The organism is Brevundimonas sp. M1A4_2e, assembly GCF_053345555.1.
The window spans coordinates 55,983-111,724 of sequence record NZ_JBKFAI010000001.1 but is presented as its reverse complement, the minus strand read 5'-3'; the positions used below and the strand labels follow the sequence as shown (position 1 = coordinate 111,724).

The window sequence follows — 55,742 nt, the reverse complement described above, 5'->3', positions numbered from 1 at the left end:
GCTGGAAGCGTCCATGGCCCGGTTCTGGGCGGCCCAGTCCGACGAGGCGCAGATGGCCGGGCATTTCGCCAGCCTGTATCGCGCCGCCCTAATTATGACCGCCGTCTTCGTGCCGGTCGTCGGCCTCATGGTGTGGCTTTGGCCCATGCCGGACAGCTTCCGTCTGCCGCTGGCGGTGGCCTTGGCGGGAGTGCCGGTGCGCTGCTTCCTGAAGCTGGCGCAAGAACGGTTCCGCGCGGCGGGGGATGTCGGCCCCGCCGCCGCCATCGATATCTGGAGCGCGGTGGCCGGACTGGTCTTCGGCGTCGGCCTGGCTCTGCTGGGGCTGGGGGCTGAGGCCCCGTTGGCGGGTATGCTGCTGGCCCCGCTGGCCGCCCTGCCCTTCATCCTTCCCGCCGAACTGCGCGAAGCCCGGCGCGGGCGGCTCGATCGCCAGCGGCTGAAGGCCTACGCCGCCTATGGCTATCCCATCGCCGTCGGACTGGGGCTGACCGTGGTGCTGGCCTCGACGGACCGCTTCCTACTGGCCCTGTTCATGAACGAGGCGGCGGTCGGCGCCTATCACGCCGCCTACAGCATCGCCAACCGAACGCTGGACGTCATGTTCGTCTGGCTGGGCGCAGCGGGCGCTCCCGCCCTCGTCATGGCGCTGGAACGCGGCGGGCGCGAGGATCTTCAAGCGGCAGCCAGAGAACAGGCTTCCACCCTGGTGCTGATCGGCCTGCCCGCCGCCGTGGGCGTGGCCCTGGTCGCGCGGCCGCTGGCTGAGTTCATGATCGGGGAAGACCTGCGCACGGTCGCCGCCTCCGTCACGCCGTGGGTCGCGCTGGGCGCCTTCCTGTCGGGCATGACGACCTATTATTTCGGACAGGCTTTCACGCTGGGCCGCCGCACCGGCTGGCTGTTGCTGGCCATGAGCATTCCGGCGGGCAGCAACATCGTCCTGAACATCCTGCTGATCCCGCGCTTCGGCGTCATGGGCGCGGCCTGGGCGACGGCGATCAGCTTTGCCCTGGGCCTGAGCGCCTCCATGACCATCGGGCGCCGCATCCTGCCGCTGCCGGTGCCGTGGAACGCTCTGGCGCGCTGCGGTCTGGCCGCCGCCGTCATGGCCGCAGTCGTCCTATTGCTGCCGCCGATCGGGGGTTTCGCCGAACTGATGATGGACGCAGGCGTGGGCGTCGCCGTGTACGGCGCTGTCGCCTACGCCCTGAACGCCGCCGGCGTGCGCGACCTGCTGCGCCGCCTGCGCGGCTTCCTGCAGGCGCGAAAGGCGGCGGCATGAGCGGCTCGGTTCACGACAACACGGCATGGGCGGCGGCGACGCCCGTCCTGTCGGTGCTGATGCCCTTCCTGCGCGACGATCCGGCAGAGCTGCTGCGGATGCTCGACCGCGAGGCCCCTGCCGTCGCAGAGCGCGCCGAGTTGATCATACTGGACGACGGCACAACGGACCCGGCCCTGACGGCCCGCCTGACCGCCCTGATCGACGCCCGGTCCCTGCCCGCCCGACTGATCACCCTGGACGCCAACGAGGGGCGTTCCAGAGGCCGCAACCGTCTGGCCGAGGCCGCGCGCGGCCGCTTCCTGTTGTTCCTGGACAGCGACATGCGCCCCGACCATCCGCGCTTCCTCAGCGACTGGGTTGATCTGGCGATAAAGGATGACCCGGCCGTGGCGTTCGGCGGTTTCTCCCTGCTTCAGGCGCCGAGCGACGCGCGCTTCGCCGTCCACCGCCAGATGGCCGCGCGCTCCGACTGCATCCCCGCCGATCAGAGGGCGCTACAGCCTGAAAAATACGTCTTCACCTCCAACCTTCTGGTGCGCAGGGACGTCTTCGACACCGAGAGCTTCGACGCCGGTTTCAGCGGCTGGGGCTGGGAGGACGTCGAATGGGCCATGCGCGTCTCGCGCCGGTTCGCGGTCACGCACATCGACAATCCGGCCACTCACATGGGTCTGGACACGGTCGAGGCCCTGGCCGCCAAATATGAGCAGTCGGCGCCCAACTTCGCCCGCGTGGCCGCCCGGCACCCTGACTTCGTCGCCGCCTATCCCAGCTATCGCGTGGCGAAAAAGCTGAAGGCCGTGCCCGGCCTGCGCCTGATCCGGCCCCTGTTCAAACAGGCGGCGCGCGTCAGCCTGCTGCCCCCCGCCGTTCGCGGCCTCAGCCTGCGGCTGTATCGCGCCGCCCTCTATGCAGAGGCGATATGAGCAGCCCTGACGTCGCCGTCGTCATTCCGACCCTGCGTCGCCCGGACGAACTGACCCGCGCCCTGCGCTCGATCTTCGCCCAGCAGAACGTCGACAGACGCCTGCGCGAAATCGTCGTTGCCGACAACGATCCCGAAGCCAGCGCCCGCGCGACCGTCGAGGCGTTGAGGGGCGAAACGCCGGTCCCGCTGATCTGGACCCACGCGCCGCGACCCGGCGTAGCCACCGCGCGAAACACGGGCCTGGCCGCTACCGAAGCGCCGCTGATCGCCTTTCTGGACGATGACGAGGCCGCCAGCCCCGGCTGGCTGGCCGCCCTGCTGCGCGGTCAGGCGGCGACCCGCGCCGACGCCGTGTTCGGCCCGATCCAGGGTCGCGTGCCGGACGGAACCGGCTGGGCGACCGCCTATCTGGAACGCTTCTTCGGCCGCGAAGGCCCTGAAGGCGATCAACTGATCGACGAGCCCTACGGCTGCGGCAACTCGCTTCTGGTGCGCGCGACCGCCTTGCCCGGCACGGCGCCCTTCCACGTCGGATCGGATCAGATCGGCGGCGAAGACGATGTCCTGTTCGCCGCCTTGAAGGCGCGCGGCGGCCGGTTCGGCTGGGCGGCCGACGCCTGGGTGGACGAGTTCGCCCCCCCGCACCGCGCGACCCTGCGCTACGCCTTGACCCGCGCGTTCGCCTATGGCCAGGGCCCCAGCCAGACAGCCGCCGAGGCGCGCGACTGGCTCGGCGTCGGCCGCTGGATGGCCATCGGCGCGGTACAGACGCTGGTCTGGGGCGCAGCAGCCCTCGCCATGACCGTTATGGGCCGCGCCAGCCGCGCCCAGATGGCCGACCGCGCCGCGCGCGGTCTGGGCAAGATCATGTGGATGAAGGGCTTCGAGCCGCGCTTCTACGGCCAGAGCGAACTGGACCGCCTGAACCGCCAGCGTGCGCCTAGCTGAAGAACCGCTTCAGCAGCTTGGGCGGGCTCCAGGTCGAACGGTTCATCACCAGACCCGCGACACGGCCCCCGGCGGCGTCGATCTCTTCACGCAGGGCGGCAGGCGCGGCTGCGCCGGTGCTGTCCGCCGCCACCACCATCACGGTTGAGTCCGCCAGCGGCGCCAGCGTCAGGGCCATGTCGCTACGGTCCGCCGCCGGGGCGTCGATCACTACAGTGTCGGCATGCGCCCGCAGACGGGTCCAATAGCGCGGATCATCGACCGCCTCGACCCGCTGGCCTGCGCGCAGAAGCTCCATATGGAAGCGCGTGACATACAGCCGCCCTCCCAGGCAGGCCTTGGCCGTCAGGACGCGTCCCGGCGCAGCGGGCTTGCCGTTACGGCCGCGCAACGGCGGCGACACGGCGTAGAAGGCCGACCCGTCCGGCGACGCCCGCACAGACGCCCCCAGGCGCCCGAACCGATCCGGCTCGGCGGCGATCTGCTCCATCTGGCCCTGCTGCGACAGGTCGCCGTCGATCAGCCAGACCGGACGGCGTCCGCGCACGGCAGCCATACGGGCGAACTCGCGCGCCACCGTCGAGACACCCTCGCCCGAGGTCGCGGCGGCGAACAGGATCACGCGGCCGCGATGCGCCGGGGCCGGCCCCAACGCAGCCCACAGGCCAGCCATTTCTGTCGTCAGATCGACCATGCGAATCGGTTACGCGCGCGCCATTTGGCGAAACCTAGCACGGGCCGTCCGCCGGTCATCGCAGCGTATCAGCGTCATACGCGCTCAGACGCTCTTGGCGGGCGCTACGGCCAGCACCGGCGCGTTGAGGGTGCGGCTCAAGGTCGCGGGCATGGCGAATCCCGGCCGCAGCAGCACCCGCAGCAGGCCGACGCACAGAGCGGTGAAGCCGGCGAACAGGAAAACGGCGATCATCAGCGGCGCCTTCAGGCTCTTGCCCTTCGACGGCGGCTGGGCGCGCTCGATGACGGTGACGTTGTCGGCGCCCGCCTTGACCAGTTCGTTGTCAGCTCGGCTCTGGGTCTCGCGCTGCTGGAACTCGCGGATCGATGCGGTCAGCACCTCGCGATTGCCCGCCAGGGTCGAGTTGCGCGACTCCAGTTCGGTCAGGCGCGACTGACGCGCGCGCAGGTCCGACAGTTGCCGATCCAGAACGGCCAGCCGCGCCGCCAACGCATCCCGCTCCGCCTGGGCGTTGATGCGGGTGGTCTCCAGTTCGACCCAGATCGGGTTCGGTCCCGTGCGGACCTCCTTGGCGCCGACCGCCGTGCCGGTGCCGACATAGGTCTGGAGTTGGGCGATCTTGGCGTCGATCTCGCGCACCGGCTGGGCGTCGGCTTGATAGCGGGCCAGCAGGCTCTCACGCTCGGTGCGCAGTTGCAGGATCAGATCCTGGGCCGAAACGTTCAGATCCTTGTACAGAGCCACCTCGGCCGGGGTCCGCGACAGCTGGCTTATCAGCGTCGCCAGACGCTGCGACGCCTGTTGCAGTTGAGCCTGAACGCCCATCCGCTCGGCGAAGATCGATTGATAGGCGCTGGCGACCGTCGCCCTGGCCGTGGCGAAATCGCCGATATTATTGGTGCGCAGGAAGTCTTCATACGCGCGGTCAGCGTCGCCCAGCTCGTCCTCGAATGTCTGGCGCTGAGTGCGGATCGCCGCCGTCGCGCGGTCCTGAAACACTTCGCGGCGATAGGTCAGATACTGGTCGATGACCGTGTTCAAGACCCGCGCCGACTTGGCCGGATCATCGCTCTTGTAGCTCAGGCCGATCACCGGGCTCAGCGGCGTCACCTCGACGCCCAGACCGCTGGCGACCGCGCGAACCGCCGAAGCCTCGCGGCGCGCCGGATCGGCGGGCGGGGGCGCATCGGGGCTCTGGAAGCTCTCGACGCCCAGGGCGCGCACCACGCGGCGCTTGACCTCAAGGCTGTTAAGGATGGCCGCCTCGGACTGAGCCACCTCGGCGGCAGAAGGGGGCATCGCCCGCTCGCCCAGGCCGACGCGCGGCTGATAGACATATTCCTGGCCGACGCCGACAAACAGGCTGGCTCCGGCCGTGTAGGTCTTCTTCATCGTCATCACGACAGCGGCGCCGATGCCGAAGATCACCGCGAAGATGATGACCATCAACAGCAGCTCCCGGAACAGCAGGGCCACGACGTCCATGACGCCGTACCGGGGACGGGTTGCTGTGACGTGCGAACGCATACGGGCCGGATCATCCACCAGTGTCAGACCGGGACAGCTTGAAGCGTTGGCGTTAACCGGCCGTTACCCATAAGGCGTCAACTTGGCGGAACTTCAGTTTCGCAATCGCTCGGACCCGGCCGCTCATGGACGTTGATCGCCGCCTGCTTCTTCTGGCGCTGGGCGCCGGCCTGACCGGCTGCGCGTCAAGCGGGCGCAACGAGTCCGCCGCCGTCCTGCCCAGGCCTCAGACCGTGGCCGACCTGCCGCGTGACCTGCCCTTCGCGCCGTGGACCGATATCGAGCCTGAATACCGTCTCTACGCCGGAGACGAGATCGAGGTCGCCCTGCCCACCGCGACCGAACTGACCCGTCAGCTGAAGATCGGCCCGGACGGCCGTGTCTCCCTGCCCCTCGTCGGTCATGTGACCGCCGCCGAGCGCAGCCTGTCTGAGCTTGAGGGCGATATCTCGGCCGGCTATGCCCCTCACCTGCTGCGCCCCGAAGTCGAAGTCACGCTGCGCCAGGCCGGCCCGCTCAAAGTCTGGGTCGACGGCGAGGTGCGCAATCCCGGCGTTTTCGACATGCCGGGCCAGATCGACGCCTATCAGGCCCTGATCATGGCGGGCGGCGCCCTGCCGACGTCCAACACTCGAAACTGCGCCCTGATCCGACGCGGACCGGGCGATCTGCGCATGCTGAAGGTGTTGGACTTGCGCGCGCCGCGCGGCGAGATTCTGCCCCTGCGTCGCGGCGACATCCTCTTCGTTCCGCGCTCGACGCTGGGCGAACTGGCGGCCTTCTTCACCCAGTTCCGCGCCGCCCTGCCGATCGGCTTCTCCTACGCCATCAACGGCGGCTACGCCTCGACCTGACGCGGGTCGGGGCGATGCGGCGATAAGTGAAGCCGCGTCATCGTCCATATGGATCGCTAAGCCCGTCTTACAGGCCGAAGCGAACTTCGCTTCACGACCCGTAGCGGACATCCGGCTCACCTTGTCCGGCGTGCTCGGACCAGTCGATATATCCCACGCGCGCCCAAAACAGGCACCGCGCCTATGGCGCAGCCGACGAATCCGTAAGCCGTGAAAAAAGCGGCGTCCAGTAGCAACACATCGGTCATTTCGTCCGCGTAGCTCCAATCGATAAGAAGCGCGAAGTCGGCAAACACGGCAACGAGCAAGGTCGTCAATGCGAACCGCCAGTAGGAGCGCCCCTTCAACATGACGAAAATCAGCGCGCCCACGAACCCGATAACCAATGAAAGGGCGAACGCCACATAATAGGTGAAGTCCATTGTGATCGTTCCTCACGCGAGAGGGCAACCATAAGGGACCTTAAGTCCGCTTCCCACCCATAGCCGAAGTTCAAAGGGCCTGCTCTGCGCAACCAAAGCCCGCGCCGATCGAGAAAACTTGATTGAGAGGCAGCGCTTCCGCCGCAGGGACGAGTGTAAAACTCATCCCGCCCAAACGGGCTTAAACCGTGGTCGGGGCGAGAGGATTCGAACCTCCGACCCTCTGGTCCCAAACCAGATGCGCTACCAGGCTGCGCCACACCCCGGACCGACGGAGCGCTCTCATGGCACGTCGGCGGCGGCGCCGCAACGGCCTAAGCGGCGCCTTAGTCGTCAAGGGCGAAAGAAAGGGTGTTTCACCGTGTCGCCCGGCTTGGCGCCGATCTCGTCAGCCCGCCCTGCGCGCAGTTCCAGCACTCCATTAGCCGCGCCGTTCGAGGGGATCGGCGTCTCTGAGTTGGGCGTGGTATGGCTGGCGATGGAGACGATGCGGCCGCGCGGGTCGATGTAGAGGATGTCTAGCGAACTGGGCGTGTTCTTCATCCAGAAGCTCTGCTCGGACGCCGTCGGGAACTGGAACAACATCCCGCGATCGTCTTCCAGCGGCGGGCGGAACATCAGGCCGCGCGCGCGCTCAGTGTCGTCGTCCGCGATCTCGACCATGAATTTGTGCTCGCCCGTCGACGTGACGATGGACAGAGCTTCAAGCGGTTGCCCCGCGCCATCCATCGGCCCTGTGCGCGCGCAGGCCGAAGCCATCACGGCGATCCCCAGGGCGGCCCCCAGGGCGAAACGGCGAGTGAGGTTCATCATCATCGTCCTCTACGGACGAACTCAGCCGCCCGGTCTTATATCAGCCACCACGAGGCCCTTGGGACCTTCGGCGAAGCGAACGCTGACCGGATCGCCCGGCAGCAGGTCGTCCAGGCCGCAGCGTCGCAGCGTCTCGACGTGAACGAAGATATCGCCGTCCTGGCCGTCACGCACCACGAATCCATAGCCCTTGGTGCGATTGAACCATTTGACCACGGCCGCTTCCAGCGGGGTGTCAGCAGAGAAAGCCTGACCAATCGACGAGGGCCGGACGTTTTCCCGCCGCGTCACAGGCGTCGCCTCAGCCGCTTCCAGATCAACGACCGTCACGACCTGCCAGCCCTTCGTCCGCTTGGCGCATTCGCAGGTGATGGCCGCGCCCTCGCCCGCCAACTCGTGCCCCGCCTGGCGCAGGCTGGTGACATGAAGCAGGACGTCGCGACCTTCCGTCAGAGCCGGATCGTCCGGGACGATGAAGCCGTACCCCTTGCCAGCATCGAACCACTTGACCTTACCGGCGACCTTGACGGTCTCAAGCGTATCGCTCTCTTCGAAACTCATCACCTACTCCCCGCCCGAGCACTCCGGGACAGTCGCCATACCACGGGTATGTCAAGACTGGCAATCTTGCCGCCCCTTTTACGCCACATTATCGTCACGGGTGCAAGACAAACGCGCGCAACCGCGCGTTGCACAGGCGGTCTTGGGGCTAGAGATTTTGGGGAAGTGTTTGCTCCGCGTGGCAGTCCCTAGGGGAATCGAACCCCTCTTTTCAGGTTGAAAACCTGACGTCCTAACCGATAGACGAAGGGACCGCTGCGCGGAGGAGCGGCCTGATAGCCGTCCCTTTTCGGCGACGCAAGAGGCTGCTTCGCGCTTTTTCAAAAAAACGACAAAGCCGCACGCAGACGCCGGATCGATCGCGCAAAATCGACACGGCAAGCGTGCGTATTCACGAGCGACGACAGATCTAAATGTCAGGGGGAGATAAACTCCGCGTGGCAGTCCCTAGGGGAATCGAACCCCTCTTTCCAGGTTGAAAACCTGGCGTCCTAACCGATAGACGAAGGGACCGCTGCGCGGAGGACCGTGTAGATAGCCGCCGATTCCGCTTATGGCAAGCTCGGTGGAGGCGATTTATGCGACTTTTTCAAAGACCTGCGTCGTTTCACAGCCAAGGCTGACGCTTTCAGACCATGCGCGGATCGGCGACGTCCTCGATCTCGAACTGAACGCCGCGACGGCCGTTCCAGTCGTCGGCTTTCAGGCGGCCCGCCACGTTGAGGCCGCCCTGCCCCGCCAGCAGCGCCTTGCCCGTCGGCAGGTCGGCGCAGCGCCAGGCGATGGCGCGCACCGAGGCGCCGTCCGGCCCGACCAGACGGCACCGCACATGGCCGCCGTTCATGGCCACCGGTTCGCGGGCCTGAACCCCTTCCAGCGCGAACAGAGGCTCTGGGTTGGCGGGGCCGTAGGGGGCCAGTTGCTCAAAGGCGTCGAACAGATCCCGGGTGGCGGCGCGCGGGTCGATCAGGGCGTCGACCTCGACCCAGTCCTGGGCCACGGCCTCGACGCGTTCGTCCGACAGTCGCTCATTGAGGAAGGCGCGCAGCTCGTCGATACGGTCGGCCGCCACCGTCAGGCCCGCGGCCATGGCGTGGCCGCCGCCGGCGATCAGCAGGCCGTCGGTCCACGCCGCCTGCACCGCTCGGCCCAGATTCATTCCCGGCTGCGATCGGCCCGACCCCTTGCCCACGCCGTTGATGACGTCGACGCCGATCACGATGACCGGCTTCCTCCAGCGTTCGCGCAGGCGCCCGGCGACGATGCCGACCACGCCGGGGTGCCAGTCTTCGCCCGAGACGACCACGGCGGCGCTGTCGTCGGCATGAGCGCCCGTCGCCTCGACGCGGCGGACAGCCTGTTCCGTCACCTCGGCCTCGACCTCGCGGCGAGCGAGGTTCAAGGCGTCCAGTTCCTGCGCCAGCATCCGCGCCTCATCCGGGTCGTCGGTGGACAACAGGCGCGCGCCGAGATCCGACTTGCCGATCCGACCGCCCGCATTGATGCGCGGCCCCAGGATAAAGCCCGCATGGTTGGTCTTGGCTGGTCCCGGCTCAGCCCCCGCCGCCGCCAGCAGGGCGCGCAGGCCCGGATTGCGCCAGTGCGACATGACCCCCAGCCCCAGACTGGTCAAAGCGCGGTTGAAGCCGGTCAGGCCCGTCACGTCGCAGATGGCGCCCATGGCGGCCAGGTCCAGCCACTGACGGATATCGGGCTCAGTCTTGCCCTCGAACAGGCCGCGCCCGCGCGCCTCGCGGTTCAGGGCCGCCAGCAGGACGAAAACTACCCCCGCCGCCGCCAGATTGCCCTGCCCCGAGCCGCAGCCCGGCCGGTTCGGATTGACCACGGCCAGGCAGGCAGGCGGCTCCTCGCGCATCATATGGTGGTCGATGACCACGACCTTCAGGCCGATGGACGCCGCATGGGCCACCGCTTCGTTAGCCGCCGCCCCGCAATCGACGGTGATGACCAGATCGGCGCCGCGCGCCTTCAGCGTGTCGAACGCCCTGGCGCTGGGGCCGTAACCCTCGGTCAGGCGATCCGGCACATAGATCGGCAGGTCGGCGCCCAGCGCCCGGAACCAGCGTACCAGCAAGGCCGCGCTGGACGCCCCGTCCACATCGTAGTCGGCGAAGACGTGGATGCTGGCGCCGCTCTGCAAGGCGTCGACGATGGCAGCGGCGGCGGCGTCCATGTCCATGAAGCTGGACGGATCGGGGAACAGCGCCTTCAGCGTCGGTTTCAGGAAATCTGCGCCCTGCTCCGGTCCGACGCCGCGCGCCGACAGGACGCGAGCCATCACCTCGTCCAGCCCCAGCGCCTGCATATGGGCGCGGGTCGTCGCCGTCTCGGCCGGACGCTGCCGCCACGCCCGCCCCGACAGCGAGCGGCTGACGCCCAGAAAGGCGGGCAGGCCGTAACCGTCCGCCATCAGAAGGTCCGTCCGACGAAAATAGCGACAATGAAGACAGAGCGGGCCATGCGGACCTTTGCAGCAGATTCGAGCGTCGGCCCTGCGGCCGAAGCGTTCAGGATCGCGGGATTCGAGGCCGGACGCGATCTGCGCGCCTCATGCCCCTTATATCGCGACTGCGCCTGATACGGTCGTGCGTCTCAGAAGCGCGGACGGTCGATAGGCGGCGGCGCCGTAGCGCGGCGGCGCAGCTCTTCGGCGTAGGCTTCGACTTCCTGAGCGGTCTTCAGCGTCTGGGGCGACATCTGGCTGGCGTCCAAGCGGCGGTTGATCTCGGCGAGGAAGGCGGCCGGGTCGCTGTTCAGCGTCCAGTCGATACGCGCCATCTCGGCGGTCAGGGCGGCGCTGCGGCCTTGCAGGCGTCCCACGTCGGCGGCGATCTCGGTCGGCGCCGGCAGCGGGGTGCTGCTGCGCGGGAAATCGGCCCAGCGCGGATACTGGCGATTCTCATCGACCAGTTGCTGGATGCGGGGCGCCAACGGCGAGGTCGGGTCGGTCTTCGGCTCGAAAGCCCCGACGCAGCCGCCCAAAATCAGGGCTGAACCGAGGGTCGCCCCCCAGGCTGCCGTCCATCCCGTCTTTTTCAGCATAAGCGCGTTCATTTCCGTCACTGACATATGCCATCATCGCGTCGGGAGGAAGGCGCGCGCATTCGCTCGTCCCCAACGGAGGTTCGCCATGGCCAAGCGCCCGACCAAGGCCCCGCCCCAGCCGACGGCGCCCGCCCAGGCCCCCGCGCCGCGCAAGGCCGGCCGCCCGACCTCGGCCAAGCCGCGCGCCAAGAAGGCCGCCGCACCGCCTGAACAGCCGCAACCGGCGCCCGCCCCGGAACCGACGCCGCAGGACGAAGCCCCCGCCTCTACGCCCGACTTCATGGCCTTCAGCGCCGAACAGCGTCAGCAGTTGGAGACGCTGTCCCTAAATCTGGCCAAGGCGGCGATGATGGCCCAGACAGCGGTGGCCGAGGCGGCTCTGTCGCAGGCCGACCGCCCCGCCGCCCTGTCGCCCGATCCGTTCAACGTGGCCCCGGCCATGTCCTCGGTCATGACCAGTCTGGCCGCCCGACCCGAAAAGCTGTTCCAGGCCCAGGCCGACCTGTTCGGCCGCTATATGGAGCTGTGGTCGACCACGACGCGCCGGGCGATGGGCGAAACGGTCGACAGCCCCGCCCCGTTCGACAAGCGGTTCCGCGATCCGGCCTGGTCCGAGAATCCCATGTTCGACATGATGCGCCAGTCCTATCTGGCCACCTCGGACTGGATGAACAGCCTGGTCTCCAGCGTCGAGGACGTGGACCCGCGCGTGAAGCGCCGGGCTGAGTTCTTCACCCGCCTGCTGACCGACGCCTTCTCGCCCGCCAACTTCCTGGCCTCGAACCCCATGGCGCTGAAGGCCCTGGCCGAAACCAGCGGCGAATCCCTGGTGCGCGGGATGCAGAATTTCGCCGCCGATCTGGAGCGCGGGGCTGGCTCGCTGAAGATCAGCCAGGCAGATTATGGCCGCTTCGTCCTGGGCGAGAACGTCGCCACGGCGCCGGGTCAGGTCGTCTGGCGCGACGAGTTGTTCGAGCTGATCCAGTATGACGCCGCGACGGAGCAGCAGCACGCCATTCCGCTGCTGATCTTCCCGCCGTGGATCAACAAATTCTACATCATGGACCTGCAGCCGGCGAACTCCCTGATCCGCTGGCTGAGCGCGCAGGGCTTCACCGTCTTCGTCTGCTCGTGGGTTAACCCGGACCGCGACAAGGCCGAGTTCGGCCTCGACGACTACATGAAGAAGGGCGTCTATCGCGCCGTCGAAAAGACGCTGGAGCAGACCGGCCAGAAGCATCTGAACGCCGTCGGCTACTGCATCGGCGGCACCATGCTGGGCGCCACACTGGCCCATATGGCGGCCAAGGGCGACGACCGCATCGCCTCAGCCACCTTCTTCGCCGCCCAGCACGACTTCGCCGAGGCGGGCGACCTGCTGCTGTTCACCGACGAGCACTGGCTGGCCGAGATCGAGCGCATGATGGACGAGGCGGGCGGCGTCCTGCCCGGCACGGCGATGGCCGACACCTTCAACGCCCTTCGCGCCAACGACCTGATCTGGTCCTTCTTCGTGTCCAACTATCTGATGGGCAAGGCGCCGCCCGCCTTCGACCTTCTGGCGTGGAACGCCGATCAGACGCGGATGCCCAAGCGGCTGCACCTGCAATACCTGCGCCTGATGTACGGCCAGAACGCCCTGGCGAAGGGCGAACTGGAGATCGACGGCGAGGCCATCGACCTGTCGAAGGTCCGCATCCCCCTCTACTTCCAGGCCAGCCGCGAGGACCACATCGCGCCGATGAACTCGGTCTACCGCTCGGCGCGGCTGTTCGGCGGGCCGGTGACCTATACGCTGGCCGGGTCGGGCCATATCGCCGGGGTCATCAACCCGCCATCGGCCAACAAGTATCAGCACTGGGTCAACGCCGCCCTTCCCGAAACGCTTGATGAGTGGCAAGCGGAGGCGGAACAGCATCCCGGCAGTTGGTGGTCGCACTGGGCCGACTGGCTGGGCGCGAAGTCCGGCGAGAAGATCGCCGCTCGCGATCCCAAGGCCGGGCCGCTGAAGCCCATCGAACCGGCGCCCGGCGCCTATGTGAAAGTAAAGTCTTGAAGCGTATCGAGCCTAACCTGCTGCTGGCCGTCGCCACGGCCATTCCGCTGATCCTGCTGATCGCAACGGCGACCCTGTTCGGAGCGCCCGGCCAGCTGGTGAAGTATCTGGCGATCGCCATTATCGTGCCGGCGGCCTTCGTGCCGCTGAACGGCATCCTGGCCCGGCGGATGGGCATGCAGCGCCCGCCGATGATCCATCCTCACGCCGCCTCGACCGCCGTCTGGGCCAGCCTGTTTCCGGCGCTGATCATCCTGGCGGCGGGCGTGCCGCTGGTCTTCCCCGGACACGATTACGGCCTGCTGATCATCATCGCCGCCGTCTTCTTCGGCGGGACGGTGGAGTCGGCGGTCAAGGCGGCGCGGGCGCGCTGATCGCGCGCCCCGGCCGGCCTCACCTGAGGCCGGTCGCCTCGTCCAGACCCAGCATGATGTTGAGGTTCTGAACCGCCGCGCCCGAGGCGCCCTTGCCCAGATTGTCCAGCAGGGCGACCAGACGCGCCTGCTCCCCGCCGCGATCGCCGAAGACGTGCAGGCGCATTCGGTTGGTGCCGTTCAGGCCCTCGGGCTCGATGCCGGTCATGGCCTCGGTCTCGTCGATCTCGGCGACCTCGACGAAACGCTGGCCGTCATAGGCCTCGACCAGCGCGCCGTGTAGCCGCTCGACCGAGGGCGTCTCCGGCAGGGCCGACAGGTGCAGCGGAACCTCGACCAGCATTCCCTGGCGGTAATTCCCGACAGCGGGCGAGAACAGCACCGGCCGCGACAGCCCCGCGTGCTTGGTCATTTCCGGCACATGCTTGTGCTTCAGCGTCAGGCCATAGGCGCGGAAGGCGGTGGATGCGCCCTCAGCTTCAAACTCGGCGATCATCGCCTTGCCCCCGCCGGAATAGCCGGACACCGCATTGATCGTAACCGGCCAGTCCGCCGGGACCAGCCCAGCCTTCACCAGCGGCCGCATCAGGCCGATGAAGCCGGTCGGATAGCAGCCGGGATTCGACACCCGCGTCGAGGCCGCGATGGCCGCGCGATGGGCCTGATCCATCTCGGCGAAGCCATAGGTCCAGCCGTCCGCCACGCGATAGGCGGTCGAAGCGTCGATGACCCTAACCGACGGATTTTCGATCATCGACACGGCTTCCTTAGCCGCGTCGTCGGGCAGGCACAGGATAACCGCATCGGCGCTGTTCAACGCCTCACGCCGCGCCTCGACATCGCGGCGGCGGTCGCCCAGCAGCATCAGTTCCAGATCGCCGCGCGCCTCCAGCCGCTCGCGGATCTCCAGGCCCGTAGTCCCGGCCTCGCCGTCGATGAAGATGGTGTGGGTCATCTGGTGCCCTCGGACATGCAAAAAGAAAAAGGCGCCTCGGGTTTCCCCGAAGCGCCCTTTGTATTCCCAGTCGCGGGTTCGCGACTTAGCGCTTCGAGAACTGGAAGGACTTGCGAGCCTTGGCGCGGCCGTACTTCTTACGCTCGACGACGCGGCTGTCGCGGGTCAGGAAGCCGTGCGGCTTCAGAACCTTGCGCAGTTCCGGCTCGTAGTGGGTCAGGGCGTGCGACAGGCCGTGGCGGATGGCGCCGGCCTGGCCCGACAGGCCCGAGCCCTCCACGGTGCAGATCACGTCGTATTGCGTGGCGCGGTCCGAAACGTTCAGCGGCTGGGCGACCATCATCTGCAGCACGGGGCGAGCGAAATACGCAGCCACGTCCTTGCCGTTGACGGTGATCTTGCCGGTGCCGCGCTTCACCCACACGCGGGCGATGGCGTTCTTGCGCTTGCCGGTCGAGTACGAACGGCCCAGGGCGTCGATCTTCGGCTCGCGGACGATTTCCTCGGCAGCAGCAGTGCCCAGGCCCTTCAGGGCGTCAAAGCCGGCGGCGGTGTCTTGAGTCACGTCGGTCATGCTCAGGCGCTCCGGGTGTTCTTGGACGACATCGACTTGAAGTCGATGGTCGTCGGCTGTTGGGCTTCGTGGTCGTGCGCGGCGCCGGCGAACAGGCGCAGGTGGGTCATCTGCTTGCGAGCCAGCGGCGACTCCTTGGGCAGCATGCGCTCAACGGCCTTTTCCAGCACGCGCTCGGGGAAGCGGCCGCCCAGGACTTTCTCCGGGGTCGTCTGCTTGATGCCGCCCGGGTGGCCGGTGTGGCGATAGTAGACCTTGTCGGTGTTCTTCTTGCCGGTGAACACCACCTTGTCGACGTTGGTGACGACGACGTAGTCGCCGCAGTCAACGTGCGGGGTGTAGGTCGGCAGGTGCTTGCCGCGCAGGCGGTTGGCGATGAAGGTCGCGAGGCGGCCCACCACGACGCCTTCGGCGTCGATGTGGATCCACTTCTTCTCGACCTCGGCCGGCTTCAGCGAAGCCGTAGTGCTCTTCAGCATGATGAGGGTCCTGGAAGACGAAAAACGCGGCCCGAACCAGATGGATCGGGCGGAGGCCGTGCTGATAGAGGGTCCACGCGCACAGGTCAACGCCGACCTTGATGCGCAAAACAGGACAATTCGTTGAAAAATATCATCTATTTATAGTTGGTACTAAAATACCCGACCTGTTTCGCCGGAAAGGCGCCGCCGAGGGGCCGGAAAACACCGCGTCGCCCGCCCTGCGCGACCGTTTTCGTCTTCTCGCATAAATCCAGACGCGGTATCGCGGGCCATGCCCTCTCGCTCCCTCTTCCCGACCCAGGTGTATGACGCCTCCCTCGCCTCGGCGCGCGGGTGGACGGAACTGCACGAGGAGTTGCTGGAACTGTGCCTTGTCATGGCGGAAGAGGACGAGGCCGGGATCGAATGGTGCCGGGCCAACCACTATCCGGGCTATACCTCCTATGGCTCGATCAACGACCTGCCTCAGCGGTTTCCCGAGTTCGGCGAGCTGAAAAAGCTGCTGGACAAGCATGCGGCGCTCTTCGCGCAGAGCCTGCATTTCGACTTGGCGAAGAAGCTGCGGCTGGACAATCTGTGGGTCAATGTCCTGATGCCCGGCGGCGGCCACACCGGACACATCCACCCCCACGCCGTGCTGTCCGGCACCGTCTATATCCATGTGCCCGACGGCGCCTCCTCGCTGAAGATCGAGGACCCGCGCCTGGCCATGATGATGGCCCGCCCCGGCCTGACCGCCGAAGCCGGCGAGGCGGAACAGCCTTTCGTCTATCTGAAGCCGGCGCCCGGCACGGTGCTGATGTGGGAAAGCTGGCTGCGCCACGAAGTGCCCGCCAACCGCGCCGAAGAACAGCGCATCTCCATCAGTTTCAACTACGCCTAAGGCGGGGCGCCGACGCCGCCATTGAAAAGCCGCGTCGGCGTCCGAAGATTTGCCCAAAGCCTTCGGGATCGCTACATCCACCGGCAACTTCCCATCCGCACTGAATCAAAGGCGCGACGCGACGCATGGCGCAACAATATATCTTCCAGATGCAGGGCCTGACCAAGGCCTATCCCGGCGGCAAGAAGGTCTTCGAGAACATCTGGCTCAGCTTCTACAACGACGCCAAGATCGGCGTCGTCGGGGTCAACGGCTCGGGTAAGTCGACCCTGCTGAAGATTATGGCCGGCCTGGACCACGAGTTCCAGGGCGAGGCCCGCGCCGCCGACGGCGTCAAGCGCGGCTACCTGGAGCAGGAGCCGCAGCTCGACCCGAACCTGAACGTTCGCCAGAACGTCGAGGCCTGGTGTGAAGAAAAGCAGTGGGTCAACCGCTTCAACGAAGTCGCCAACGAACTGGGCGAAAACTACACCGACGAACTGATGGAGGAGATGACCGCCCTCCAGGAAAAGATCGACGCCGGCGACGTCTGGGACATCGACAGCCGCATCGATCAGGCCATGGGCGCCCTGCGCTGCCCGCCGGACGACTGGGAAGTCACCAATCTGTCGGGCGGTGAAAAGCGCCGCGTGGCGCTGGCTCGCCTGCTGCTGTCCAAGCCGGACATGCTGCTGCTCGACGAACCGACCAACCACCTGGACGCCGAGTCGGTGGCGTGGCTGCAGCACCACCTGGAAAACTTCCCCGGCTGCGTCATCCTGGTGACCCACGACCGCTACTTCCTGGACCTGGTGACCAAGTGGACGCTGGAGCTGGACCGCGGCAAGGGCCACCCGCACGAGGGCAACTACTCCTCGTGGCTGGAAGCCAAGACCAAGCGCGTGGTGCAGGAGCAGTCCGAGTCTGAAGCTCGCCAGCGCGCCCTCACCCGCGAACTGGAATGGGTCCGCTCGGGCGCCAAGGCTCGTCAGGCCAAGTCCAAGGCCCGTCTGGCCGCCTATGAGAAGATGGTCGCCGAGCAGGAAAACAGCCGTCAGGCCCAGTCCTTCGCCGTCATCCAGATCCCGCCCGGCCCGCGCCTGGGCAACGTGGTGCTGGAAGTCGAGGGGCTGAAGAAGTCCTATGGCGACAAGGTCCTGTTCGACAACCTGAACTTCAAGCTCCCGCCCAACGGCATCGTCGGCGTCATCGGCCCCAACGGCGCCGGCAAGTCGACCATGTTCAAGCTGATCACCGGCCAGGAACAGCCCGACGGCGGCACAATCAAGGTCGGCGAGACGGTCAAGCTGGCCTATGTCGATCAGTCGCGCGACGACCTGAAGCCGGACGACACCATCTGGCAGGCCATCTCGGGCGGCACCGACATCATGATGGTCGGCAAGCGCGAGATTAACACCCGCGCCTATGTCGGCAGCTTCAACTTCAAGGGCGGCGACCAGCAAAAGAAGGTCGGCCAACTGTCGGGCGGTGAGCGCAACCGGGTCCACCTGGCCAAGACCCTGGCCACCGGCGGCAACCTGATCCTGCTCGACGAACCGACCAACGACCTGGACATCGAAACCCTGCAGAACCTCGAAGAGGCTCTGGAAGAGTTCGCCGGCTGCGCTGTGGTCATCAGCCACGACCGCTGGTTCCTGGACCGTCTGGCCACCCACATCCTCGCCTTCGAAGGCGACGGCCATGTGGAATGGTTCGAGGGCAACTTCGAAGCCTACGAGCAGGATAAGATGCGCCGCCTGGGCGCGGACAGCATCATTCCCAAGCGCGTCCAGCACCAGAAGTTCGGCCGCTGATCCAGCGGACAGACTGACCCGCGGCCCTCCGAGCGATCGGGGGGCCGTTTTTCTATGCCCCCTCTCCCGCTCATCCCGGCGGACGCCGGGATCCAGTAAGAGCCCAAGACCAGAGGGTCGAACGTCGCACCTGTCGCCAAAACACTGGATCCCGGCGTCCGCCGGGATGAGCGGTGAATGAGAAGGCTGGCGCTCCGGCGAAAGCGGGATAGTCTGCGCCCATGACCCAGCGTCCCGCCGTCCTGATCATGCAGCGGCATCTGGCCCCGCTGAGCGCCTTCCTGGAAGGCGCCTACGATGTCTATCGCTTCTGGGAAGGCCCGCCGATCGAGGCCGCCGGCGACATTCGCGCCCTGATCGTCGCCGGCGAGTTCGAGCTCGACAAGGATCTGATCGAGCGCCTGCCGAACCTGTCGCTGGTCGCCTGCTTCACCGCTGGATATGACGGCATCGACGTCGCGTGGTGCCGCGCGCGCGGCCTGCCCGTCACCCATGCGCCCGGCGTAAACCATGAGGACGTGGCCGACCACGCCATCGGCCTGATCCTCGCCTCACGCCGCCAGATCGCCGAGGGCGACCGCGCCGTCCGTGCGGGCGAATGGAGCCTGTCCAGCCGCAGCATCACCACATCTCTGAGCGGTCAGCGTCTGGGAATCGTCGGTATGGGCCACATCGGCGAGGCCGTAGCGCGGCGCGCCGAGGTCATGCGCATGGACGTCCGCTGGTGGGGGCCCCGCGCCAAGGAGGCCGCCTGGCCCCGCGCCGATAGCCTGATCGCCCTGGCGCGCGATTCGGACATTCTTGTCGTCGCCTGCCGCGCGGACGAGAGCAACCGGGGACTCATCTCTCAAGATGTCATCGATGCGCTTGGGCCTTTAGGTCTGCTGGTCAACGTCGCGCGCGGACAACTGGTGGACGAAGACGCCGTCATCGCCGCCCTGAGAGAGGGCCGCCTGGGCGCCGCAGCACTCGACGTCTTCGCTGAGGAGCCGACCGACGCGGCGCGTTGGGCGGGCGTGCCCAACACCGTCCTGACGCCCCATACCGGCGGCGCCACGACCGAAGCGGTGCAGGGCATGCTGATGCTGCTCCTGCAGAATCTGTCCGCCCACTTTGCGAACGAGCCGCTGCAGACGCCTGTCGCAGACTAAGATTTGCTCTTTGGGGCGCTCTCGACCCTGATTTCAGACACAAGAAGAACGATCCGTGCCTGCGTTCGGTGGTTGGCGGACGCGCGCGACCAGATTTTGCTTGCATAAGCGTATAAGGATATCTTTATACGACCTATGACGCTGACCGCTGACCAGACCGTTGAAGCCCTGCGCGCCGCCGGAGAACCGACCCGCCTGCGCGTCCTGTCCCTGCTGGCTGCGGAGGAGCTGTCGGTGATGGAGCTGTCGCGGGTTCTGGACCAGAGCCAGCCGCGCGTCTCGCGCCATCTGAAGCTGATGGCCGACGCGGGTCTGATCGAGCGGTTTCCCGATGGCGCGCGCGTCTTCTACCGTCTGTCGCACGACGCCCTGTCGCGGCGGCTGATCGACACCGTGCTGGACCTGCTGGACGACGGCGAGGGCGAGGCCGACCATCGCCGCCTGGAGGAGGTGCGCAAGGAGCGCGCCATCGACGCCGCCCGCTACTTCGAGCAGATCGCGCCCCAGTGGGACCAGATGCGCAGCCTCTATGTCTGCGAAAGCGCGGTCGAGGCGGCGGTCGAACGCGCCGCTGGTCCCGGCCCGTTCGATCGGGTGGTCGACCTGGGCACCGGCTCGGGCCGGATGCTGACCCTGTTCGGCAAGAAGGCGAAAATGTCGGTGGGCCTCGACCTGTCGCAGAACATGCTGAACATCGCCCGCGCCAATGTCTCCAAAGCCGGGCTGGACAAGGTCGAGCTGCGCCACGGCGACATCTTCTCGACCCGCCTGCCGCACGAGAGCGCCGACCTGGTGATCGTCCATCAGGTGCTGCACTACCTGGCCGATCCCGCCGCCGCCGTGGCCGAAGCTGCGCGTCTGGTCATGCCGGGCGGCAAGCTGCTGATCGTCGATTTCGCCCCGCACGCCTTCGAGCACCTGCGCGAGGCGCATCAGCACCGTCGCCTAGGCTTCCCCGACGCTGAAATCCGCGAATGGCTGACCGAGGCGGGCCTGACGCCCTCGGCGCCCATCGCCCTGCCGCCCGACACGGAAGGGCTGACTGTTCACATCTGGACCGGCGAACGCGCCGCGAGCCCCGTCCGAAAGACCGCCTGATGGCCCCCTCCTCTCTCGCCGAAGCCCGCGCCCTGCTGCTGTCGCCGCTGGGCCCAGTCGCGCGCGCCGGATCGAACCGCAACGCCGTCAACGTCTCGTTCGAGTTCTTCCCGCCCAAGACCGACGCGGCCGAGGCCAATCTGTGGTCGGCGATCCGGCGCCTGGAGCCGCTGAACCCGGCCTTCGTCTCCGTCACCTACGGCGCGGGCGGCTCGACGCGCGAGCGGACGCACCGCACCGTCCAGCGCATCATCAGCGAAACGACCCTGCGCCCCGCCGCCCACCTGACCTGCGTCGAGGCGAGCCGCGCTGAGGTCGATGAAGTCATCGAAGGCTACAAGGCCATCGGCGTCGATCACGTCGTCGCCCTGCGCGGCGACCCGCCGGGTTCGGCCGGCATCGGCGGCGCCTATACGCCGCGCGCCGACGGCTACGCCAACGCCACCGAACTGACCGCCGCCCTCAGCCGCATCGGCGGGTTCGAGGTCACGGTCGGCGCCTATCCGGAGAAGCATCCGGAAAGCCCGTCGATCGACCACGACATCGAGGTGCTGAAGGCCAAGGTCGATGCGGGCGCCACGCGCGCCGTGACCCAGTTTTTCTTCGACATCGAGGCCTTTCTGCGCTTCCGCGACCGGGTGCGGGCGGCGGGCGTGACCATTCCGCTGATCCCCGGCGTCATGCCGGTTACCAACTTCGCGGGACTGCAACGGATGACGGCGGCGTGCGGCGCGGCCCTCCCCGATTGGCTGGCAGGCCACTTCGACGGGCTGGACGACGACCCGGAGACGCGCAAGCTGCTGGCCGCCTCCATCGCCGCCGAAACCTGCGCCCGCCTTCAGGAAGAGGGCTTTTCGGACTTCCACTTCTACACCCTGAACCGGGCCGAGCTGGTCTATGCGATCTGTCGGGTTCTGGGCGTGCGCGAAACCAAGGCTGTTGCGTAGATGACGTCTCCCCTGACCCGCCCCGACCGGATCGCCGCCCTGCACGCGGCGGCGAAAGAGCGAATCCTGGTGCTGGACGGCAGCTGGGGCGTGATGATCCAGCGCCGCGAGCTGACGGAAGAGGACTTCCGCGGCGAGCGCTTCCACGACCACAGCCATCCGCAGAAGGGCAACAACGATCTGTTGATCCTGACGCGCCCGGACATCATCGCCGACCTGCACGACGTCTATTACGCCGCCGGGGCGGACATTTCGGAGACCAACACCTTCTCCTCGACCACCATCGCCCAGGCCGACTACGGGCTGGAAGACGCGGTCTATGACCTGAACTATGAAGGCGCCCGCATCGCGCGCGAGGTCGCCGATCGCTGGACCGAGAAGGAGCCGCACAAGCCCCGCTTCGTCGCCGGCGCCATAGGCCCCACCAACCGCACCCTGTCGCTGAGCCCCGACGTCAACGACCCCGGCTATCGCGCCGTCACCTATGACGAGGTCTATGAGGCCTATAAGCAGCAGGCTCGCGCCCTGCACCACGGCGGCGTCGACCTCTTCCTGATCGAGACGGTGTTCGACACCCTGAACTGCAAGGCCGCGATCAAGGCGATCAAGGATCTGGAGGACGAGGGGCTGGAGCCCCTGCCCCTGTGGATCTCGGGCACCATCACCGACCGTTCGGGCCGCACGCTGAGCGGCCAGACGGCCGAGGCCTTCTGGAACTCGATCCGCCACGCCAAGCCTTTCGCTGTCGGCTTCAACTGCGCCCTTGGGGCAGAACTGATGCGGCCGCACATCGCCGAGCTGAGCCGTGTCGCGGACACCCTGGTCAGCGCCTACCCCAACGCGGGCCTGCCCAACGCCATGGGCCAGTATGACGAGCAGCCGCACGAAACGGCCCACTTCCTTGAGGAATGGGCGCAGTCGGGTCTGGTCAACATCGTCGGCGGCTGCTGCGGCACCACCCCCGACCATATCCGCCACGTCGCCGAAGAGGTCGCGGACGTGCCCCCGCGCGTTGTGCCGGAGCGCCCGGTCGCCCTGCGCCTGTCGGGCCTAGAACCGTTCGAGCTCGTGTCGTGACGACCACCTGCCCCTTCCTTCTCCCCTCGGGGGAGAAGGTGGCCGCGAAGCGGTCGGATGAGGGGGCTGCCCACAACGCGCTCACCCTCAGCCGTTCAGCCTGCGGAACCCTACCCCTCATCCGTCATGCGCTGCATGACACCTTCTCCCCCAAGGGGAGAAGGACTGCCTTTGGTGCGTGCTGATGCGTCCTGTCTTCATCAACGTCGGCGAGCGGACCAACGTCACCGGCTCGGCCAAGTTCAAGAAACTGATCATCGCGGGCGACTATCCCGCCGCCCTGTCGGTCGCGCGGCAGCAGGTTGAGGCGGGCGCCCAGATCATCGACGTCAACATGGACGAGGGCCTGCTGGACGGTCCCGCCGCCATGCGCACCTTCCTGAACCTGATCGCGGCCGAGCCCGACATCGCACGCGTGCCGACCATGATCGACTCTTCCAAATGGGAGGTGATCGAGGCGGGCCTGAAGTGCGTGCAGGGCAAGCCGATCGTCAACTCGATCAGCATGAAGGAGGGCGAAGACGCCTTCCGACACCATGCCGTCCAGTGCCTGCGCTACGGCGCCGCTGTCGTGGTCATGGCCTTTGACGAGGTGGGCCAGGCCGACACCGCCGCGCGCAAGATCGAGATCTGCACCCGCGCCTACAACATCTTGGTCAACGAGGTCGGATTCCCACCCGAGGACATCATCTTCGACCCCAATATCTTCGCCGTGGCGACGGGGATCGAGGAGCACGACAACTACGCCGTCGACTTCATCGAGGCGACGCGGGTCATCAAGGCCACCCTGCCCCACGCCCGCGTCTCGGGCGGGGTGTCGAACGTCTCGTTCAGCTTCCGCGGCAATGAGCCGGTGCGCCGGGCGATCCACAGCGTCTTCCTGTATCACGCGATCAACGCTGGTCTGGACATGGGCATCGTCAACGCTGGCGACCTGCCCGTCTATGACGACATCGAGGCCGAACTGCGCGAAGCCGTCGAGGACGTGATCCTCAACCGGCCGCAGCGGACGAACGTGTCCAACACCGAGCGGCTGGTGGACATGGCGCCCCGCTACAAGGGCGAGAAGGGCGCGGCCAAGGTCGTGGACCTGAAATGGCGCGACGCCCCGGTCGCCAAGCGCATCGAACACGCCCTGGTACACGGCATCACCGACTACATCGTCGAGGATACGGAGGAAGCCCGTCAGGCGTCCGAGCGCCCGCTGCACGTCATCGAAGGGCCGCTGATGGACGGGATGAACGTGGTCGGCGACCTGTTCGGCTCGGGCCGGATGTTCCTGCCGCAGGTGGTGAAGTCGGCGCGCGTCATGAAGCAGGCCGTGGCTCACCTCGAACCCTTCATGGAGGCCGAGAAGGCCGGTCAGGAGCGTCAGGCGGCCGGCAAGATCCTGATGGCCACGGTCAAGGGCGACGTCCACGACATCGGCAAGAACATCGTCGGCGTCGTGCTGCAGTGTAACAACTATGAGGTCGTCGACCTGGGCGTCATGGTTCCCGCCGACCGCATTCTGGACGCCGCCATCGAGCACAAGGTCGACATCATCGGCCTGTCGGGCCTGATCACGCCGTCGCTGGACGAAATGACCTTCGTCGCCGCCGAGATGGAGCGGCGCGGCTTCGACATTCCCCTGCTGATCGGGGGCGCAACCACCAGCCGCACCCATACAGCGGTGAAGATCGAGCCGGCCTATCGCAAGGGCTCGACCACCTATGTCATCGACGCCAGCCGGGCCGTCGGCGTGGTCTCGGGCCTGCTGTCCCCGACCGACCGGGCGAAGAACGAGGCGGCCACTCGCGACGAATACATCCGCATCCGCGAGCAATACGCCCGTGGGCAAGAGGTGAAGGCCCGCGCCACCATCGAACAGGCGCGCGACAACCGCTGGCGACCCGATGAGGCGCAAAGCCCTGCCCCGGCGCCGTCCTTCCTCGGCGTGCGCGCCTATGAGGCGTGGGACCTGCAGGATCTGGCCGACCACATCGACTGGACGCCCTTCTTCGCCAGTTGGGAGCTGATCGGCCGCTATCCGCTGATCCTCGAGGACGAGATCGTCGGCGAGGCGGCCCAGGATCTGTTCCGCGACGCCCAGGCCATGCTGAAGCGCATCGTCAAGGAGAAATGGTTCACGGCCAAAGGCGTCGTCGGCTTCTGGCCCGCCAATGCGCGCGGCGACGACGTGGTGGTCTGGACCGACGAGAGCCGCACGACCGAGGCCGCCCGCTTCCACGGCCTGCGCCAGCAGATCAAGAAGTCCAACGGCAAGCCGAACCTGTGCCTGTCCGACTTCGTCGCCGAAGACGGCGCCGACTATCTGGGCGCCTTCGCCGTCACCGCCGGTCACGGCGAGCTGGAAAAGGCCGCCGAGTTCAAGGCGGCGGGCGACGACTATTCCGCCATCATGGCCACAGCCCTGGCCGACCGTCTGGCCGAAGCCTTCGCCGAGCGGCTGCACAAGGAAGTCCGCACCCAGCTGTGGGGCTATGTCCCTGACGAGCAGACCTCGGTGCAGGACCTGATCGAGGAGAAGTATCAGGGCATCCGCCCCGCCCCCGGCTATCCGGCCCAGCCAGACCACACGGAAAAGGCTGCGCTGTTCCGTCTGCTGGACGCAGGCGCCAACGCCGGGATGAGCCTGACGGAATCCTTTGCCATGTCACCCCCGGCCTCGGTCAGCGGCCTCTACTTCGGCCATCCGGGCAGCCACTATTTCGGCGTCGGCAAGATCGACCGCGATCAGGTCGAGGACTACGCCGCCCGCAAGGGCTGGGACGTGCAGACGGCCGAGCGCTGGCTGGCGCCGATCCTGAACTACGATCCGGCCGCCATCGGACGAGACGACGCCGCCTAGCCCGCGACCGGGGGCCGCCATGTCCCCGACCGCGCGGGGGTGCTAAGGGTCTGGGCGTCGTCTTTTTCGCCGGATGCCTGAGACCTATGAAGCCCCTGCCCGCCCTCGCCGCCCTCGCCTCGGACATGACCGCCTGGCGTCGGGATTTCCACGCCCACCCCGAACTCTCGGGCGAGGAAAGCCGCACGGCGAAGATCGTCTTCGACGCCCTTAAGGACATGGGCCTGTCGCCTGAAGGCGGCATCGGCGGCGCGGGCGTCGTGGCGGTGGTTCAGGGACGCGAGCCCGGCCCCTCCATCGGCCTGCGCGCCGACATGGACGCCCTGCCGATGAACGACGACAGCGGCGCCGAGCACGCCTCGACCAAGCCCGGCGTCTCGCACGCCTGCGGCCACGACGGCCACACGGCGACCCTGCTGGGCGTCGCCCGTTACCTGAGCGCCAATCCGCCTGCGCGCGGCCGCGTGGTGCTGATCTTCCAGCCCGCCGAAGAGAACGGCCTGGGCGCCAAGGCCATGATCGACGACGGCCTGTTCGACCGCTATCCGTGCGACGAAATCTACGCCTATCACAACATGCCCCTGCTGCCGTTCGGCGAGGCGGCGGTGCGTCCGGGCGCGACCCTGAACGGCTACAAGATCTGGGAGATCGATATTCAGGGCGTCGGCGGCCACGGCGCCGCCCCGCACAAGACCAAGGACCCGCTGCAGGCGGCCGTCCGCGTCGCCGCGGAAATCTCATCCATCATCGGCCGTCACGTTGATCCGATGGAACCGGCCCTGTTCACCGTCACCAAGCTGCAGGCGGGCGCCTCGCACAACGTCGTGCCGCACGAAGCCAGCCTGGCCGGCACCCTGCGCGCCACCTCGCCCGAGGTGATCGAAACCATGTGGAGCCAGCTTCAGGCCATCTGCGACGGCGTCGCCCGCATGACCGGTTGCACCCTCACCGTGACGGAAATCGCCGGCGTGCCGCCCTGCATCAACGCCCCGGCTCAGGCCGCCATCGCCGCCGACGCCTGCGCCGCCGTGCTGGGCGCGGACAAGGTGCTGCGCGATCTGAAGCCTTATCCCTTCACCGACGACTTCGCCTATATGCTGCAGCACGCGCCGGGGGCCTATATGTTCTTCGGTCAGGGCGGGCCGATGGTCCACCAGACGGTCTATGACTTCAACGACGCCGTCCTGCCCGTCGCCTCGTCGATCTTCGCCCGCGTCGTCGAGGACCGGCTGAGCTGAGTTCAAATCAGCAAGAGGCGCATCAGGCGCGCGGAGGAAGGATTCGGGCGAACCGGGCCGCGTCGCCTGCGGGCCGTGTCGGCTCCGGCGCAGGCGCCTGATGCAGTCTTTCGGCCAGGGCCGCCGGGTCCTTGCAGAAGATCTCGAACAGCATGGCCATCACCCCTTCGGCCCGCTCGTCGGCGAGGGAGTAGTAGATGGAGCGGGATTCCCGCCTCGTCTTCACCAGACCCGACTGGCGCAGTTCGGCCAGCTGCTGCGACAGGCCCGGCTGACGCAGACCCAGCTCCTGTTCCAACTGGCCGACGGAACGCTCTTCCTGCGCGATATGGCACAGGATCAGCAGGCGGTTGGCGTTGGCCAGTTGCCGCAACAGTTCGGCCGCCTCGGGCGCGGCGGCCTTCAACCGGTCCAGATCGACGTCGCCGCGCGTCATTTCGGCCCCGGCCGATAATACCAGGCGTCATCGCCCGCCAGCACGTCGCCAAAGTCGGTCGGCGCCGCCTGAAGCAAAGGCGCGCCCGGCGTCCAGCCCTCGGGCGCGGAGGCCCCTTCCCGATCCGCCGTCTGCAGGGCCGTGATCAGCCGCAGCAACTCTTCGACCGAACGGCCGACGTTCATCGGATACCAGCTGATGGCCCGCACCACCCCGTTCGGGTCGATGACGAAGGTGGCGCGCACCGAGGCGCTGTCAGGCGCCGCCGGGTCGATCATGCCATAGGCCTGGGCGATGACCATGGACGGGTCCTCTATGATCGGGAACTCCACCGTCACGCCGAAGCGGTCGCGGATGTCCTTCAGCCATGCCAGGTGAGAATAGAGGCTGTCGACCGACAGGCCCAGCAGCTCGCAGCCGATCGCCGTGAAGTCCGCCCGACGCCGGGCCAGGGCGATGAACTCGCTGGTGCAGACCGGGGTGAAATCCGCCGGGTGCGAGAAGAAGGCCAGCCAACGCCCGCGATAGTCGCTCAGCCGGCGCTGGCCGCGCGTCGTGCGCGCGGCGAAATCCGGCGCCGCCTCATTGATCCGCAGCGGCCGCAGCAAAGGCGTGTCCGTCATCGAGTCGGTTTCCATGTCATAGGGCTACGCGCAGCGGAGGTCTGACGCGCCTTGAAAACATTTACTTGCATATAATATGTAAATATCTAATTGCTTGATACAGATCAATGCGGAGAGACGCCGTGACCGACGCCCCCATCGACCCCGCCCGCGACCATCCCCGTGATCACGCCAGGGAAGTGATCGAGGCCGCCCTGACGAACCCGGCCCAGCGCCCCGTGGTCAAATCCTTCTTCGACCCGGCCACCTTCACCGTGAGCCACGTGGTGCGCGACCCCGGCTCGAACGCCTGCGCCATCATCGACAGCGTGCTGGACTATGATCAGGCCGCGGGCCGCACCTCGACCGCCTCGGCCGACGCCCTGATCGCCTATGTCGAAGCCGAGGACCTTGAGGTTCAGTGGCTGCTGGAGACGCACGCCCACGCCGATCACCTGTCGGCCGCGCCCTATCTGCAGGAGCGCCTCGGCGGCCGTCTGGCCATCGGGCGCGACATCATCAAGGTGCAGGACGTCTTCGGCAAAGTCTTCAACGAGGGGACCGAGTTCCGCCGCGACGGCAGCCAGTTCGACCAGCTGTTCGACGACGGCGACCGCTTCGCCATCGGCGAGCTTCAGGCCACGGCGCTGCACGTTCCCGGCCACACCCCCGCCTGTCTGGCCTATGTGATCGGTGACGCCGTCTTCCCCGGCGACACCCTGTTCATGCCCGATTACGGCACGGCGCGCTGCGACTTCCCCGGCGGCGACGCACGGACGCTGTATCGCTCGATCAAGCGGCTGCTGTCCCTGCCCCCGGCGGCGCGCGTCTTCCTGTGCCACGACTACAAGGCCCCGCCCGCCCGCACCGAGTTCGCGTGGGAGACCACCATCTGCGCCCAGCGCGAGGGCAATATCCACGTCCGCGACGGCGTGACTGAGGATGAGTTCGTCCAGATGCGAACCGCCCGCGACGCCACCTTGTCCATGCCGCGCCTGATCCTGCCTTCGGTTCAGGTCAATATGAACGGCGGCCGGATGCCCGAGCCGGAAGACAACGGCGTCCGCTATCTGAAAGTGCCCATCAACGCGCTCTAACCCGAGCACCCCTTTCCTCAAGCCAGAGAAGCCTCATGGACATCCGCACCCTGGAAGACCGCCTGCACGTCTCGCCGCAGATCCTGCCTGAGGAGGTCCCGACGGCGGCCGCCCAGGGCTATCGCGCCATCATCTCCAACCGCCCCGACGCCGAAGAGCCGGGCCAGCCGACGACCGAGGACATCCGCGCCGCCGCCGAGGCCGCGGGCCTGCCCTTCGTCCACATCCCGGTGCGCGGCGGAGCCATGACGCCCGACGACGTGGCCCGCTTCAAGGCGGCGCTGGCCGAACTGCCCCAGCCCATCCTCGGCTACTGCCGCTCGGGCACCCGCACCACCTTCCTGTGGGCCCTGTCGCAGGCAGGCGAGCGCCCGGCCGAAGAGATCGTCGCCCTGGCCGCCGCCGCCGGTTACGACGTCTCGCCGCTCGGCCCGCGTCTGGAGGGCTGAGGCATGGCCCATCCGCAAGCTTCCGAGACCTGCGACGTCCTGATCGTCGGCGGGGGCGCCGCCGGGATCGCCACGGCGGCCAGCCTGCTGCGCCGCCGTCCCGGCCTTGACGTGGTGATCGTAGAACCGTCCGAGCGGCACTATTACCAGCCCGGCTGGACGCTGGTCGGCGCGGGCGTCTTCACGCCCGAGCGCACCATGCGCGAGACCTGCCGCCTGATCCCCACCGGCGCCCGCTGGATCAAGGACAGCGTCGTCGATTTCGCGCCTGAAGCCGATCAGGTGCGCCTGTCGGACGGCCGCCGCATCGGCTATCGCGCCCTGGTCGCCGCGCCGGGCATCAAGCTGGACTGGGACGCCATCCCCGGCCTGAGCCAGACGCTGGGCCGCAACGGCGTGACCTCCAACTACCGCTTCGATCTGGCGCCCTATACCTGGAAGCTGGTGCAGGAAATGAAGAGCGGCCGCGCCCTGTTCACCCAGCCGCCCATGCCGATCAAATGCGCGGGCGCCCCGCAGAAGGCCCTGTATCTGTCGGCCGACCACTGGCAGCGCACCGGCGCGCTCAAGAACGTGGACATCGAGTTCCACAACGCCGGGGCCGTGCTGTTCGGCGTCAAGGACTACGTTCCCGCCCTGATGAAATACATCGAGCGTTACGGCGTCGACCTGCGCTTCAACTCGCGCCTGACGGCCATCGACGGCGAGGCGCGCAAGGCGACCTTCGCCGTCACCGACGCCGATGGCGCCGTCAGCGAAGTCGTCCGCGACTTTGACATGATCCATGTCTGCCCGCCGCAGACGGCGCCCGACTTCATCCGCAACAGCCCGCTGGGGGCCGACAGCGGCTGGATCGACGTCGATCAGGCCACCTTGCACCACAACCGCCTCGACAACGTCTTCGGCCTGGGCGACGCCTGCTCAGCGCCCAACGCCAAGACGGCCGCCGCCGCCCGCAAACAAGCCCCGGTCGTGGCCGAGAACGTCATCTCCATGCTGGACGGCAAGGCGCTGAAGGCGGTCTACGACGGTTACGGCTCCTGCCCCCTGACGGTCGAGCGGGGCAAGATCGTGCTGGCCGAGTTCGGCTATGGCGGCAAGCTGCTGCCTAGCTTCCCGGCTTGGATGCTGGACGGCCGCCAGCCGACGCGCCGCGCCTGGCACCTGAAGGCGCAGGCCTTGCCGGAAATCTACTGGGTCGGGATGCTGAAGGGCCGCGAGTGGCTGTGCGCCCCCGACTGCGTCGAGCCGGGCGTCGCCCCCCGCGCCAAGAGCGCCGCCTGATGGGCGAGCCGCTCAGCCTGCTGCAATACGGACTGGGCGCCGGGGCGGGGTCGCTGGTTGGCTTCACCCTGGGCCTGGTGGGCGGGGGCGGCTCGATCCTGGCCGTACCGCTGATCGTCTATCTGGTGGGGGTGAAGGACCCCCACCTGGCCATCGGCACCAGCGCCTTCGCCGTGGCCGCCAACGCCTTCGCCAACCTGCTGAACCACGCCCGCCACGGGGCGGTGAAGTGGAAGATCGCCCTGCTGTTCGCGGCGGCGGGCGTGGTCGGGGCGGCGCTGGGCTCCAGCCTTGGCAAGACGGTGGACGGGCAAAAGCTGCTGGCCCTGTTCGCCGTGCTGATGCTGGTCGTCGGCGCCCTGATGCTGCGCGGCCGCTCGGCGGCGGGCGACCCGCAGGTGATCCTGACCGCGCGCAATGCGCCCAAGCTGATCGGCACGGGGACGGCGACGGGGATGCTGTCGGGCTTCTTCGGCATCGGCGGCGGCTTTCTGATCGTGCCCAGCCTGATGGGCTCGACCGGCATGCCCATCTATTACGCCGTCGGCTCGTCTCTGGTCGGCGTCACCGCCTTCGGCCTGACCACCGCCTTCAACTATGCGCTGGCGGGATGGGTGGACTGGCCGCTGGCGGCGGTCTTCATCGGCGGCGGCGTTCTGGGCGGGTTGGTGGGCGCGCGGCTGGCCAAGACGATGTCCAGCCGCAAGGGCCTGCTGAACACCGTCTTCGCGGGACTGATCTTCGTCGTGGCCCTCTACATGCTCTATCAGAGCGCGCAGGCCTTGATGGCGTGAACACGGGGGCGTCCTGCCTTATGGCGTGACGCCCTCGCCCGCGACGTCCTTCGCAGCGCGACGCGGGACGCGGCCGGTGAAGATCCAGTGCGCCGCCAGCCCGATCACCAGCCCCCAGAAGGCGCCGCCGATCCCCAGCAGGGTGATGTTCGCTGCCGCCGCCAGGAAGGTGATCAGGGCCGCCTCCCGCGACGTGGTGTCGGCCATAGCGCCCGCCAGGCTGCCCCCGATCGTGCCCAGCAGCGCCAGCCCCGCCAGGGTGGTGATGAAGGCCGCCGGGAAGGCCATGAAAACCGCCGCCAACGTCACCCCGAACACGCCGACCAGGTTGTAGAAGACCCCTGCGGCGACGCCCGCGATCCATCGCTTTGCGGGGTCTTCGTGCGCCTCTGGCCCCGTGGCGATGGCGGCGGTGATGGCGGCGATGTTGAAAGCGTGCGACCCGAACGGCGCCAACAGCAGCGAGCCCAGGCCCGTCACGGCGACGATGGGATTGGCGCTGGTCTTGAACCCGTCGTTCCTCAGCACCAACATGCCGGGCATGTACTGGCCCGACAGGGTGATCAGGAAGAGCGGCAAGGCCACGCTCAGCAGGGCGTTGAGCGAAAACGTCGGCATGACGAAGACTGGAGCGGCGAACTCCAGCTTCAGGCCCGACACGTCCACCCGCCCCTGCCAGATCAGGATCGCAACCCCCAACAGCAGGATGCCGACGACCGCATAGCGCGCCGAGAACCGCTTGAAGCCGACATAGGCCAGGATCAGCAGGCCGACCAGCAGGGGATCGACGCTGGCCCCGGCGAAGGCCCCCACGCCGAACTGCAACAATATGCCCGCCAGCAGGCCCGAGGCGATGCCCGGCGGGATCAGTCTGACCACCTTGTCGAAGCCGCCTGATACGCCGAGCAGGACGAAGGCGGCCGCCGAAACCATATAGGCGCCGATCGCATCGGCATAAGCCGTGGTCGCCAGGGCCGTGACCAGAAAGGCCGCTGCCGGCGTCGACCACGCCGTGATGATCGGCTCGCGATAGCGCCAACTCAGATACAGGCCGGTCAGGCCCACGCCGATGGAGACCGACCACACCCATGAGGCCGTCATCTCAGGGCTGAGCCCAGCGATCTTGGCCGCCTGGAAAACCAGGATGAAGGTGCCGCCATAGTTGACCAGAACGGAGATCAGGCCGGCGACGACGGGATGGAGCAGATCACTAAGGCGAAACGGCGAGGCGATGGTCGGGGAGGACGACATCTGGCTTGAAAGTCTCCGAGGAAGGGGTCGCGGACGGCGGCGATAAGCGGGGCGAAGTCGGCGCGTCGCCGGCCGCTGGATAAAGACGCGCCACACCACCGCTTCTGGCGTGCGGGGTCTGGGCGCGGGCCGCGTCAGACGGTCTCTAGCTGGCGCATCGCCATCGCTGAGAAGCGTCGCCACTCGGCGTTATCGCGCCAGATTTCGACCAGCGCCTCCAGCAGTTGCTCTTCGTCCTCGTCGGCATGAAGAGGCGTGGGCGTGACCCTGAGGCGCTCGGTTCCGCGCGCAACGGTCGGGAAGTTGATCGGCTGAATATAGACGCCGAAATCCTCCATCAGCCGGTCCGTCACGCGCCTCGCCGTAGCCGCGTCCCCGATCATCACCGGCAGGATGTGGCTGGGGCTGGGCAGGACCGGTAAGCCCATCCTGACCATGGCTTCGCGGATGGACTTGGCCCGCGCCGCCAGAACTCGCCGGGGTCCGCCGTCAGCTTTCAGATGCTTCAGCGCAGCGCGAACTCCTGCCACAACCGAGGGCGGCAGGGCGGTGCTGAAGATGAAGCCCGGCGCGTGACTGCGCACGAAATCGACCGCCGCCGCATCGCCCGCCACGTAGCCGCCCATCGCGCCGAATCCCTTGCTGAGCGTGCCCTGGATCATATTGATCCGGTGCGACTGGCCATCGCGCTCAGCCACGCCGGCGCCGCGCGCGCCGTACAGGCCCACGGCGTGGACCTCGTCCAGATAGGTGAAGGCGCCGTGTTTTTCGGCCACGTCGCAGATGGCAGCGATGGGGGCGAAGTCGCCGTCCATCGAATAGCAGCTCTCGAAACAGACCAGCTTGGGCCGGTAGCTGCAGACGCCGCTCATCAGCCGGTCCAGGTCGCGCCAGTCGTTGTGGGCGAAGATGTGCTTCTCCACGCCCGAGCGGCGCATGCCCTCGATCATGGAGGCGTGGTTCAGGGCGTCGGAAAAGATCACCGCGCCCGGCAGGCGCGAGGCCAGCGTCGACAGGGCCGCGTCATTGGCCGCATAGCCCGAGGTGAACAGCAGCGCCGCCTCCTTGCCGTGCAGATCGGCCAGATCGCGTTCCAGCAGGACGTGCTCGTGACTGGTGCCCGAGATGTTGCGGGTGCCGCCCGCGCCCGCGCCATAAGTGCGGATCGCATTTTGCGCCGCCTCGACCACCTCGGGATGGACGCCCATCGACAGATAGTCGTTCGAGCACCAGATGGTGATGGTCCGCCCGCGCCGATGATCCCAGGCGTAGGGCGCGCCTTTCGACAGCCGCTCCAGATCGGCGAAGACGCGATACCGGCCCTCCTGCTTCAGGTCGTCCAGATCGCGGCTGAAGAAGTCGGCGAAGTCGAAAGCGCCCATGACATCACATCCCATCACAGGACGGGCGGCGACATTGCCATCCCGCCGGGGGCGTGACACCTAGCGCTGCATTGGCCGGGCCATTCCGGCCACTTTGGAAAGAAGCCCCAGACCATTGCTGAAGCGCGCCCAGCTGGACTCCGTCAAGGCCTTCATGGACCACCCGGCCCAGTCCGGCCTGCCCCTGCACGCCCGCATCCAGCGCGCCGTGCGCCAGTTGATCATCGAGCGGTCGCTGACGGCGGGGCGGCCCTTGCCCTCGTCGCGCACTCTGGCCCGGTCGCTGGGCGTGTCGCGCGACACGGTCGAGACGGCCTATGCCCAGCTTCACGCCGAGGGTTTCATCGAGCGGCGCGTCGGCAGCGGCAGCTTCGTCTGCGAACTGACCGAACTGGGCCTGAAGCGCGGGGTGCTGCGCCCGGCGGGTCGCCGTCCCGCCCTGCAACCCGCAACGGCGCCGACCCTGAGCAGGCGCGGACAGGCGATGGCCGACAGCGGCCGTTTGCGCGACCCCTACGCCCCTCTGGCCTTCTCGCCCGGCGTACCGGAGACGCGGCTGTTTCCCTTCGCCCAGTGGGACCGGCTGCACCGCCTGACCCTGCGCGAGGAAGGCGCCGCCGCCCTGCATCACGGCGATCCGCAGGGGCATCCGCGCCTTCGCCGCGCGATCGCCGAATACGCCAATCTCGAGCGCGGGGCGCGCGCCGACCCCGACCAGATCCTGGTCCTGACCAGTTCGCAGCAGGCCCTGTCCCTGTGCGCGCGGGTGCTGGCCGACCCCGGCGACGGCGTCTTCATCGAAGACCCGGCCTATCAGGGCGCCGCCAGGGCGATGGACGCGGCGGGGCTGGAACGCCTGCCCGTGGCGGTCGATGCGCAGGGTCTGCGCACCGACGACCTGCTGGCCCGGCGTGAGGACGGGCGGGCGGTGTTCGTCACCCCCTCGCACCAGTTTCCGACCGGGCGCACGCTGTCGCTGGACCGGCGTCTGGCCCTGATCCAGTGGGCGGCGGATCATGACGCCTGGATTCTGGAAGACGATTACGACAGCGAGTTTCACTACGCCGGGCGGCCGACCGCCTGTGTGCAGGGTTTGGACCCGCATGACCGGACCCTGTATCTGGGCACCTTCACCAAGTCGCTGTTTCCGGGGCTGAGGCTGGCCTATCTGATCCTGCCGCGCCCGCTGGTCGAGCCGATGGTCGCGGCCCGCAGCCTGATGGACGGCTTCACCGCCTCGGTGTCTCAGTTGACGCTGGCGCGCTTCATCGAGGACGGCCGGTTCGGCGCCTATGTCCGCACCATGCGCGGCGTCTATGAGGAACGGCTGGATGCGCTGGAGGCGGCGGTGACGGCGCGTCTGTCCCACGTCGTCACGCCCGACCGGCCCGCCGGAGGATTGCAGATGCCCTGCTTCCTGAAGGACGGCTTAGACGAGGCCGAAACGGTGCGCGCGGCGCGGCGCGTCGGCGTCCACCTGACCGGCCTGACGCCCCTGCACGACGCGGGCGCGGGCCGCCCCGGCTGGCTGATGGGCTTCGCCGCCTCGACCCCGGCCGAGATCGACGCCGCCGTCGAACGGCTGGCGAAAATCTTCCCCGCGTGATCGACGCTTACAAAGCGGTCTGACGATCTGCGCCGACGTGGCGGGGAATGGCCGGGGCGGCGCTGGCTAGGGTGCAGAGGTCGGCGGTGAGCCGACGCCGTGAAAGCTTCCGTCCCTTGCCTGCCCTCGCCCTCTTCCCGACCGACCAGCCGGCCCGCCGATCCGACCATGGCGGCGGCCGTATTCGCGTGTCCCTAGGCGCCGTCGCCGCCAACTATCGCGCCATGCGGGACAGGATCGCGCCCGCCGCCTGCGCCGCCGTGGTCAAGGCCGACGCCTATGGTCTAGGCGCGGCCCGCATCGCGCCCGCCCTCTATGACGCCGGATGCCGCGCCTTCTTCGTCGCCCATCTGTTCGAGGCGGTGAATCTGCGCCGCGTCCTGCCCGCCGACGCCGAGCTGTTCGTGCTGAACGGTCTGGCGCCGGGCGCCGAATACGCCGCCCTCGCCGCCGGAGCGATCCCGGTGCTGAACAGCCGCGAACAGATGGAGGACTGGGCGCGTCTGGGCCGGGCCGTCGGGCGGCCGCTGGCGGCGGCGATCCAGTTCGACACCGGCATGTCGCGACTGGGTCTGCCGCCCGAGGACGCTGCATGGGCCTTTGACCCGGACGGCCCGATCCGCTGGATCGAACCGCGCCTGATCCTCAGCCATCTGGCCGTCGCCGATACGCCCGGCCATGCGGGCAATGCGCGCCAGCGTCAGGCCTTCGAGCGCATACTGGCCCACGCGCGGCCGGGCGTTTCGCGTTCGCTGGCCAACTCGGCCGGGTGCTGGCTGGGCGAAGACTATCACTATGACGTGTGCCGTGTCGGGGCCGCCCTGTTCGGACTGGACGCCTCGCCCTCGGCCAAGGCCATGCAGCCGGTGGTCGAGGTGACGGGCCGCGTCATCCAGACCCGCGCCGTGCCTGCGGGCGCGGGTGTCGGCTACGGCTGGGCCGTCACGGCGGCGAAGGGAATGCGTCTGGCCACCATCGGCGTGGGCTATGCTGACGGCTGGCCGCGTCAGTTGTCGGCCACCGGCGGCGCAGCATTCGAGGGGCGGTTGCTGCCCTTCGTCGGGCGCATCTCGATGGACAGTCTGGTCGTGGACATCAGCGACCTGCCGCCCGATGCGTTGAAAGCGGGCGATCAGCTCGAACTTCTGGGCCCCAATCGCACGCCGGAACAACTGGCTCGGGACGGCGCGACCATCGACTATGAAGTCATCGCGCGGCTGGGCCGCCGCCTGTGTCGGGAGTATGTTTCGTGACCCTTTCGCCTGAAAACCTCGAACGCTTCGGTGCTGACCCGCGCGAGCGGTTCGCCGCCAATCTGGCGCTGGTCCATCGCCGCATCGCCGCCGCCTGCGAACAGGTCGGACGGCCGATCGACAGCGTGCGTCTGTTGCCGATCGCCAAGACGGTTCCGGCCGAGATCCTGCGTCTGGCCTGGGCCGCGGGCGTCACCGACTTCGGCGAGAACAAGCTACAGGAGGCCCGCGACAAGGCCGAGGCCATGGCCGACCTGTCGATGCGCTGGCACGTCGTCGGCCACCTGCAATCGAACAAGGTCAAATACCTGACCCGTCTGGCCGACGAGTTTCATGCGCTGGACAGTCTCAAGCTGGCCGAGGTGCTGAACAAGCGGCTGGAGACCGACGGCCGCGACATGAAGGTCTATGTCCAGGTCAACACCTCGGGCGAGGAAAGCAAGTTCGGTCTGCACCCCGATGATGCCCTGGACTTCATCGAACGGCTGGAAGCCTTTCCCCGGCTGAAGCCGCAGGGGCTGATGACGCTGGCGGTGTTCAGCGAGGACCCGGACAGGGTGCGGCCCTGCTTCACCCTGTTGCGGTCCCTGCGCGACAGGGCCGAGCGCATCGATGCGCGCATCACCGGCCTGTCGATGGGCATGACCGGCGACTACGAACTGGCCGTGCGCGAAGGCGCGACCGTGGTCCGCGTCGGCCAGGCCATTTTCGGCCCGCGCCCGACGCCGAACGGGCACTACTGGCCAGGTCTGGCCTGAGCTGACTTGCCCTGAGCCGACTGGGCCTGAGCCGACTGGGCCTGACTTTCCTCCACTCCCCGGAGTAACCGCGTGACCATTCCCTTCATCGATCTTCTCAGCCAGCGCCGCCGCATCGGCGCGACCATCGACGCCGCCCTGCTGGAGGTCGCCGCCAGCGGCCAGTACATCATGGGTCCGGCGGTCGGCGCCTTCGAACACGCCCTGTGCGACTTCGGACAGGCGCCGCACGCCCTGTCCTGCTCCAACGGGAGGGATGCGCTGGTGCTGCTGATGATGGCGTGGGACGTGGGGCCGGGAGACGCCGTCTTCTGCCCCGCCTTCACCTTTGCGGCTACGGCCGAGGTGGTGGCGCTGGCGGGCGCCACGCCGGTCTTCGTCGACATCCGTCCCGACACCTGGACGATCGACCCCGACCACCTGCGCGCCGCCGTCGAGGCGGTCGAGCGCGAGGGCGTGCTGAAACCCCGCGCCGTCATCGCCGTGGACCTGTTCGGGCAGCCCGCAGACTATCCCGCCCTGTCGGCAATCGCGCAGCAATACGACATTAAGCTGATCGCGGATTCGGCGCAGGGGTTCGGCTGCACCCTGAACGGCCAGCACCCCATCCACTGGGCCGACGCCACGACGTTGAGCTTCTTTCCGGCCAAGCCGCTGGGCGCCTATGGCGACGGCGGGGCCGTGCTGATGAAGGAGGCGGCCCTGATGGATCACCTAGTCTCCTTACGCGTCCACGGTCAGGCGACGGCGGCGGATGCAGCGGCGCAGGGCTTCGCCCACGACCCGAAATACCTGAACCCGCGTCTGGGTATGAACGGACGGCTGGACACGCTGCAGGCCGCCGTCCTGCTGGAGAAGCTGAAGATCTTCCCGGACGAGATCGAGCGCCGCAACCGCATCGCCGAACGCTATGTGCAGGGGCTGGCCGGTCATGTGGCGGCGACGCCGATGATCATTCCCGGCGGCCGCTCGGTCTGGGCCCAGTTCACCGTCGAGCATGACGACCGCGACGCCCTGGCCGCCCATCTGAAGACTGAAGGCGTGCCGACCGCCGTCTATTATCCGATCCCCCTGCATCGCCAGCCCGCCTATCGCCAGCACCCAGTCGGCCCCGGCGGTCTGGCCGTGACCGAGGCCAAGGCCGAGCGCGTCATCAGCCTGCCGATGAGCGCCTATCTGGACGAGGCCGTGCAGGACCGGGTGATCGCCGCCGTCGCCGGCTTCAGCTGAGGGCTTTTAGCTCTCGGTCAGGCGCATCTCGAAGGCGCCCGCCGCCTGGGTCCGCAGCAGAACGGTCTGGACCCCGGCGGTGGCGCGGGCGGCGGCCTCGGCCAGCCCCTCGCCGCGCATCAGCCAGCCGGTCAGATAGGCGGTGAACAGGTCGCCCGTGCCGCTGGGCCGGATCGGGATGCGGGGGATGGAGGTGCGATGGGCGACGCCGCCCTCGACGGCCACCGTCTCGACCTCGCCTGGCGCGGTGTCGGTCAGGACGCAGCCGGTCACCACTGTCCGCCCCGTGCCGCGCGCGCTCAGGATGCGCGTCGCCTCGATCACCCCCGCGACCGTATCAGGCCGTTCGCCGACCAGTCGGCCCAGTTCGAACTGGTTGGGGGTGATGATGTCGGCCATCGGCGTCAGCGCGTCGCGGAACTGTTCGATCAGGCCCTCGGCGACGAAGACGCCCAGATCATCGTCGCCGATCACCGGGTCGCAGATGTGCAGCAGGGCCGGATTCTCCGCCTTCCAGCGCCGCAGGAAGCCCGCCGTCGCCGCCGCATTGGCGGCTGAGCCCATATAGCCCGTGACCACCGCCCCGGCCGTCATCGGCAGGTCGCGCTCCTCGACCCCCAGCAGCAGGTCGGCGACCAGCTCCGTCTCCAGAATCCGGCCGCGCATGGTGGGATAGTGCGGGTGATTGGACAGCAGGGTGGTCGGCACCCCCGCCACCTCCAGCCCCATGGCCTGCATCGGCTGGACCGCCGCGCTGTTGCCGACATGGCCGTAGACGACCTGGCTCTGAATCGAGATGACCCGCACGCGCCTTCAGAACCTCCTTAGGCGGGCGTCAGCGCCGGTCCGGCGATCGGCCAGGCCCGCGTCAGTTCTCTTGCCTGCGCCTTCACCGCCGCGCTGTCGAGATCGCCGTCTCGCAGGCCTTTGAGGATGGTCAGGATCATGCCGCCGACCGTGCGGAACGCCTCGGCGTCGAACCCGCGCGAGGTCGAGGACGGCGAACCCAGCCGCAGCCCCGACGTCACCATGGGCGAGGCCGTGTCATAGGGGACCGAGTTCTTGTTGGCGATCAGGCCGTGATCCTCCAGCGCCTCGACCGCCGCCTTGCCGGTCAGGCCGAAGGGGCGCAGGTCGACCAGCACCAGATGGCAGTCCGTTCCGCCCGACACGAGGCGCAGGCCTCCGTCCGCCAGCGTCTGGCCCAGCACGCGGGCGTTCTCGATCACCGCCCTGGAGTATTCAACGAAATCGGGCTGAAGCGCCTCGTGGAAGGCCGCCGCCTTGCCGGCGATGACGTGCATCAGCGGCCCCCCTTGCGTGCCGGGGAAGACCGCCTTGTCGATGCGCCGCGCCAGCTCTGGATCATTGCACAGGATCAGACCGCCGCGCGGGCCGCGCAGGGTCTTGTGCGTGGTCGAGGTGGTGACATGAGCGTGCGGCGTCGGATTGGGATAGAGGCTCGCCGCGATCAGCCCGGCGTAGTGGGCCACATCGGCCACCAGCCAGGCGCCGACCCTGTCCGCGATCTGGCGCATCCGGGCGAAGTCGATGCGGCGCGGATAGGCCGAGCCGCCTGCATAGATCAGGCGCGGCCGATCCTGAAGGACGCGCCGTTCCATGTCGTCATAGTCGATCAGGTCGTCGTCCTCGTGCACCCGATAGGCGCTGACCTCGAACCACTGGCCCGACAGGCTGACCGGCGAGCCGTGCGTCAGGTGACCGCCGCAGGCCAGGTCCAGCCCCATGATGCGGTCGCCCGGCTTGATCAGGGCGAACAGCACGGCCAGATTGGCGTTGACGCCCGAGTGCGGCTGGACGTTGGCGTAGGCCGTGTCGAACAGGGTGCAGGCGCGTTCGATCGCAAGCTTCTCGGCGATGTCGACCGCCTCGCACCCGCCGTAGTAGCGGCGGCCCGGATAACCCTCAGCGTATTTGTTGGTCAGGACCGAGCCCTGCGCCTGACGCACGGCGGCGCTGACGATGTTCTCGGACGCGATTAATTCGATGCTGTCCTGCTGGCGCTGGCGCTCCTGCATCAGGGCTTGGGCCAGTTGCGGGTCCAGAGCCCGCGTCGCAAGGTCGGAAGTCATGCCGTCTCCGTCTGACAAAAAGAGGCGGGCGGCTTGACGAGAGGGAGGCCGCCCGCCCAGCGGCCGCGCTTCGGGGGAAGGAAGCGTAGCCGAACAGATCACCCGCGCAGGGCCGAGAGATCCGCGCCGTGATTGATGTGGTACACGGCGCCGTCGATGACGAAGGCGGGCACCGACTTGACGCCGGCGGCCTCGGCCTCCGCCAGGCGCTCGGACGTCTCTCCAAGATGCACCACTTCAACGGCGTAGGCGGCCGGGTCCAGGGCGCCCACGAAGCCCCTCTCGGCATCAAGGCAGACGGTGCATCCTGCGTGATAGAAGACAGCTTTCCCGGACATGACGCTTTCTCGTGTTTCTGGTCCCGCAGCGGTGTTGCTGAATGGGAGAGCGGCTGGGATAACCGGCGAAACGGCCCCGTGATAAGTGCCGCTATTTCGAAACTTGATAGGCCGGATTATGGCGCGCAGCACCGTCGTCATTGAACTGATAGAAGACGCCTCCAGGCCCATCTTCATCAACCTTGCGGAATCGATCATCCGCGAGATTGAACGTGGCCGGCTCAAGCCTGGAGATCGCCTCCCGGGGACGAGGGCTCTCGCTGGGACGCTCGGCGTGCACCGGAATACGGTCGACGCCGCCTATCAGGAGCTGGTGCTTCAGGCCTGGCTGGTTTCCGAGGCGTCCCGCGGCACATTTGTCGCAAGGGACCTGCCGGACCTGGGCGCCCGAAGCTGGGCAGGGCATGCCAAAGCCCGGGCGGCACCGATCGAAGCGCGAACCGCTCTGCCTCCCCTGAAATTCTCCGACGGCGCGCCTGACGCCCGGCTGATGCCTGGCGCAGAACTGGCGCGCGCCTTCCGCCGCGCCGTGTCCGCCTCAGGGCTGAGAATGCTGACGGGATATGGCGATCCTCGCGGCGCAGCGCCCCTGCGATCCGCCCTCGCCCGCTATCTGTCTTCGGAACGCGGCCTGATTGTCGGCGCCGACGACATCCTGGTCACGCGTGGGAGTCAGATGGCGCTCTTCCTCGTGGCGGGCGCCGCTCTCAGGCCAGGTGAAGCGGTCGCCGTCGAAGACCCGGGCTATCCCATGGCCTGGAAGTCATTTCGCGCCGCGGGCGCCCGCGTCGTGGGCGCTCCTGTGGACGGCCTGGGCCTGGATATCGACCGCCTGGAGAGCCTGCTCGACCAGGACCCGGGGATCCGCGCGATCTATCTGACGCCGCATCACCAGTATCCCACCACCGTGACTCTTGGCGCAGGGCGCCGCCTGCGGCTCTTCGACATTGCGCGCCGGCGCCGACTGACGCTGATCGAAGACGACTATGACCACGAATACCGTTTCGAAGGCCGGCCGGTTCTGCCCATGGCGGCGCGCGCGCAGGCTGAAGACCGGATAATACACATCGGTTCGGTGTCAAAGCTGCTCGCTCCTGCCTTGAGGATCGGCTACGCCACGGGAACCTTCGCCTTGTTGGAGAGAATGAAAGATCTTCGCGAAGCGATTGATCGGCAAGGCGATGTTCTCCTGGAAACCGCTCTCGCCAAGCTGATCGACGAAGGCGATCTCGGCCGTCACGCCCGCAAGGCGAGAAAGGTCTACGAACAGCGCCGCGACCATCTGGCGGATGAACTCACTGCACGGCTCGGCGACGCCGTCGCCTTCGATCGTCCCGCAGGGGGACTGGCTCTCTGGGTGAAAGTTCATCCGTCGATCAACGCCTCGGCCTGGGCCGCCGCCGCGGAGGGCTCGGGTCTCTTGCTGACACATGGCGGCCAGCTTCGCCTGAAAGAGGGTGGCCAAATGAACGCCTTCCGGCTCGGCTTCGCCAGCCTCGACGATGCCGAACTCAGGCGCGCCGTCAAACTTCTGGAGACCTCCAGGCCCGTCTAGCGATCCAGTGGCCTTCAGAACCGGAGGATCGCGACCATCCGGCTTCATGCCCCCGTCGTGAGCTGATGTCTCGAGGGTTGACTGGTTCATGTCCTGACGAACCTTCGTCAGAAAACCCGCGCAACGTCGGCGACCTGACGAGATCGACAGAACCGTCCAAGGCCGGGCGTCGACCCAACGATCACCCAAGCCGGTTCAACAACTCGATACACGCCTTTCACAGCCGCCGAGCCTCGACACGTCGAGCCCGCCGAACTCGGCCTTCCATTTGGAAGTCCGAGACTGAGTGATGCCGAATCAAGTGTTAGGCAGGAAAACGGGCAACTTCCGGTTCCTTTAAAATCAATGACTTCGTCGGCGGGATTGTTGTTTCGGTGCAAAGGTAGCGCTGTCCGGTCGACATGAGCGAATGCGGAACACGCTGCCACATGCCACCGCCTAAGAGTGCTTAGCCAAATAGAAATAGTGCTATTGATTCTGATAATCGTTCGCATTAAAGGCGAGGCCTCTTTCAAACGGGGTGCCGCCTATGCGTTCGCTATTGATGATTTCCGCCGGGGCCGCGGCTCTTGGGGCCGCCTTGCCGGCCAGCGCGGAGGACGGGTTTGAGATCGACCTGAATCAACCGGTGCGGGTGGCTCCGGTCACCGTCGTCGGCACTCGCACCGAACGACGCGTTGACGAAGTGCCCGCCAGCGTCAGCGTCATCACCGCAAAAGACATCGAGACCAACCTCGTCACGGACATCAAGGACCTGATCCGGTTCGAGCCGGGCGTTAGCGTTCCGGCCAGTCCGGCCCGCTTCTCGGCAGCCCTGTCGGGCGCCGGGCGGGACGGCAATTCGGGTTTCACCATCCGCGGCATGGGCGGCAACCGCGTCCTGATCGTCCAGGACGGCGTGAGGGTGCCGGACGGCTTCGCCTTCGGCGCCCAGGCGGTCGGACGCGGCGGCTATAATGACTTGGATCTGGTCAAGTCGGTCGAGATCCTGCGCGGTCCGGCTTCCGCTCTGTATGGCTCAGACGGCATCGCGGGAGCGGTCAGCTTCACCTCCAAGGATCCTTCCGACTTCATCGAAGCGGGCCGCAGCTTCGGCGTGCGTGCGCGTGTCGGCTACAGTTCGGCTGATGAGGGCTGGACCGAGGGGCTGGCCTTCGCCGGACGCAGCGGCGCCCTTTCGGGCCTGCTGGCCTACACCCGCCGCGACGCTCAAGAGACCGAGAACAGGGCTGAGACCGGCGGCGTCGGCGCGGCCCGAACCCAGCCCAATCCCCAGGACTTCGCCTCCAACGCCGTGTTGGCCAAGCTGGTCTGGGATGTGAATGACCATCACACCTTGCGCCTGACCTACGATCACTTCGATCAGGACATGGATGGCGAGGCATTGAGCAGTTATTCGGCCACGGTCGTCGGCTTGACGGCTCATGACGAGACCCAGCGCGATCGCGTCAGCCTCGACTGGCGTTTCGACGACGTCCTAGGTCTGGATTCCGGCTCTGTGGCCGCGTTCTGGCAGGATTCGACCACGCGCCAGTTCACCTATGAGGACCGCACGCCAGCGGTCGACCGCACCCGCGACGTGACCTTCGACAACGCTGTCTGGGGTTTGGCGGCGCAGGGCTCCAGAAGCTTCGGAGGGGAGAGCGTCCGCCACCGGGTCACCTTCGGCGCCGACTGGTCGCGCACCACCCAGGAAGGCATCCGCGATGGCACGGTCCCGCCCATGGGCGAGCCTTTCCCCGCCCGGCCTTTCCCCAAGACCGAGTTCGACCTGGCGGGCCTGTTCATCCAGGACGAGATCGATCTGCTGGGCGGCCGCCTCAGCATCATCCCGGCCCTGCGCTACGACTGGTATGAGCTGACGCCGCAGGCCGACGCCCTGTTCCCGGCCCCGGCCGAGGGGCAGAGCGACAGCCATCTGTCGCCCAAGATCGGCGCCATCTACTGGGCCGACGATCATTTCGGCGTCTTCGCCAACTACGCCCAGGGCTTCAAGGCGCCCTCGCCGATGCAGGTGAACAACTTCTTCGCCAACCCGGTGTTCGGCTATGAGTCCATTCCGAACCCGGACCTGAAGCCCGAAACCAGCGAGAGCATCGAGAGCGGCTTCCGCTTCCGCAATCTGGAGGCCTTCGGCGGCGCCCTTTCGCTGCAGGCCACGGCCTTCCGCACGGAATACGACGACTTCATCAATCAGGTCGTGGTGAGCGGGACCGGCGTGCCGGGCGTCGATCCGCTGATCTATCAGTACGTCAACCTGACCAAGGTCGAGATCTGGGGCCTGGAAGCGCGCGGCGATATTCACTGGGACAACGGCTTCTCGGCCATCGTCGCCGCCTCCTTCGCCGATGGCGAGCAGGAGACGGACGGCCAGCGCGGCGCCCTGACCAGCGTGGATCCGATCAAGCTGGTCGGCGGGCTGAATTACGCCGCTCCGTCGGGCGTCTGGGGCGGAAGCGCCATGGTCACCTGGTCCGACAGGAAGTCGAACCACGAATGCGGCGGCGGCCTGTGCTGGCCGGGCGAGCGCTTCACCCTGCTGGACGTCACCGCCTTTTGGAACGTGACCGAACGGGCCACTTTGCGCGCCGGCGCCTTCAACGTCTTTGACGAGAAATACGCCTGGTGGAGCGACGTGCGCGGTCTGAACAGCCCGGCCGTCGGCGCCCGACCGGCGACGCTGGACGCCTTCACCCAGCCCGGCCGCAACTTCGGCGTGTCTCTGAGCGTGCGCCTGTGAGCTCGACCATGCCCCGGAAGCGTCAGTTGAAACCCCGTCCTTCGCAAACCAATGGAGCCCCCATGCGCGCAATCTTGATCGCGGCCGCCCTTCTGACCGGCGCCCCGGCTGTCCAGGCGTTGCCCGCCTCGCCGGCGACAGGCCAGACCCAGCCGCCCGCCAGCGCCTTTGAACAGGACCGTCAGGCCATCCTGGCCCAGGTCGGCGATTATCGCGTGCGTTTCGACATGCGCGAGACGGTTGGCCTGCAGGCGGACTATCAGCCGCTCGAGCCCAAGCGGTCCGGCGGCACCGAGATCGTGCGTATCGTCTACGACACCGGCGATCGCATCAGCCTTCAGCACATCCTGGTCATGTATCACCAGGGCCAGACCATACTGGTCAAACACTGGCGTCAGGACTGGGCCTATCAGCCCGAGACCGTGCTGACCTACGCCGGACCGAACCAGTGGACCCTGACTCCTGTGTCGGCCGAAGAGCGTCGCGGCGCCTGGTCCCAGACTGTCTGGCAAACGGACGATTCGCCTCGCTATGGCGGCGTCGGACGTTGGAGCTATGACAATGGCATGACCGTGTGGACGTCCGGCCCGACCTGGCGGCCGCTGGCCCGTCGCGACGCGGTGCGCAACCCGGTCTATGACCGTTATCTTGGGACCAATCGCCACGTTATCCGTCCGGGCGGCTGGGTCCACATTCAAGACAACGTCAAAATGACTGGACGTAACGGCGGTGTTCCTCAGGGCGTGGTTCAGGAAGACGTGGTCAACACCTACGACGCCTCGACGGCCTTCGAGCCCAAGCCCGGCGACGACTATTGGGCCGCGACCAAGGACTATTGGGCCGAGGTCCGCGCCGCATGGGATGCCGTGATCGCACGCGACGGAGGCGTCCATGTTCAGGAGGTCGCTGAAACCGGCGCCGTCACCAGCGCCCCTCTGATGGATCTGGCGGACCAGATCAATGCAGGGACATTGACTACCCAAGCTGCTGTAGAGCGCGGACGCGCCCTGATCGCCGACGCAACCCGGCGTTAAGCACCTCTTCCGCCTATCGTGCCGGTCCGGGTGAAGCAGCGTCTGATTTGGGTCGCCTAGCTCTGCAGCGCATAAATCAAGTCCGCCCCGGACACGAGCGGGGGCCCAAGATCGGGCGGGGGGGGCCATGACCCGACGGCCCCCCCTGCTTTCCCAGCCCTTATAGGCAATCGCGGATTCACCAGTCTGATTGTGATTAACTAGGCTGATTTCGGCATGAAACCTACGGACCGAAATCGCCCCCAAGCGAGTCCCCAGCCGGTTCTTGAGCCGGTGACAGCATTCTAAGAAACTCCTCGGCCAGACGCGACGGCTTGACGCTGCTGGACACCACGAAGGCGTGTTCATGCAGAATGTCTGGATTGAACCGACCCAGCACGGTTTGATCCCGCACATAGGCCTGCGCCAGTCGTTCGTTGACGATAGCCACGCCGACGCCGCGCGCAGCCAGGGCGCAAGACGAGGCCACCGTGTGGGTTTCAACGCATGTCAGGGCCGTGCTGGATGATCTGGATCGCGGCGAATGCCCGACCGTCCTGCAGACGTCGGATGGTCTGCCCTGGACGCCGCCCGGCAACGGCCTGGATAGCGGCGTGAGGCGCGCCCGCCTTGAGGCGGATGAGGCGACGAAACGGTCTGGCAGGTCCAGCGCCGGCCTTGAGGGTCTGCGCTTCCACGATCTGCGCGGCACGGCCGCCACCAACTCGTCCGTGCAGGCCTGCCGCTGGATGATGTCGCCACGATCCTGGGCTGAGAGTTCAACCGCGTGAAGGAGATCGCGCGGCGTTATGTAACGGGAGAGGCCATCGGCCTGAGCACGATCGCGCGGCTCCAGGAGACCCGGAACAGAAGATCAACTGTAAAACCCGATGTAAAACCTGAGCCCCGAAGGGGGCGCGTGATGCGCTCTACCCTTATCGGACGGTGGCTGGGGAACTAGGACTCGAACCTAGAATGACGGTACCAAAAACCGTAGTGTTACCATTACACCATTCCCCAGCGGTCCGGTGTTCCCGCCGGCGCAGTGCGTCCCGGCGAGGAGCGGTCAGATACGCCAAGGTTTCGGGGGATGCAACACCTGAAAAGGAGAGAATTTTCCTCGGCCCAAGAGTTTTTTCCGGAGGCTCATTTACCCGCTTGCGAGGGCCGGTCGGCATGGCTATAAGCCCCCTCCTCGACGCAAGCGGCGGCCACGGCTCGTCTGATTGCGTAAAGTCGGAGTGTGGCTCAGTCTGGTAGAGCACCGCGTTCGGGACGCGGGGGTCGCAGGTTCGAATCCTGCCACTCCGACCATTTCTTTCTCTAATTGCGAAGTCAGAGCCGTCGCAAGGTCGCGCCCGCTGGCGCGCTGCTGCTAGGCTGGCGGCATGACCCAAGTTCTGACCCCTGCCGAAGTCGTCGCCTTCTGGACCGAGGCCGGCCCCGAAAAATGGTTCGCCAAGGACGCCGCCTTCGACCGCGCCTTCACCGAGTTGGGCCGCGACAGCCACTTCGCCGCCGCCGCGCGCCAGCTGGATCATTGGCTGGAGACGCCCGACGCCGCCCTGGCCCTGATCATCCTGCTGGACCAGTTGCCGCGAAACGCCTTTCGCGACACCGCCCACATGTTCGCCACCGACCCCCTCGCCGTCGCCTTCGCCAAGAAAGCGATTGAGCGCGGACATGATCGCCAGGTCGCGGCGGAACTGCGCCCCTTCATGCTGATGCCTCTGATGCACTCCGAGTCGTTGGAGGATCAGGACCACCTTCTGGCTCTGCTGGATGAAGCGACCGAAGCGCAGACGTACAAGTTCGCCGTGATTCATCGGGACATCATCGCCCGTTTCGGCCGCTTCCCGCACAGGAACGCCTGTCTGGGCCGCGTGACATCCGCAGAGGAGGCGGCCTTCCTCAGCGCAGGCTGCTTTTCCGGCTAGACGTCGATTGCTTTGCAGCAACGGCAAAGCTAAGGGCGGGCCGGTTTTTCACAATCGGCCTGTTCATCATGTATCGTTTCGCGCTCGCCCTGACGGCAACCTCGGCCCTGTTCGCCGTCTCGGCGTCCCCGGCTGAAGCGCAGATTTTCAACCGCCGATCCAACGCGGAAGCGGCTCAGGTCGTGAACGAAGCGCCGCGCTGCACCCAGAATCTGGGAACCGTGGCGATCGCCGAAACCCAGGGCGTCCTGTTCGAGCAGATGGGGCTGGGCGAGCCGACGGAACTGCTGCGCACCGTGATTCGCGATTCCGGCTGCTTCACCCTGATCGAGCGCGGCCCCGGGATGGATCTGGTCGAGCGCGAGCGCAGCCTGGGCGGCGCCGCGCGCGTCCGCACGGCCGACTTCGTCCTGGTCGCCGAACTGGCGAACCCCATCGAATCGACCGACAGCGACCGCAGGTCGGGTCTACTTGGCTCGCTGGCGGCGGTCGGCGGGCGCGCCCTGCTCACGGCCGGCCTGGCCGCAGCCACGGGCGGCGATCTGGGCGGAGGTCTCGGTGGTCTGGGCGGTCTAGGCGCCGAGGCCGGGCTTAATCCCTTGCAGATGCAGGCCATGAATGCGGCCATGAACATGGCCGGCAACGCCCTCGGCGGCCAGAAGGGCGCTCAGGCCGCCCCGGCCCAGGCGCTGAACGCCAATACGGTTGAGCGGATTCGCGACCTGAAAAAGGACATCGGTCGCGGCAAGGAAGACGCCCAGATCGTCTTTTCGCTGGCCAGCGTGCCTCTGGCTGAAACCGTCGGCACTACGCGCGCCGTGGCCAACAAGGACGAGTTGCGCCGCCTTCGCATCCGCGACAACCATTTCGGCGGCCGCGTCGGCGCCGGCTATGAAAGCCAGGATGAGGGGAAGGTGATCGCCCTGGCCCTGGTGCGCGGTTACGCCGATCTCGTGACCAGCCTTGGCGGCACGGGCGCGCAGACGCCGGAGGTCACGCTCGCCAACCGTGAGGCTGTGCGCGCCGCCGCCGCCGAGCGCGAGGCCGAAGCCGCTCGCAAGGCCGAGGCGGAACGCCGCGAGCAGGAGCGTCTCGATCGCGCGCGCGAAGAAGAACGACGCCGCCTGCGCGAAGAAATCCGGCGGGAAGACGAACTCCGTCGCCGCACCGACGCAGCGCAGAGCCTGGCCAGCCGTCAACTGGCCCTGCCGACGGTGCTGCGCAAGGCTCCAGACGGCGAGGCCATTCGACCCCTGGCGGCGGGGGCGGCGGTGTTTCCGACTGGAAAGTCTGATGACCAATGGGTCGAGGTTCTGGACGCTGACGACAACATCGGTTGGCTGCCGCAGGACCGATTGGTCGACGCTCAATAAACAAGGTTCCCTTAGCTTCACCGTATTGCTACGGCGTTCGCGCCCGCCGCGTGTCGGCGCCAAGGGCCGTGAAGCTTGATAGCGAAACCAGGAGATCACGTTTTGAAGACCTATCTTATCGCCCCGGCCCTCGCCGTCTCGATCGCCGCCTTGGCCCTGCCGAGCGCATCCCTGGCCCAGGCGCGCAGCGGCGCGCAGCGCGCCCAGGACGCGCAAATGGCGCAGATCCCGCGCTGCCGGGCCAGCCTCGGCTCCATCACCATCACTGACGGCCAGTCCGACTATTGGCGCGAGCTGCAGCTGTCGCCGCCGCAGAGCCTGCTGCGCGTCGTGATCCAGCGTTCGGGCTGCTTCACCCTGGTCGATCGCGGCGCCGGCATGAGCGTCGCCCAGCGCGAACGCGAGATGGCCGCAGGCGGCGACCTGCAGCGCGGCTCCAACGTCGGCGGCGGCCAGGTGCGCGCGGCCGACTATGTGCTGGTCGGCGAAATCGCCAGCCAGAACGCCAACAGCGGCGGGAACGCCCTGGCCGGTCTGGCCGGCGCGGCGCTGGGCGGGCGCGCCGGCGCCCTCGTCGGCGGCCTGCGCACGCGCAGCATGGAAGCCAACACCGTCCTGTCGCTGACCAACGTCCGCACCTCGGAAACCGAGCTGGTGACCGAAGGTTACGCCTCCAAGCGCGACCTGAGCTGGGGCGTCGGCGCCGCAGGCTTCGGCGCAGGCGCCCTGGGCGGCGGCAGCTATGAAAACACCGAGATCGGCCGCATCGTGGCCCAGTCCTTCATCCAGGCCTACACCGACATGGTGACCCAGATGGGCGGCCTGGAAGGCGGCTCGGCGGCCCAGTCCGCCCCGATCCAGAGCTATACGGTCCAGACGGCGTCGACGCTGCGCTCGGCCCCGAACGGCGGCTCGGTCGTGCGCGCCCTGCCCGCCGGCCTGCGCCTCTATCCGACCGGCCAGCGGGACGGCGCCTGGTGGGAGGTCATGGACGACAACGACAACGTCGGCTGGGTCCAGAACGAACGCCTCGCGCCCGGCAAGTAACGGCCGAACGCCTGAAGCCAAGAGCGCCCGCTGATCCGTCAGCGGGCGTTTTCTCTTTTCTGTGAGCAAGAGAATCAGGCCCCTGCCCTCGGGAGAGAATCAGCGGCATCCTCAGAGCATGAACGCCGCCGTCGCCCTCGCCGATCTTGAAGCCCGCACGGCGGCCGCGCCCGCCGACCATCCCGAATGGCAGTATCTGAACCTGCTGCGGGATATCCTCGACAATGGCGTGCGGCGCGACGACCGCACCGGCACCGGAACGCTGGGCGTCTTCGGGCGTCAGATGCGCTTCGACCTGTCCAAGGGCTTTCCCCTGCTGACGACGAAGAAGCTGCACACGCGGTCGATCTTCATCGAACTGCTGTGGTTCCTGCGCGGCGAAACCAACATCGCCTGGCTCAAGGACAACGGCGTCAGCATCTGGGACGAATGGGCCGACGCCGAGGGCGACCTCGGCCCCGTCTACGGCAAGCAGTGGCGCTCCTGGGCCGCCCCGAACGGCCAAAGCATCGACCAGATCAGCAAGCTGGTTCACGGCCTGAAGACCAACCCCAACAGCCGCCGCCACATCGTCAGCGCCTGGAATCCGGCCGACGTGGACGACATGGCCCTGCCGCCCTGCCACTGCCTGTTCCAGTTCTTCGTCGCCGATGGAAAGCTGAGCTGCCAGCTGTATCAACGCTCGGCCGATGTCTTCCTGGGCGTGCCGTTCAACATCGCCTCCTACGCCTTGCTGACGCACATGCTGGCCAAGGTCGTGGGGCTGGAGCCGGGCGACTTCGTCCACACCTTCGGCGACGCCCACCTGTATCTGAACCATCTGGAGCAGGCAGAGCTTCAACTCAGCCGCGCCCCCCTGCCCCTGCCGACCCTGACGGTGGCGGACAAGACCGACCTGTTCGGCTTTGAGCTGTCGGACTTCGTGCTGAACGACTACCAATCCTGGCCGCACATCAAGGCCGCCGTCGCCGTCTGATCCTCGCATGAAGCTGACCGACCTGCAGGCGGATGTGCTGCGCATCTCCGACATCTACGCGCGCGAACACGCCATCGACCGCGACCGCGACTGGGCTCTGCTGAAGTTGCAGGAAGAGCTGGGCGAGCTGACCGCCGAGCACTTGCGCCTGACCCAAAGGGCGCGCGGCGCCGCCGACGCCCAAGCCCTGGCCGATGAAGCGGCGGACGTGTTGGGCATGCTGCTGATCTACTGCGACCGCGCCGGCGTCGACCTGAACGCCGCGATGCAGCGCAAATGGCTGAGCTGGCTGAAGACCGAGGCTTGAAACTGCTCCAGCCGGACGCCTAACTCCTACGGACGGGAGCGGCGTCGCGCGGCTCCCGATTCGCTTCGGAGAACCGCCTTGGCCCTGCCTCGCATCGCCCTCGTCGTCGCCCGCGCCCGCAATGGCGTCATCGGCCGGGACGGCGACCTGCCCTGGCGGCTGCGCTCGGACCTGCAGCGCTTCAAGGCGGTGACCATGGGCAAGCCCTGCATTATGGGCCGCAAGACCTGGGAGAGCCTGCCCCTGCGTCCCCTGCCGGGGCGGCTGAACATCGTCCTGACCAAGGACGAGTCCTACGCCGAGGCGGGCCTGGCCAAGGGCGCTGTTGTCTGTTCGACGCTGGACGAAGCCCTGTCCATCGCCCGCGAACAGGCGGCCGACGACGGCGTGGACGAGGTCTGCGTCATCGGCGGCACGGCCGTCTTCGCCGCCGCCCTGCCGCGCGCCAAACGCCTGTACATCACCGAAGTCGAGGCCGAGCCGGAGGGCGACGCCGTCTTCCCCGCCCTTGACGAAACCGCCTTCGTCCGCACCGCGTTTGAACCGCATGAGGCGGGCGAAAAGGACGAGCACGCCTTCGCCTTCACGGTTCTGGACCGCTGCTGAACATCAGGAGGTCCTCGGGATCACGCCAATGAGATCATGCCCGGCGGGATATTCGAGCCCACCTGAGCCGAGACCCTAGCGCGCGATCGTCACGCTGACCGGGGCGCGGGCGGCGACAGCCTCGGCGGTGGAGCCCATCAACCAGTTCACCAGCCCTTTGCGGTCGCCTGTGCCCACCACGATGTGATCCGCGCCCAGGGCGGCGGCGGCCGCGATCAGGGCGTCAGCCACGTCGTGCCCTTCGGTCGTGACCGCTTCAACCGACGGGCAATAACGCCGCGCCTCGGTCATCGACCGCATCAGAATGGCGTCCTGCTCCTCGGCCTTCCAGGCGCGAATGTCCGGGTGGCCGCTGGCCGAGCTGAGCGGATTGACCGCCACCAGCGCCAGTCTGGCGCCTTTCGCCCTGGCGAACTGCGCCGCGATGCGCACGGCGCTTTCAGCGTGCGCGCTGCCGTCGATGCCGCAGACGACCACGGCTTGTTCCTGCTCAGCCATCATGGCCTCCCTCTAAGAGCCCGCGACCTAAAGACCCAAGGACTGGGCGACCTTCGCGGCGATCTGCCTGAAACGCTCGGACGCCGGATGCTGCGGGTCAACGGCGACCAATGGCCGCCCCGCGTCGCCGGCCCGCCGCAGCGCCCCGTCCAGCGGCAGATCGCCCAGATAGGGCGCGCCCAGACGCGCCGCCTCGGCCTCGGCGCCGCCGGTTCCGAACACCTCGCCGCTCATGTTCTCGACCAAGCCAAACGTGGGGACGCCGACCTTGTCGAACAGGGTATGCGCCCGGCGCGCGTCGGCCAGGGCCACTTCCTGCGGCGTCGTGACGATGACCGCCCCGTCCAACGGCGTCTTCTGGATCAGGGTCAGTTGCACGTCGCCGGTGCCCGGCGGCAGGTCGATGACCAGGACGTCCAGCGGTTGCTCTTCCGTCCCCCAGCGCGTCTGGGTCAGCATCTGGTTGATGGCCTGCGACGCCATCGGCCCGCGCCAGATCATGGCGTCCTCGGCCTTGGTCAGCAGGCCGACCGACATGGCCTTCAGCCCATGCGCCACGTGCGGAACCATCGCCCCGTCCTCATAGGCGGGCTGGCCCGAAATCCCCAGCATGGTCGGCAGCGACGGGCCATAGACGTCCGCGTCCAGCACCCCGACCGACAGGCCGCGCGCCGCCAGGGCCGCCGCCAGATTGACCGAGACCGTCGACTTGCCGACCCCGCCCTTGCCGCTCGCCACGGCCAGCACGCGCTTCACATGGGCCGGGCGCTCGGTCGGAACCGGTGCCTTGGGCCGCCCCTGATCCGTCGCCGCCTTCGACAGTCCGGCCGTGCGGCGCGCCGGCGCGGCCACCGCCTCGGCCGTCAGCACGACCGACACCCGCTCCATGCCCGGCATGGCCTTCAGCGCCGCCTCGGCCGCATCGCGCACCGGGGCGTAAAGCGCCGTCTCCCTGGCGGGAACCTCCATGACGAAGCCCGCGCGCCCCTGGGCCACCACCAGTCCCTGCACCAGCCCGGCGGTCGCCAACCCCTGCCCCGACCTGGGGTCGGTCACGGCGTCGAGGACAGCGAGGACGGCGGCGCGGTCAGTCACGATGAAGACTCCTTGAAGACCCGACGGACTTGCCGGGCCGGTGACGGGCGTTCTATCGCCCTAAGCGTCCGTTCGCGAGTTGATCCTTTGTCCCAGCCCCTCCTCACCCTGATCGCCGGCCCCACCGCCTCAGGCAAGTCGCGGCTGGCGATGCAGCGCGCGCGCGAAACGGACGCCCTCATCATCAACGCCGACAGCCAGCAGTTGTACGCCGACCTGCGCGTGCTCAGCGCCCGGCCGTCCGCCGAGGACGAGGCCGAGATTCCGCACCGCCTCTACGGCGTCGCCGACGCCGCCGACGCCTGGTCCGTGGGGCGCTGGAGCCGTGCGGTGATGGATCTGCTCGCCGAACTGGCCGCCGAGGGCCGCCCGGCCCTGCTGGTCGGGGGGACGGGCCTCTACTTCAACGCCCTGACCAAGGGGCTGGCCGACATCCCGCCTGTCCCGGTCGACGTCCGCGACGCCGTTCAGGCCGAGTTCGACGCCGAGGGCGAGGCCGTTTTCCGGCGCCGCCTGGCGCACATCGATCCGGCCGCCGAGGCCGCCATCTTCCCCGCAGACCGCCAGCGGCTGGTCCGCGCCTTTAGCGTGCATCGCGCCAGCGGCCGCGCCCTCAGTGACTGGAAGGCCGACACCCGCCCCCTGCTGGCGCCCGGCAGCTATGAGGCCCTTGTCGTGGAGCCCCCGCGCGAACGCCTTTACGCCGCCTGCGACGCCCGCGTCGATGTAATGATGGCCCACGGCGCTCTGGACGAGGTTCGCGCCCTTGTCGCCCGCGACCTGCCCCCCGATTTGCCCGCCATGAAGGCTGTCGGCGTGCGGGAGCTGGCGGCGCATCTGGCGGGCGACCTGTCGCTGGACGACGCCGTCGCCGCCGTGAAGCAATCCACCCGCAACTACGCCAAGCGCCAGTTGACGTGGTTCCGCAACCAGCAGCGAGACTGGCCTCGCCATCCCGGTTTCGCATGAACTTCTGCGCCAGCCCCTTGGAAGGCGGCGTCGCCCATACTATATTGATCCTGCTCGGGTTCGCCCGGGCTATGGCGATAAACGCGCCTGTAATAAGCGGACCGGACCCGGGTGCGAATCCCGGCGGCTCCACCAACTTCTTCCCCGCGTTATCGGCGGAGGCAGCATGGGGCCGACTAGCATCGACGGACGTGTAAAGAGGATTGCTTTCGCTCGTCCTGGCCCACCGCATCGGGCCTTTATCTAACTGCGAACGATAACTTCGCTGGAGAAGTCCGCCTCGCCGCGTAATGCGGTTCGGTTGATTTCGAACACTTAAGTCCTAGGGGTTCAGATCCTTAGGCGGGGCCTGTCGGGAGCCTGGCAACAGAATCCCGGCGCTTCTCGCAAAAATCGAAATTCCTGATCCGGCGGCGACTCTGCGTCTTCCGTCGCCTGCGCTTGGCGGGTAACAGTCACGCGTTCCCCTG

General features: G+C 67.5%; 53 protein-coding genes, 5 tRNA genes and 1 other RNA gene (1 of these 59 only partly in view). 35 read left to right on the top strand and 24 right to left on the bottom strand.

All coding sequences use genetic code 11. The annotated features are described in order from the left end of the window. The 3 genes in view from ACLBV5_RS00565 to ACLBV5_RS00555 are tightly spaced (each overlapping or abutting the next) and all read left to right on the top strand, a layout consistent with a single transcriptional unit that may run on beyond the window. Nucleotides 1-1,285, top strand: the 3' portion of a protein-coding gene (locus tag ACLBV5_RS00565) for a lipopolysaccharide biosynthesis protein (RefSeq protein ID WP_303706307.1). It extends 167 nt beyond the left edge of the window; 1,285 of the gene's 1,452 nt are visible here — the last part of the coding sequence; the start codon falls outside the window, past its left edge; the stop codon is at nt 1,283-1,285. Continuing rightward, on the top strand, nt 1,282-2,214 hold the full coding sequence (locus ACLBV5_RS00560; RefSeq protein WP_447604528.1) for a glycosyltransferase family 2 protein: 933 nt from the start codon (nt 1,282-1,284) through the stop codon (nt 2,212-2,214). The genes ACLBV5_RS00565 and ACLBV5_RS00560 overlap by 4 nt, the downstream gene beginning before the upstream one ends. After that, nucleotides 2,211-3,164: a glycosyltransferase gene (locus ACLBV5_RS00555; RefSeq protein WP_447604527.1), complete on the top strand. Its 954-nt coding sequence runs from the start codon at nt 2,211-2,213 to the stop codon at nt 3,162-3,164. The genes ACLBV5_RS00560 and ACLBV5_RS00555 overlap by 4 nt, the downstream gene beginning before the upstream one ends. Here ACLBV5_RS00555 and ACLBV5_RS00550 read toward each other — a convergent pair. Both ACLBV5_RS00550 and ACLBV5_RS00545 read right to left on the bottom strand, forming a co-directional pair. Further along, nucleotides 3,157-3,837 (bottom strand): hfsB, encoded by a 681-nt coding sequence (locus tag ACLBV5_RS00550; protein ID WP_447604526.1) that lies wholly within the window; start codon nt 3,835-3,837, stop codon nt 3,157-3,159. The two genes, ACLBV5_RS00555 and ACLBV5_RS00550, sit on opposite strands and share 8 nt — an antisense overlap. A 105-nt stretch (nt 3,838-3,942) precedes the next feature. Continuing rightward, complete coding sequence (locus ACLBV5_RS00545; protein ID WP_447604525.1) at nt 3,943-5,388, bottom strand: GumC family protein; 1,446 nt, start codon at nt 5,386-5,388, stop codon at nt 3,943-3,945. 125 nt (nt 5,389-5,513) lie between these two features. On the opposite strand from ACLBV5_RS00545, the gene ACLBV5_RS00540 reads away from it, so the two are divergent. Further along, nucleotides 5,514-6,242, top strand: a complete 729-nt coding sequence (locus tag ACLBV5_RS00540; protein WP_447604524.1) for a polysaccharide biosynthesis/export family protein — start codon at nt 5,514-5,516, stop codon at nt 6,240-6,242. Nucleotides 6,243-6,358: 116 nt separating this feature from the next. On the opposite strand, the gene ACLBV5_RS00535 is transcribed toward ACLBV5_RS00540, so the two are convergent. The 8 genes from ACLBV5_RS00535 to ACLBV5_RS00500 all read right to left on the bottom strand — a co-directional run bounded on the left by ACLBV5_RS00535 (nt 6,359) and on the right by ACLBV5_RS00500 (nt 11,101). Next, nucleotides 6,359-6,664, bottom strand: a complete 306-nt coding sequence (locus ACLBV5_RS00535; protein ID WP_447604523.1) for a hypothetical protein — start codon at nt 6,662-6,664, stop codon at nt 6,359-6,361. Between the two features lie 189 nt (nt 6,665-6,853). Next, nucleotides 6,854-6,930, bottom strand: a tRNA-Pro gene (locus ACLBV5_RS00530). A 67-nt stretch (nt 6,931-6,997) separates the two neighbouring features. Then, nucleotides 6,998-7,474, bottom strand: a complete 477-nt coding sequence (locus tag ACLBV5_RS00525) for a DUF192 domain-containing protein (RefSeq protein WP_303683660.1) — start codon at nt 7,472-7,474, stop codon at nt 6,998-7,000. Between the two features lie 24 nt (nt 7,475-7,498). Then, nucleotides 7,499-8,038, bottom strand: a complete 540-nt coding sequence (locus tag ACLBV5_RS00520; RefSeq protein WP_447604522.1) for a cold-shock protein — start codon at nt 8,036-8,038, stop codon at nt 7,499-7,501. A 179-nt stretch (nt 8,039-8,217) separates the two neighbouring features. Next, nucleotides 8,218-8,292, bottom strand: a tRNA-Glu gene (locus ACLBV5_RS00515). 184 nt (nt 8,293-8,476) lie between these two features. Then, nucleotides 8,477-8,551: transfer RNA gene (locus ACLBV5_RS00510), tRNA-Glu, on the bottom strand. Between the two features lie 115 nt (nt 8,552-8,666). Beyond that, nucleotides 8,667-10,469, bottom strand: a complete 1,803-nt coding sequence (gene recJ / locus ACLBV5_RS00505) for a single-stranded-DNA-specific exonuclease RecJ (protein WP_447604521.1) — start codon at nt 10,467-10,469, stop codon at nt 8,667-8,669. A gap of 182 nt (nt 10,470-10,651) precedes the next feature. Then, nucleotides 10,652-11,101, bottom strand: coding sequence for a hypothetical protein (locus tag ACLBV5_RS00500; RefSeq protein WP_253121284.1), 450 nt, complete (start codon nt 11,099-11,101; stop codon nt 10,652-10,654). Nucleotides 11,102-11,189: 88 nt separating this feature from the next. Between ACLBV5_RS00500 and phaC the strand changes: the two genes are divergently transcribed. Beyond that, nucleotides 11,190-13,160: a class I poly(R)-hydroxyalkanoic acid synthase gene (phaC, locus tag ACLBV5_RS00495; RefSeq protein ID WP_447604520.1), complete on the top strand. Its 1,971-nt coding sequence runs from the start codon at nt 11,190-11,192 to the stop codon at nt 13,158-13,160. Then, on the top strand, nt 13,157-13,534 hold the full coding sequence (locus ACLBV5_RS00490) for a hypothetical protein (RefSeq protein ID WP_447604519.1): 378 nt from the start codon (nt 13,157-13,159) through the stop codon (nt 13,532-13,534). Before phaC ends, ACLBV5_RS00490 begins: the two co-directional genes overlap by 4 nt. 19 nt (nt 13,535-13,553) lie before the next feature. Here the strand turns inward: ACLBV5_RS00490 and argC are convergent, their stop codons facing one another. The 3 genes from argC to rplM form a co-directional block, all read right to left on the bottom strand. Next, nucleotides 13,554-14,489 (bottom strand): N-acetyl-gamma-glutamyl-phosphate reductase, encoded by a 936-nt coding sequence (gene argC / locus ACLBV5_RS00485; RefSeq protein ID WP_447604517.1) that lies wholly within the window; start codon nt 14,487-14,489, stop codon nt 13,554-13,556. Between the two features lie 85 nt (nt 14,490-14,574). Beyond that, the gene (gene rpsI / locus ACLBV5_RS00480) at nt 14,575-15,063 is read right to left on the bottom strand and encodes a 30S ribosomal protein S9 (protein ID WP_024354145.1); all 489 of its coding nucleotides are present in this window, start codon (nt 15,061-15,063) and stop codon (nt 14,575-14,577) included. Between the two features lie 2 nt (nt 15,064-15,065). Further along, a complete protein-coding gene (gene rplM / locus ACLBV5_RS00475) occupies nt 15,066-15,539 on the bottom strand; it encodes a 50S ribosomal protein L13 (RefSeq protein WP_201105658.1) in 474 nt (157 codons plus the stop codon). Between the two features lie 277 nt (nt 15,540-15,816). On the opposite strand from rplM, the gene ACLBV5_RS00470 reads away from it, so the two are divergent. The 8 genes from ACLBV5_RS00470 to ACLBV5_RS00435 all read left to right on the top strand — a co-directional run bounded on the left by ACLBV5_RS00470 (nt 15,817) and on the right by ACLBV5_RS00435 (nt 26,583). Then, the gene (locus ACLBV5_RS00470) at nt 15,817-16,428 is read left to right on the top strand and encodes a TIGR02466 family protein (RefSeq protein WP_278069182.1); all 612 of its coding nucleotides are present in this window, start codon (nt 15,817-15,819) and stop codon (nt 16,426-16,428) included. A 125-nt stretch (nt 16,429-16,553) separates the two neighbouring features. Beyond that, the gene (ettA, locus tag ACLBV5_RS00465) at nt 16,554-18,221 is read left to right on the top strand and encodes an energy-dependent translational throttle protein EttA (protein ID WP_025977430.1); all 1,668 of its coding nucleotides are present in this window, start codon (nt 16,554-16,556) and stop codon (nt 18,219-18,221) included. Between the two features lie 221 nt (nt 18,222-18,442). Next, entirely contained in the window at nt 18,443-19,372 is a 930-nt protein-coding gene (locus ACLBV5_RS00460; protein ID WP_278069183.1) for a 2-hydroxyacid dehydrogenase, read from the top strand. A gap of 135 nt (nt 19,373-19,507) precedes the next feature. Further along, a complete protein-coding gene (locus ACLBV5_RS00455) occupies nt 19,508-20,470 on the top strand; it encodes an ArsR/SmtB family transcription factor (RefSeq protein ID WP_025977434.1) in 963 nt (320 codons plus the stop codon). Further along, on the top strand, nt 20,470-21,417 hold the full coding sequence (metF, locus tag ACLBV5_RS00450) for a methylenetetrahydrofolate reductase [NAD(P)H] (RefSeq protein WP_278069184.1): 948 nt from the start codon (nt 20,470-20,472) through the stop codon (nt 21,415-21,417). Before ACLBV5_RS00455 ends, metF begins: the two co-directional genes overlap by 1 nt. Continuing rightward, nucleotides 21,418-22,494: a homocysteine S-methyltransferase family protein gene (locus ACLBV5_RS00445; protein ID WP_447604516.1), complete on the top strand. Its 1,077-nt coding sequence runs from the start codon at nt 21,418-21,420 to the stop codon at nt 22,492-22,494. It begins immediately after the preceding gene. A 184-nt stretch (nt 22,495-22,678) separates the two neighbouring features. Continuing rightward, the gene (metH, locus tag ACLBV5_RS00440; RefSeq protein WP_447604909.1) at nt 22,679-25,345 is read left to right on the top strand and encodes a methionine synthase; all 2,667 of its coding nucleotides are present in this window, start codon (nt 22,679-22,681) and stop codon (nt 25,343-25,345) included. Between the two features lie 86 nt (nt 25,346-25,431). After that, nucleotides 25,432-26,583 (top strand): amidohydrolase, encoded by a 1,152-nt coding sequence (locus ACLBV5_RS00435; protein WP_447604515.1) that lies wholly within the window; start codon nt 25,432-25,434, stop codon nt 26,581-26,583. Between the two features lie 22 nt (nt 26,584-26,605). Here the strand turns inward: ACLBV5_RS00435 and ACLBV5_RS00430 are convergent, their stop codons facing one another. Both ACLBV5_RS00430 and ACLBV5_RS00425 read right to left on the bottom strand, forming a co-directional pair. Beyond that, entirely contained in the window at nt 26,606-27,019 is a 414-nt protein-coding gene (locus ACLBV5_RS00430; protein WP_447604514.1) for a metalloregulator ArsR/SmtB family transcription factor, read from the bottom strand. Continuing rightward, nucleotides 27,016-27,657, bottom strand: a complete 642-nt coding sequence (locus ACLBV5_RS00425; RefSeq protein ID WP_447604513.1) for a peroxiredoxin — start codon at nt 27,655-27,657, stop codon at nt 27,016-27,018. Before ACLBV5_RS00425 ends, ACLBV5_RS00430 begins: the two co-directional genes overlap by 4 nt. Nucleotides 27,658-27,749: 92 nt before the next feature. Here ACLBV5_RS00425 and ACLBV5_RS00420 point away from each other — a divergent pair, with 92 nt between their 5' ends. Genes ACLBV5_RS00420 through ACLBV5_RS00405 form a run of 4 tightly spaced genes read left to right on the top strand, consistent with a single transcriptional unit; the run spans nt 27,750 to nt 31,245 of the window. After that, nucleotides 27,750-28,718 carry an MBL fold metallo-hydrolase gene (locus ACLBV5_RS00420; RefSeq protein WP_447604512.1) on the top strand — a complete coding sequence of 323 codons (969 nt, stop codon included), beginning with the start codon at nt 27,750-27,752 and terminating at the stop codon, nt 28,716-28,718. A 35-nt stretch (nt 28,719-28,753) separates the two neighbouring features. Then, nucleotides 28,754-29,167: a TIGR01244 family sulfur transferase gene (locus tag ACLBV5_RS00415; protein WP_278069190.1), complete on the top strand. Its 414-nt coding sequence runs from the start codon at nt 28,754-28,756 to the stop codon at nt 29,165-29,167. A 3-nt stretch (nt 29,168-29,170) separates the two neighbouring features. Further along, a complete protein-coding gene (locus ACLBV5_RS00410; protein ID WP_447604511.1) occupies nt 29,171-30,451 on the top strand; it encodes an NAD(P)/FAD-dependent oxidoreductase in 1,281 nt (426 codons plus the stop codon). Next, complete coding sequence (locus ACLBV5_RS00405; RefSeq protein ID WP_447604510.1) at nt 30,451-31,245, top strand: sulfite exporter TauE/SafE family protein; 795 nt, start codon at nt 30,451-30,453, stop codon at nt 31,243-31,245. The genes ACLBV5_RS00410 and ACLBV5_RS00405 overlap by 1 nt, the downstream gene beginning before the upstream one ends. An 18-nt stretch (nt 31,246-31,263) precedes the next feature. Here the strand turns inward: ACLBV5_RS00405 and ACLBV5_RS00400 are convergent, their stop codons facing one another. Both ACLBV5_RS00400 and hemA read right to left on the bottom strand, forming a co-directional pair. Beyond that, the gene (locus ACLBV5_RS00400; protein WP_447604509.1) at nt 31,264-32,496 is read right to left on the bottom strand and encodes a benzoate/H(+) symporter BenE family transporter; all 1,233 of its coding nucleotides are present in this window, start codon (nt 32,494-32,496) and stop codon (nt 31,264-31,266) included. A gap of 134 nt (nt 32,497-32,630) precedes the next feature. After that, a complete protein-coding gene (gene hemA / locus ACLBV5_RS00395) occupies nt 32,631-33,878 on the bottom strand; it encodes a 5-aminolevulinate synthase (protein ID WP_447604508.1) in 1,248 nt (415 codons plus the stop codon). 115 nt (nt 33,879-33,993) lie between these two features. On the opposite strand from hemA, the gene pdxR (ACLBV5_RS00390) reads away from it, so the two are divergent. From pdxR (ACLBV5_RS00390) to ACLBV5_RS00375, 4 genes are all read left to right on the top strand, one after another. Continuing rightward, the gene (gene pdxR / locus ACLBV5_RS00390; protein ID WP_447604507.1) at nt 33,994-35,484 is read left to right on the top strand and encodes a MocR-like pyridoxine biosynthesis transcription factor PdxR; all 1,491 of its coding nucleotides are present in this window, start codon (nt 33,994-33,996) and stop codon (nt 35,482-35,484) included. A gap of 116 nt (nt 35,485-35,600) precedes the next feature. After that, nucleotides 35,601-36,737: an alanine racemase gene (gene alr / locus ACLBV5_RS00385; protein ID WP_303704848.1), complete on the top strand. Its 1,137-nt coding sequence runs from the start codon at nt 35,601-35,603 to the stop codon at nt 36,735-36,737. Continuing rightward, nucleotides 36,734-37,495, top strand: a complete 762-nt coding sequence (locus tag ACLBV5_RS00380) for a YggS family pyridoxal phosphate-dependent enzyme (protein WP_447604506.1) — start codon at nt 36,734-36,736, stop codon at nt 37,493-37,495. The genes alr and ACLBV5_RS00380 overlap by 4 nt, the downstream gene beginning before the upstream one ends. A 72-nt stretch (nt 37,496-37,567) precedes the next feature. Then, complete coding sequence (locus ACLBV5_RS00375) at nt 37,568-38,725, top strand: DegT/DnrJ/EryC1/StrS family aminotransferase (protein ID WP_447604505.1); 1,158 nt, start codon at nt 37,568-37,570, stop codon at nt 38,723-38,725. Between the two features lie 6 nt (nt 38,726-38,731). Here ACLBV5_RS00375 and pdxY read toward each other — a convergent pair whose 3' ends face one another. The 3 genes from pdxY to ACLBV5_RS00360 all read right to left on the bottom strand — a co-directional run bounded on the left by pdxY (nt 38,732) and on the right by ACLBV5_RS00360 (nt 41,156). Then, the gene (gene pdxY / locus ACLBV5_RS00370) at nt 38,732-39,532 is read right to left on the bottom strand and encodes a pyridoxal kinase (protein WP_447604504.1); all 801 of its coding nucleotides are present in this window, start codon (nt 39,530-39,532) and stop codon (nt 38,732-38,734) included. Nucleotides 39,533-39,549: 17 nt separating this feature from the next. Further along, a complete protein-coding gene (gene glyA, locus ACLBV5_RS00365; RefSeq protein ID WP_447604503.1) occupies nt 39,550-40,818 on the bottom strand; it encodes a serine hydroxymethyltransferase in 1,269 nt (422 codons plus the stop codon). 98 nt (nt 40,819-40,916) lie between these two features. Next, nucleotides 40,917-41,156 (bottom strand): thioredoxin, encoded by a 240-nt coding sequence (locus ACLBV5_RS00360; protein WP_278069200.1) that lies wholly within the window; start codon nt 41,154-41,156, stop codon nt 40,917-40,919. Nucleotides 41,157-41,274: 118 nt separating this feature from the next. Here ACLBV5_RS00360 and pdxR (ACLBV5_RS00355) point away from each other — a divergent pair, with 118 nt between their 5' ends. The 3 genes from pdxR (ACLBV5_RS00355) (at nt 41,275) to ACLBV5_RS00345 (ending at nt 46,485) form a co-directional block, all read left to right on the top strand. Then, entirely contained in the window at nt 41,275-42,711 is a 1,437-nt protein-coding gene (gene pdxR, locus ACLBV5_RS00355) for a MocR-like pyridoxine biosynthesis transcription factor PdxR (protein ID WP_447604502.1), read from the top strand. A 529-nt stretch (nt 42,712-43,240) separates the two neighbouring features. Continuing rightward, nucleotides 43,241-45,451: a TonB-dependent hemoglobin/transferrin/lactoferrin family receptor gene (locus ACLBV5_RS00350; RefSeq protein WP_447604501.1), complete on the top strand. Its 2,211-nt coding sequence runs from the start codon at nt 43,241-43,243 to the stop codon at nt 45,449-45,451. A gap of 62 nt (nt 45,452-45,513) precedes the next feature. Next, nucleotides 45,514-46,485, top strand: a complete 972-nt coding sequence (locus ACLBV5_RS00345; protein WP_447604500.1) for a DUF6607 family protein — start codon at nt 45,514-45,516, stop codon at nt 46,483-46,485. Between the two features lie 223 nt (nt 46,486-46,708). Here ACLBV5_RS00345 and ACLBV5_RS00340 read toward each other — a convergent pair whose 3' ends face one another. Next, nucleotides 46,709-46,954: a hypothetical protein gene (locus ACLBV5_RS00340; protein WP_025977467.1), complete on the bottom strand. Its 246-nt coding sequence runs from the start codon at nt 46,952-46,954 to the stop codon at nt 46,709-46,711. Nucleotide 46,955: 1 nt separating this feature from the next. Here ACLBV5_RS00340 and ACLBV5_RS00335 point away from each other — a divergent pair, with 1 nt between their 5' ends. Next, complete coding sequence (locus ACLBV5_RS00335) at nt 46,956-47,255, top strand: hypothetical protein (protein ID WP_447604499.1); 300 nt, start codon at nt 46,956-46,958, stop codon at nt 47,253-47,255. Between the two features lie 155 nt (nt 47,256-47,410). On the opposite strand, the gene ACLBV5_RS00330 is transcribed toward ACLBV5_RS00335, so the two are convergent. Further along, nucleotides 47,411-47,484 (bottom strand) — tRNA-Gln (locus tag ACLBV5_RS00330). Nucleotides 47,485-47,701: 217 nt separating this feature from the next. Here ACLBV5_RS00330 and ACLBV5_RS00325 point away from each other — a divergent pair. The 7 genes from ACLBV5_RS00325 (at nt 47,702) to ACLBV5_RS00295 (ending at nt 52,710) form a co-directional block, all read left to right on the top strand. Further along, nucleotides 47,702-47,778 (top strand) — tRNA-Pro (locus tag ACLBV5_RS00325). 74 nt (nt 47,779-47,852) lie between these two features. Beyond that, nucleotides 47,853-48,401, top strand: a complete 549-nt coding sequence (locus ACLBV5_RS00320) for a DUF924 family protein (protein ID WP_447604497.1) — start codon at nt 47,853-47,855, stop codon at nt 48,399-48,401. 68 nt (nt 48,402-48,469) lie between these two features. Beyond that, nucleotides 48,470-49,774 (top strand): hypothetical protein, encoded by a 1,305-nt coding sequence (locus ACLBV5_RS00315; RefSeq protein WP_447604496.1) that lies wholly within the window; start codon nt 48,470-48,472, stop codon nt 49,772-49,774. A gap of 102 nt (nt 49,775-49,876) precedes the next feature. After that, the gene (locus tag ACLBV5_RS00310) at nt 49,877-50,821 is read left to right on the top strand and encodes a CsgG/HfaB family protein (protein ID WP_134581171.1); all 945 of its coding nucleotides are present in this window, start codon (nt 49,877-49,879) and stop codon (nt 50,819-50,821) included. Nucleotides 50,822-50,939: 118 nt separating this feature from the next. Next, a complete protein-coding gene (locus tag ACLBV5_RS00305) occupies nt 50,940-51,797 on the top strand; it encodes a thymidylate synthase (RefSeq protein WP_447604495.1) in 858 nt (285 codons plus the stop codon). A gap of 7 nt (nt 51,798-51,804) precedes the next feature. After that, nucleotides 51,805-52,104, top strand: a complete 300-nt coding sequence (locus tag ACLBV5_RS00300) for a phosphoribosyl-ATP pyrophosphohydrolase (protein WP_447604494.1) — start codon at nt 51,805-51,807, stop codon at nt 52,102-52,104. A gap of 78 nt (nt 52,105-52,182) precedes the next feature. Next, nucleotides 52,183-52,710, top strand: a complete 528-nt coding sequence (locus ACLBV5_RS00295) for a dihydrofolate reductase (protein ID WP_447604493.1) — start codon at nt 52,183-52,185, stop codon at nt 52,708-52,710. A 75-nt stretch (nt 52,711-52,785) separates the two neighbouring features. Here the strand turns inward: ACLBV5_RS00295 and ACLBV5_RS00290 are convergent, their stop codons facing one another. After that, the gene (locus tag ACLBV5_RS00290; protein ID WP_303683719.1) at nt 52,786-53,208 is read right to left on the bottom strand and encodes a universal stress protein; all 423 of its coding nucleotides are present in this window, start codon (nt 53,206-53,208) and stop codon (nt 52,786-52,788) included. Between the two features lie 27 nt (nt 53,209-53,235). Next, nucleotides 53,236-54,303: an Mrp/NBP35 family ATP-binding protein gene (locus ACLBV5_RS00285; RefSeq protein WP_447604492.1), complete on the bottom strand. Its 1,068-nt coding sequence runs from the start codon at nt 54,301-54,303 to the stop codon at nt 53,236-53,238. A gap of 87 nt (nt 54,304-54,390) precedes the next feature. Between ACLBV5_RS00285 and miaA the strand changes: the two genes are divergently transcribed. Continuing rightward, a complete protein-coding gene (gene miaA, locus ACLBV5_RS00280; RefSeq protein ID WP_447604491.1) occupies nt 54,391-55,272 on the top strand; it encodes a tRNA (adenosine(37)-N6)-dimethylallyltransferase MiaA in 882 nt (293 codons plus the stop codon). A gap of 13 nt (nt 55,273-55,285) precedes the next feature. Continuing rightward, nucleotides 55,286-55,654, top strand: a transfer-messenger RNA (tmRNA) gene (ssrA, locus tag ACLBV5_RS00275). The last annotated feature ends 88 nt before the right edge of the window (nt 55,655-55,742 follow it).

Excerpts from the sequence above, each read along its gene's own strand:
- metF (WP_278069184.1), top strand. The coding sequence starts at position 20,470 with ATGGCCCCCTCCTCTCTCGCCGAAGCCCGCGCCCTGCTGCTGTCGCCG.
- ACLBV5_RS00435 (WP_447604515.1), top strand. The coding sequence starts at position 25,432 with ATGAAGCCCCTGCCCGCCCTCGCCGCCCTCGCCTCGGACATGACCGCC.
- ACLBV5_RS00405 (WP_447604510.1), top strand. The coding sequence starts at position 30,451 with ATGGGCGAGCCGCTCAGCCTGCTGCAATACGGACTGGGCGCCGGGGCG.
- ACLBV5_RS00500 (WP_253121284.1), bottom strand. The coding sequence starts at position 11,101 with ATGCTGAAAAAGACGGGATGGACGGCAGCCTGGGGGGCGACCCTCGGT.
- ACLBV5_RS00360 (WP_278069200.1), bottom strand. The coding sequence starts at position 41,156 with ATGTCCGGGAAAGCTGTCTTCTATCACGCAGGATGCACCGTCTGCCTT.
- glyA (WP_447604503.1), bottom strand. The coding sequence starts at position 40,818 with ATGACTTCCGACCTTGCGACGCGGGCTCTGGACCCGCAACTGGCCCAA.
- ACLBV5_RS00525 (WP_303683660.1), bottom strand. The coding sequence starts at position 7,474 with ATGAACCTCACTCGCCGTTTCGCCCTGGGGGCCGCCCTGGGGATCGCC.
- ACLBV5_RS00470 (WP_278069182.1), top strand. The coding sequence starts at position 15,817 with ATGCCCTCTCGCTCCCTCTTCCCGACCCAGGTGTATGACGCCTCCCTC.
- ACLBV5_RS00410 (WP_447604511.1), top strand. The coding sequence starts at position 29,171 with ATGGCCCATCCGCAAGCTTCCGAGACCTGCGACGTCCTGATCGTCGGC.
- ACLBV5_RS00460 (WP_278069183.1), top strand. The coding sequence starts at position 18,443 with ATGACCCAGCGTCCCGCCGTCCTGATCATGCAGCGGCATCTGGCCCCG.
- hemA (WP_447604508.1), bottom strand. The coding sequence starts at position 33,878 with ATGGGCGCTTTCGACTTCGCCGACTTCTTCAGCCGCGATCTGGACGAC.
- ACLBV5_RS00315 (WP_447604496.1), top strand. The coding sequence starts at position 48,470 with ATGTATCGTTTCGCGCTCGCCCTGACGGCAACCTCGGCCCTGTTCGCC.
- ACLBV5_RS00555 (WP_447604527.1), top strand. The coding sequence starts at position 2,211 with ATGAGCAGCCCTGACGTCGCCGTCGTCATTCCGACCCTGCGTCGCCCG.
- ACLBV5_RS00560 (WP_447604528.1), top strand. The coding sequence starts at position 1,282 with ATGAGCGGCTCGGTTCACGACAACACGGCATGGGCGGCGGCGACGCCC.
- ACLBV5_RS00535 (WP_447604523.1), bottom strand. The coding sequence starts at position 6,664 with ATGGACTTCACCTATTATGTGGCGTTCGCCCTTTCATTGGTTATCGGG.
- ACLBV5_RS00430 (WP_447604514.1), bottom strand. The coding sequence starts at position 27,019 with ATGACGCGCGGCGACGTCGATCTGGACCGGTTGAAGGCCGCCGCGCCC.
- ACLBV5_RS00425 (WP_447604513.1), bottom strand. The coding sequence starts at position 27,657 with ATGGAAACCGACTCGATGACGGACACGCCTTTGCTGCGGCCGCTGCGG.
- argC (WP_447604517.1), bottom strand. The coding sequence starts at position 14,489 with ATGACCCACACCATCTTCATCGACGGCGAGGCCGGGACTACGGGCCTG.
- ACLBV5_RS00305 (WP_447604495.1), top strand. The coding sequence starts at position 50,940 with ATGAACGCCGCCGTCGCCCTCGCCGATCTTGAAGCCCGCACGGCGGCC.
- ACLBV5_RS00400 (WP_447604509.1), bottom strand. The coding sequence starts at position 32,496 with ATGTCGTCCTCCCCGACCATCGCCTCGCCGTTTCGCCTTAGTGATCTG.
- metH (WP_447604909.1), top strand. The coding sequence starts at position 22,679 with ATGCGTCCTGTCTTCATCAACGTCGGCGAGCGGACCAACGTCACCGGC.
- ACLBV5_RS00520 (WP_447604522.1), bottom strand. The coding sequence starts at position 8,038 with ATGAGTTTCGAAGAGAGCGATACGCTTGAGACCGTCAAGGTCGCCGGT.
- ACLBV5_RS00420 (WP_447604512.1), top strand. The coding sequence starts at position 27,750 with ATGCGGAGAGACGCCGTGACCGACGCCCCCATCGACCCCGCCCGCGAC.
- ettA (WP_025977430.1), top strand. The coding sequence starts at position 16,554 with ATGGCGCAACAATATATCTTCCAGATGCAGGGCCTGACCAAGGCCTAT.
- phaC (WP_447604520.1), top strand. The coding sequence starts at position 11,190 with ATGGCCAAGCGCCCGACCAAGGCCCCGCCCCAGCCGACGGCGCCCGCC.
- ACLBV5_RS00320 (WP_447604497.1), top strand. The coding sequence starts at position 47,853 with ATGACCCAAGTTCTGACCCCTGCCGAAGTCGTCGCCTTCTGGACCGAG.
- ACLBV5_RS00300 (WP_447604494.1), top strand. The coding sequence starts at position 51,805 with ATGAAGCTGACCGACCTGCAGGCGGATGTGCTGCGCATCTCCGACATC.
- recJ (WP_447604521.1), bottom strand. The coding sequence starts at position 10,469 with ATGGCGGACGGTTACGGCCTGCCCGCCTTTCTGGGCGTCAGCCGCTCG.
- rpsI (WP_024354145.1), bottom strand. The coding sequence starts at position 15,063 with ATGACCGACGTGACTCAAGACACCGCCGCCGGCTTTGACGCCCTGAAG.
- ACLBV5_RS00350 (WP_447604501.1), top strand. The coding sequence starts at position 43,241 with ATGCGTTCGCTATTGATGATTTCCGCCGGGGCCGCGGCTCTTGGGGCC.
- ACLBV5_RS00550 (WP_447604526.1), bottom strand. The coding sequence starts at position 3,837 with ATGGCTGGCCTGTGGGCTGCGTTGGGGCCGGCCCCGGCGCATCGCGGC.
- ACLBV5_RS00455 (WP_025977434.1), top strand. The coding sequence starts at position 19,508 with ATGACGCTGACCGCTGACCAGACCGTTGAAGCCCTGCGCGCCGCCGGA.
- ACLBV5_RS00545 (WP_447604525.1), bottom strand. The coding sequence starts at position 5,388 with ATGCGTTCGCACGTCACAGCAACCCGTCCCCGGTACGGCGTCATGGAC.
- ACLBV5_RS00415 (WP_278069190.1), top strand. The coding sequence starts at position 28,754 with ATGGACATCCGCACCCTGGAAGACCGCCTGCACGTCTCGCCGCAGATC.
- ACLBV5_RS00345 (WP_447604500.1), top strand. The coding sequence starts at position 45,514 with ATGCGCGCAATCTTGATCGCGGCCGCCCTTCTGACCGGCGCCCCGGCT.
- ACLBV5_RS00540 (WP_447604524.1), top strand. The coding sequence starts at position 5,514 with ATGGACGTTGATCGCCGCCTGCTTCTTCTGGCGCTGGGCGCCGGCCTG.
- pdxR (WP_447604502.1), top strand. The coding sequence starts at position 41,275 with ATGGCGCGCAGCACCGTCGTCATTGAACTGATAGAAGACGCCTCCAGG.
- ACLBV5_RS00290 (WP_303683719.1), bottom strand. The coding sequence starts at position 53,208 with ATGGCTGAGCAGGAACAAGCCGTGGTCGTCTGCGGCATCGACGGCAGC.
- ACLBV5_RS00445 (WP_447604516.1), top strand. The coding sequence starts at position 21,418 with ATGACGTCTCCCCTGACCCGCCCCGACCGGATCGCCGCCCTGCACGCG.